The 56,624-nt window shown below is 67.8% G+C and carries 50 protein-coding genes (2 of these 50 cut by a window edge); 17 read left to right on the forward strand and 33 right to left on the reverse strand.

Annotated elements, in window-relative coordinates; genetic code table 11:
- Positions 1-394, reverse strand: the 5' end (the start) of a protein-coding gene (locus NWF24_RS00215) for a Bug family tripartite tricarboxylate transporter substrate binding protein (RefSeq protein WP_093059315.1). Its footprint begins 590 nt before the window's first position; only the first 394 of its 984 coding nucleotides appear in the window; its start codon is at positions 392-394; its stop codon lies beyond the left edge, outside the window.
- Positions 395-658: 264 nt separating this feature from the next.
- On the opposite strand from NWF24_RS00215, the gene NWF24_RS00220 reads away from it, so the two are divergent.
- Positions 659-1,036 (forward strand): VOC family protein, encoded by a 378-nt coding sequence (locus NWF24_RS00220; RefSeq protein WP_258352417.1) that lies wholly within the window; start codon positions 659-661, stop codon positions 1,034-1,036.
- A 16-nt stretch (positions 1,037-1,052) separates the two neighbouring features.
- Here the strand turns inward: NWF24_RS00220 and NWF24_RS00225 are convergent, their stop codons facing one another.
- From NWF24_RS00225 to paoA, 10 genes are all read right to left on the reverse strand, one after another.
- Positions 1,053-1,634, reverse strand: a complete 582-nt coding sequence (locus NWF24_RS00225) for a superoxide dismutase (protein WP_258352418.1) — start codon at positions 1,632-1,634, stop codon at positions 1,053-1,055.
- A gap of 36 nt (positions 1,635-1,670) precedes the next feature.
- Positions 1,671-2,339 carry a helix-turn-helix transcriptional regulator gene (locus NWF24_RS00230; protein WP_258352419.1) on the reverse strand — a complete coding sequence of 223 codons (669 nt, stop codon included), beginning with the start codon at positions 2,337-2,339 and terminating at the stop codon, positions 1,671-1,673.
- A 36-nt stretch (positions 2,340-2,375) separates the two neighbouring features.
- The gene (locus NWF24_RS00235; protein ID WP_258352420.1) at positions 2,376-3,815 is read right to left on the reverse strand and encodes an efflux transporter outer membrane subunit; all 1,440 of its coding nucleotides are present in this window, start codon (positions 3,813-3,815) and stop codon (positions 2,376-2,378) included.
- Positions 3,812-6,904 (reverse strand): MexW/MexI family multidrug efflux RND transporter permease subunit, encoded by a 3,093-nt coding sequence (locus tag NWF24_RS00240; RefSeq protein WP_258352421.1) that lies wholly within the window; start codon positions 6,902-6,904, stop codon positions 3,812-3,814. Before NWF24_RS00240 ends, NWF24_RS00235 begins: the two co-directional genes overlap by 4 nt.
- Positions 6,901-8,010: an efflux RND transporter periplasmic adaptor subunit gene (locus NWF24_RS00245; protein WP_258352422.1), complete on the reverse strand. Its 1,110-nt coding sequence runs from the start codon at positions 8,008-8,010 to the stop codon at positions 6,901-6,903. The genes NWF24_RS00240 and NWF24_RS00245 overlap by 4 nt, the downstream gene beginning before the upstream one ends.
- 208 nt (positions 8,011-8,218) lie before the next feature.
- Positions 8,219-9,106, reverse strand: coding sequence for a LysR family transcriptional regulator (locus tag NWF24_RS00250; protein ID WP_258352423.1), 888 nt, complete (start codon positions 9,104-9,106; stop codon positions 8,219-8,221).
- A 39-nt stretch (positions 9,107-9,145) separates the two neighbouring features.
- A complete protein-coding gene (locus NWF24_RS00255; RefSeq protein WP_258352424.1) occupies positions 9,146-9,850 on the reverse strand; it encodes a cysteine hydrolase family protein in 705 nt (234 codons plus the stop codon).
- Positions 9,851-9,955: 105 nt separating this feature from the next.
- Positions 9,956-12,151: an aldehyde oxidoreductase molybdenum-binding subunit PaoC gene (gene paoC, locus NWF24_RS00260; RefSeq protein ID WP_258352425.1), complete on the reverse strand. Its 2,196-nt coding sequence runs from the start codon at positions 12,149-12,151 to the stop codon at positions 9,956-9,958.
- Positions 12,152-12,154: 3 nt separating this feature from the next.
- Positions 12,155-13,105 (reverse strand): FAD binding domain-containing protein, encoded by a 951-nt coding sequence (locus NWF24_RS00265; RefSeq protein WP_258352426.1) that lies wholly within the window; start codon positions 13,103-13,105, stop codon positions 12,155-12,157.
- A complete protein-coding gene (gene paoA / locus NWF24_RS00270; RefSeq protein WP_258352427.1) occupies positions 13,102-13,746 on the reverse strand; it encodes an aldehyde dehydrogenase iron-sulfur subunit PaoA in 645 nt (214 codons plus the stop codon). Before paoA ends, NWF24_RS00265 begins: the two co-directional genes overlap by 4 nt.
- Positions 13,747-13,883: 137 nt before the next feature.
- Here paoA and NWF24_RS00275 point away from each other — a divergent pair, with 137 nt between their 5' ends.
- From NWF24_RS00275 to fusA, 4 genes are all read left to right on the forward strand, one after another.
- Positions 13,884-14,855, forward strand: a complete 972-nt coding sequence (locus NWF24_RS00275) for a LysR family transcriptional regulator (protein ID WP_258352428.1) — start codon at positions 13,884-13,886, stop codon at positions 14,853-14,855.
- A 42-nt stretch (positions 14,856-14,897) separates the two neighbouring features.
- Positions 14,898-17,639, forward strand: a complete 2,742-nt coding sequence (locus tag NWF24_RS00280) for a DUF4118 domain-containing protein (protein ID WP_258352429.1) — start codon at positions 14,898-14,900, stop codon at positions 17,637-17,639.
- Positions 17,640-17,649: 10 nt separating this feature from the next.
- Positions 17,650-18,348, forward strand: a complete 699-nt coding sequence (kdpE, locus tag NWF24_RS00285) for a two-component system response regulator KdpE (protein WP_258352430.1) — start codon at positions 17,650-17,652, stop codon at positions 18,346-18,348.
- 460 nt (positions 18,349-18,808) lie between these two features.
- On the forward strand, positions 18,809-20,827 hold the full coding sequence (gene fusA, locus NWF24_RS00290; protein ID WP_258352431.1) for an elongation factor G: 2,019 nt from the start codon (positions 18,809-18,811) through the stop codon (positions 20,825-20,827).
- Positions 20,828-21,133: 306 nt separating this feature from the next.
- Here the strand turns inward: fusA and NWF24_RS00295 are convergent, their stop codons facing one another.
- From NWF24_RS00295 to NWF24_RS00320, 6 genes are all read right to left on the reverse strand, one after another.
- Positions 21,134-22,276, reverse strand: a complete 1,143-nt coding sequence (locus NWF24_RS00295; RefSeq protein ID WP_258352432.1) for a zinc-binding dehydrogenase — start codon at positions 22,274-22,276, stop codon at positions 21,134-21,136.
- 87 nt (positions 22,277-22,363) lie between these two features.
- The gene (locus tag NWF24_RS00300) at positions 22,364-22,939 is read right to left on the reverse strand and encodes a dual specificity protein phosphatase family protein (protein ID WP_258352433.1); all 576 of its coding nucleotides are present in this window, start codon (positions 22,937-22,939) and stop codon (positions 22,364-22,366) included.
- The gene (locus tag NWF24_RS00305) at positions 22,936-23,427 is read right to left on the reverse strand and encodes a hypothetical protein (RefSeq protein WP_258352434.1); all 492 of its coding nucleotides are present in this window, start codon (positions 23,425-23,427) and stop codon (positions 22,936-22,938) included. Before NWF24_RS00305 ends, NWF24_RS00300 begins: the two co-directional genes overlap by 4 nt.
- Entirely contained in the window at positions 23,424-24,578 is a 1,155-nt protein-coding gene (locus NWF24_RS00310; RefSeq protein ID WP_258352435.1) for an MGDG synthase family glycosyltransferase, read from the reverse strand. The genes NWF24_RS00305 and NWF24_RS00310 overlap by 4 nt, the downstream gene beginning before the upstream one ends.
- A gap of 323 nt (positions 24,579-24,901) precedes the next feature.
- The gene (locus NWF24_RS00315; RefSeq protein ID WP_258352436.1) at positions 24,902-26,347 is read right to left on the reverse strand and encodes a nicotinate phosphoribosyltransferase; all 1,446 of its coding nucleotides are present in this window, start codon (positions 26,345-26,347) and stop codon (positions 24,902-24,904) included.
- 66 nt (positions 26,348-26,413) lie between these two features.
- Positions 26,414-27,484: a bifunctional nicotinamide-nucleotide adenylyltransferase/Nudix hydroxylase gene (locus NWF24_RS00320; protein WP_258352437.1), complete on the reverse strand. Its 1,071-nt coding sequence runs from the start codon at positions 27,482-27,484 to the stop codon at positions 26,414-26,416.
- Between the two features lie 82 nt (positions 27,485-27,566).
- On the opposite strand from NWF24_RS00320, the gene NWF24_RS00325 reads away from it, so the two are divergent.
- The 5 genes from NWF24_RS00325 to NWF24_RS00345 all read left to right on the forward strand — a co-directional run bounded on the left by NWF24_RS00325 (position 27,567) and on the right by NWF24_RS00345 (position 32,187).
- Complete coding sequence (locus NWF24_RS00325) at positions 27,567-28,400, forward strand: pseudouridine synthase (RefSeq protein WP_258352438.1); 834 nt, start codon at positions 27,567-27,569, stop codon at positions 28,398-28,400.
- A complete protein-coding gene (locus NWF24_RS00330) occupies positions 28,367-29,482 on the forward strand; it encodes a winged helix DNA-binding domain-containing protein (protein ID WP_258352439.1) in 1,116 nt (371 codons plus the stop codon). The genes NWF24_RS00325 and NWF24_RS00330 overlap by 34 nt, the downstream gene beginning before the upstream one ends.
- 142 nt (positions 29,483-29,624) lie before the next feature.
- Complete coding sequence (locus NWF24_RS00335) at positions 29,625-30,281, forward strand: response regulator (RefSeq protein ID WP_258352440.1); 657 nt, start codon at positions 29,625-29,627, stop codon at positions 30,279-30,281.
- Positions 30,278-31,660, forward strand: coding sequence for a sensor histidine kinase (locus NWF24_RS00340; RefSeq protein WP_258352441.1), 1,383 nt, complete (start codon positions 30,278-30,280; stop codon positions 31,658-31,660). Before NWF24_RS00335 ends, NWF24_RS00340 begins: the two co-directional genes overlap by 4 nt.
- A 188-nt stretch (positions 31,661-31,848) precedes the next feature.
- Positions 31,849-32,187 carry a hypothetical protein gene (locus tag NWF24_RS00345; protein ID WP_093179764.1) on the forward strand — a complete coding sequence of 113 codons (339 nt, stop codon included), beginning with the start codon at positions 31,849-31,851 and terminating at the stop codon, positions 32,185-32,187.
- A 38-nt stretch (positions 32,188-32,225) separates the two neighbouring features.
- Here the strand turns inward: NWF24_RS00345 and aqpZ are convergent, their stop codons facing one another.
- Entirely contained in the window at positions 32,226-32,933 is a 708-nt protein-coding gene (gene aqpZ / locus NWF24_RS00350) for an aquaporin Z (protein WP_093058653.1), read from the reverse strand.
- 164 nt (positions 32,934-33,097) lie between these two features.
- On the reverse strand, positions 33,098-34,108 hold the full coding sequence (locus NWF24_RS00355) for a zinc-dependent alcohol dehydrogenase family protein (protein WP_258352442.1): 1,011 nt from the start codon (positions 34,106-34,108) through the stop codon (positions 33,098-33,100).
- A gap of 100 nt (positions 34,109-34,208) precedes the next feature.
- Between NWF24_RS00355 and NWF24_RS00360 the strand changes: the two genes are divergently transcribed.
- Together NWF24_RS00360 and NWF24_RS00365 are read left to right on the forward strand one after the other, a co-directional pair.
- A complete protein-coding gene (locus NWF24_RS00360; RefSeq protein WP_258352443.1) occupies positions 34,209-35,120 on the forward strand; it encodes a LysR family transcriptional regulator in 912 nt (303 codons plus the stop codon).
- A 52-nt stretch (positions 35,121-35,172) separates the two neighbouring features.
- Positions 35,173-36,213, forward strand: coding sequence for an ABC transporter substrate-binding protein (locus tag NWF24_RS00365; protein WP_258352444.1), 1,041 nt, complete (start codon positions 35,173-35,175; stop codon positions 36,211-36,213).
- On the opposite strand, the gene NWF24_RS00370 is transcribed toward NWF24_RS00365, so the two are convergent.
- From NWF24_RS00370 to NWF24_RS00400, 7 genes are all read right to left on the reverse strand, one after another.
- Positions 36,214-36,738 (reverse strand): DUF3761 domain-containing protein, encoded by a 525-nt coding sequence (locus NWF24_RS00370; RefSeq protein ID WP_258352445.1) that lies wholly within the window; start codon positions 36,736-36,738, stop codon positions 36,214-36,216.
- 103 nt (positions 36,739-36,841) lie between these two features.
- The gene (locus NWF24_RS00375) at positions 36,842-37,504 is read right to left on the reverse strand and encodes a hypothetical protein (protein WP_258352446.1); all 663 of its coding nucleotides are present in this window, start codon (positions 37,502-37,504) and stop codon (positions 36,842-36,844) included.
- On the reverse strand, positions 37,501-38,313 hold the full coding sequence (locus NWF24_RS00380; RefSeq protein ID WP_258352447.1) for a COG1470 family protein: 813 nt from the start codon (positions 38,311-38,313) through the stop codon (positions 37,501-37,503). Before NWF24_RS00380 ends, NWF24_RS00375 begins: the two co-directional genes overlap by 4 nt.
- Positions 38,310-38,804, reverse strand: coding sequence for a hypothetical protein (locus tag NWF24_RS00385; RefSeq protein WP_093080948.1), 495 nt, complete (start codon positions 38,802-38,804; stop codon positions 38,310-38,312). Before NWF24_RS00385 ends, NWF24_RS00380 begins: the two co-directional genes overlap by 4 nt.
- Positions 38,801-39,460, reverse strand: a complete 660-nt coding sequence (locus NWF24_RS00390; RefSeq protein ID WP_258352448.1) for a hypothetical protein — start codon at positions 39,458-39,460, stop codon at positions 38,801-38,803. The genes NWF24_RS00385 and NWF24_RS00390 overlap by 4 nt, the downstream gene beginning before the upstream one ends.
- Positions 39,460-40,065, reverse strand: a complete 606-nt coding sequence (locus NWF24_RS00395) for a hypothetical protein (protein WP_097197740.1) — start codon at positions 40,063-40,065, stop codon at positions 39,460-39,462. Before NWF24_RS00395 ends, NWF24_RS00390 begins: the two co-directional genes overlap by 1 nt.
- Positions 40,066-40,126: 61 nt before the next feature.
- A complete protein-coding gene (locus NWF24_RS00400) occupies positions 40,127-42,385 on the reverse strand; it encodes an SdrD B-like domain-containing protein (protein WP_258352449.1) in 2,259 nt (752 codons plus the stop codon).
- Between the two features lie 293 nt (positions 42,386-42,678).
- Between NWF24_RS00400 and htpG the strand changes: the two genes are divergently transcribed.
- From htpG to NWF24_RS00420, 4 genes are all read left to right on the forward strand, one after another.
- Positions 42,679-44,715 carry a molecular chaperone HtpG gene (gene htpG / locus NWF24_RS00405; RefSeq protein WP_258352450.1) on the forward strand — a complete coding sequence of 679 codons (2,037 nt, stop codon included), beginning with the start codon at positions 42,679-42,681 and terminating at the stop codon, positions 44,713-44,715.
- Positions 44,712-45,395 (forward strand): hypothetical protein, encoded by a 684-nt coding sequence (locus NWF24_RS00410; RefSeq protein ID WP_258352451.1) that lies wholly within the window; start codon positions 44,712-44,714, stop codon positions 45,393-45,395. Before htpG ends, NWF24_RS00410 begins: the two co-directional genes overlap by 4 nt.
- Before the next feature lie 74 nt (positions 45,396-45,469).
- Positions 45,470-46,456, forward strand: a complete 987-nt coding sequence (locus NWF24_RS00415; protein ID WP_258352452.1) for a Bug family tripartite tricarboxylate transporter substrate binding protein — start codon at positions 45,470-45,472, stop codon at positions 46,454-46,456.
- 139 nt (positions 46,457-46,595) lie between these two features.
- Positions 46,596-48,251: a hypothetical protein gene (locus NWF24_RS00420; RefSeq protein WP_258352453.1), complete on the forward strand. Its 1,656-nt coding sequence runs from the start codon at positions 46,596-46,598 to the stop codon at positions 48,249-48,251.
- Positions 48,252-48,320: 69 nt separating this feature from the next.
- Here NWF24_RS00420 and NWF24_RS00425 read toward each other — a convergent pair whose 3' ends face one another.
- The 4 genes from NWF24_RS00425 to NWF24_RS00440 are packed head-to-tail and all read right to left on the reverse strand — an operon-like array spanning position 48,321 to position 52,300.
- Positions 48,321-49,442, reverse strand: coding sequence for a hypothetical protein (locus NWF24_RS00425; RefSeq protein ID WP_258352454.1), 1,122 nt, complete (start codon positions 49,440-49,442; stop codon positions 48,321-48,323).
- A 3-nt stretch (positions 49,443-49,445) separates the two neighbouring features.
- Positions 49,446-50,222 carry a hypothetical protein gene (locus NWF24_RS00430; protein WP_258352455.1) on the reverse strand — a complete coding sequence of 259 codons (777 nt, stop codon included), beginning with the start codon at positions 50,220-50,222 and terminating at the stop codon, positions 49,446-49,448.
- Positions 50,212-51,225 (reverse strand): hypothetical protein, encoded by a 1,014-nt coding sequence (locus tag NWF24_RS00435; protein ID WP_258352456.1) that lies wholly within the window; start codon positions 51,223-51,225, stop codon positions 50,212-50,214. The genes NWF24_RS00430 and NWF24_RS00435 overlap by 11 nt, the downstream gene beginning before the upstream one ends.
- Before the next feature lie 49 nt (positions 51,226-51,274).
- Positions 51,275-52,300, reverse strand: coding sequence for a glycosyltransferase (locus NWF24_RS00440; protein ID WP_258352457.1), 1,026 nt, complete (start codon positions 52,298-52,300; stop codon positions 51,275-51,277).
- A gap of 96 nt (positions 52,301-52,396) precedes the next feature.
- Here NWF24_RS00440 and NWF24_RS00445 point away from each other — a divergent pair, with 96 nt between their 5' ends.
- Positions 52,397-53,740: a UDP-glucose dehydrogenase family protein gene (locus NWF24_RS00445; protein ID WP_258352458.1), complete on the forward strand. Its 1,344-nt coding sequence runs from the start codon at positions 52,397-52,399 to the stop codon at positions 53,738-53,740.
- Here NWF24_RS00445 and NWF24_RS00450 read toward each other — a convergent pair.
- From NWF24_RS00450 to NWF24_RS00460, 3 genes are all read right to left on the reverse strand, one after another.
- Entirely contained in the window at positions 53,726-54,865 is a 1,140-nt protein-coding gene (locus NWF24_RS00450; protein WP_258352459.1) for a CaiB/BaiF CoA transferase family protein, read from the reverse strand. The two genes, NWF24_RS00445 and NWF24_RS00450, sit on opposite strands and share 15 nt — an antisense overlap.
- 299 nt (positions 54,866-55,164) lie before the next feature.
- The gene (locus NWF24_RS00455; RefSeq protein WP_258352460.1) at positions 55,165-56,142 is read right to left on the reverse strand and encodes a Bug family tripartite tricarboxylate transporter substrate binding protein; all 978 of its coding nucleotides are present in this window, start codon (positions 56,140-56,142) and stop codon (positions 55,165-55,167) included.
- Between the two features lie 34 nt (positions 56,143-56,176).
- Positions 56,177-56,624, reverse strand: partial view of an acyl-CoA dehydrogenase family protein gene (locus tag NWF24_RS00460; RefSeq protein ID WP_258352461.1) — the final stretch only. The gene runs 1,247 nt beyond the window's last position; 448 of the gene's 1,695 nt are visible here — the last part of the coding sequence; the start codon falls outside the window, past its right edge; its stop codon occupies positions 56,177-56,179.

A 56,624-nucleotide genomic window follows, 5' to 3' on the forward strand; every position in this document is an offset into this window, starting at 1 on the left:
TCACCACCGGCGTGTAGGCCACGTGGGCCACCGCGGTGAGGTCTTTCACCGGGTTGTAGCTCAGGTTCTTGTAGAGCCAGGGCGCGACGACCATGTTGTCCTTCTGGCCCATCACGATGTCGTAGCCCGTGGGCGCGGCGCGCGCAGCCTCGGCGATGCCGATGGTGCCGCCGGCGCCCGCGCGGTTGTCGGGCACCACGGTCCAGTGGTTCACCTCGGTGAGCTTCTGGGCCACCAGGCGCGCCAGGATGTCGGTGCCGCCGCCGGGCGGGAAGGGCACGACCATGCGGATGGGCTTGGCGGGGTAGGCCGCGGTCTGTGCATGAGCGGTGGCCGTGAAGGCCAGGGGGAATGCCAGCGCGAGGGCCAGCTTGCCGAGGTGTCTGCGGATCATGGGTTGTCTCTTTGTCGGGGTCGATTCGGGGTTGCAGTCGTTGCCGTCGTCACTGCACCGGGGGTGCAGTGTGCCGGAAGCCGGGTAAGAAGGATTTCTTCATTTGCGATGGGGCTCGTATCGACTTGCGGGGTGCCATTTTCCGATGTCTTGACAGGGCCCTGTCCGACGCAAATACTGCACCGCATGGTTGAGTATTTTTGGCAAGCCCGGCATGCGTCGATGGCACGCCGGGCCTCCCCGAAGGAAACCCAGGAGACTCGCATGCTCGGAAACATCAACGCAGTGGCCAATCTCGCGGTGAAAGACCTCGCGGTGGCCCGCCGCTTCTACGAAGACACGCTGGGCCTGTCGCAGGTCGATGCGGAGGGCGACGAAGTCATCGTCTACCGCAGCGGCAGCACGCGAATCAACGTGTACCGCTCGCAGTTCGCCGGAACGAACCAGGCGACGGCTGTCACCTGGCAGGTGGGCGGAGACATCGAGCGCCTGGCCGCTGCCCTCAAGGCCAAGGGCGTGCGCTTCGAGCACTACGACATGCCCGACACGAAGCTTGTGGGCGACCTCCATGTCATGGGCGAGATGAAGGTCGCGTGGTTCAAGGACCCGGACGGGAACATCCTGAACCTGATCAACGGCTGATCGATCAGCCGAAGTTTCAGCCGAAGTTCTTCGCCGCGAAGTCCCAGTTAGCCAGCTTGGCCAGGAAGGTCTCGACGAACTTCGGGCGCAGGTTGCGGTAGTCGATGTAGTAGGCGTGTTCCCAGACGTCCACCGTCAGCAGCGCGGTGTCTGCGGTGGTCAGCGGCGTGCCGGCGGCGCCGGTGTTCACGATGTCCACGGAGCCGTCGGCCTTCTTCACCAGCCAGGTCCAGCCCGAGCCGAAGTTGCCCACGGCCGACTTCACGAAGGCTTCCTTGAAAGCGTCGTAGCTGCCCCACTTGGCATCAATGGCCTTGGCCAGCGCGCCGGTGGGAGCGCCGCCGCCCTGCGGCTTCATGCAGTTCCAGAAGAAGGTGTGGTTCCAGATTTGCGCGGCGTTGTTGTAGATGCCCCCGCTGGATTTCTTGACGATCTCTTCGAGCGTGAGCGATTCGAACTCAGTGCCCTTTTGCAGGTTGTTGAGGTTCACCACGTAGGCGTTGTGGTGCTTGCCGTAGTGGTACTCGAGGGTTTCCTGCGAGTACTCGGGTGCCAGTGCGTCGAGCGCGTATGGCAGGGGTGGGAGCTTGTGTTCCATCGTGGTTTCCTTGTGGTGGTTGTTGAAAAAACAGAGTCAGGCATTCGCCTTGGGTTCGACCCGGTAGGCGCACCGTCGCGCGCCCGCCAGCACGTGTTCGACGCGGCTGACGCTCACGTCGGGCCCCAGCACTTCGTCGAAGAGTTGCAGCTCACTGCGGCAGAAGCCCGTGCAGGCCTGTGCCGCGGTGCAGATGGGGCAGTGGTTCTCGATGAAGAGAAACCCCTTGCCCTGTTCGTCGGGCCGGAACTCGGCCATGTAGCCCTCGCGGCTGCGGATTTCCGCCAGCCGCTCCAGCCGCGCCTTGAGGCTGCGCGCGCCGCGCATGGCCTCGGTGTAGTTGGTGCGCATGGAGGCTTCGCGCGCATTGATGAGCTGGTCCATGCCCTTCTCGCCGAACACGCTGATGACGGCGCTGATCATCTGCACCGTCATCTCGGCGTGCGTGTCGGGAAAGCGCTTGTGGCCCTCGCCCGTCAGCCGCCAGATCTGCGTGGGCCGGCCACGGCCACTGGAGCGGCTCTCGGCGTCGACCAGGCCTTCGGCTTCCAGCTTGGCCATCTGCTGGCGCACCGCCTCCACCGTGACGTTCAGCACCTTGGCGATATCGGGAATGCCGAGCGCGCCGCGGGTCTTGAGCGTCGAGAGGATGCGGTCTGCCGGCTGGTGCGGCATCCAGGTGGGCTTGGCATCGGGGGCTGACATGGCGGATTCGGTCGTAGGGAGGAAACAGTGCCATTGTCAGGTGGTTGGCACTCCCTTCGCAGCGGCGGGTGCTTGCCAGCCGCCGCCCAGCGCCTTGTAGAGCGCGACGAGGCTGGTGTACGAGGCGGTTTCGGCCTCGGCCACGGCGTCTTGTGCGCGCAGCAGGGTGCGCTGTGCGTCGAGCACGCTCAGGTAGGGGGCGGCCCCTTCGCGGTAGCGCACCTCGGCCAGTTCGGCGGCGCGGCCGCTGCGGGCGGATGCATCCATCAGCCGTTGCAGGCGCAGCTGGTTCTGGCCGTAGCCGGTGAGGGCGCCTTCCACGTCCTCGATGGCGCGCAGCACGGTCTGCTCGTAGAGCGCGCGGTCGCCTTCGGCCCGAGCCTCGGCGCCGCGCACGCGGGCCTTCACCGAGCCCAGCCGCAGGGCCGGCCAGCTCACGCCCGGCGTCACGCTGAAGGCCCGGCTCGATGAACTGCCCAGGTCGGAGCCCCGTAGCGCGACAAAGCCCAGGAAGCCGCCGATGTCGAAGCGCGGATACAGCTCGGCCGTGACCGCGCCCACGTCGGCCGTGCTGGCCGCCAGGCCACGCTCGGCGCGCAGCACGTCGGGCCGGCGGCGCAGCAGGTCGGCCAGGTCGCCGATGGGCAGGCGCTTGTCGAGCACGCGCAGCTGGCGCGGCTGCAGCATCGGCTCCAGTTCGCCGGGGCGCAGGCCGGCCAGCACCGCGACGCGGTAGGCCGACTGCCGGCGCGTGGTTTCGAGCGCGGGCAGCTGGCTTTCGGTGGTCGCCAGGTTGGCCTGCGCGCTTGCCAGGTCGCCCTCGAGGCCGCGGCCGGTCTGCACCTGCGCCTCGGTCACGCGCAGGCTCTGGCGCAGGCTGTCGAGCGTGCGGCGCGTCACGGAAATGCGCTGCTCGGCGCCGCGCATCTCGTAGTAGTTGCGCGCCAGCTCGGCCACGGCAACGATGCGCACCTGCTCGAGGTCGGCCGCGCTGGCCTCGGTGCGCGCGGTCGCTGCTTCATCGAGCCGCTTCAGGCGGCCGAACAAGTCGATTTCCCACGAAGCGTCGAAGCCCGTGCGGCTGCTCTGCGACAGCGAACGTACATCGGGTTGAGTGCCGCTGTTGCCCTGCGCAATGCTGCGCGTCTTGCTCGCGCCGGCGGTCACGACCGGCAGCCGGTCGAGCTCCGCCTCGGTCTGCGTGGCGCGGGCTTCGAGCAGCCGGGCCTGCGCGATGCGGATGTCGTGGTTCTCGGCCAGTGCGCGGTCGATCAGCGCATCGAGCTGCGGATCGTCGAGCTGGTGCCACCAGTCGCGCTGCACCGCGTCGGTGGCAAACAGCGAGCGCTCGGGCACGGTGATGGCAACGGGTGCGTCGGCCGGCGCTTTGTAGTTGGGCCCAACGGCGCAGCCGGCCAGCACCAGCATGCTCAATGCGAAGGGAGCGGCGTAGGTAAAGAGTCGGTTCATGGTCATGCTCCTTCGGCCAGCGCTTCGAGTTCGGCCGCGCGCTGCGAGTGGCCCGCCGCGCGGTGGTCGCGCGCCAGCAGCGTGTACATCGTGGGCAGCACGAACAGCGTGAACAGCGTGCCCACCAGCATGCCGACCACGATCACCAGGCCGATGCTGAAGCGGCTGTTGGCGCCCGCGCCGCTGGCAAACAGCAGCGGCACCAGGCCCATCACCATCGCGGCCGTGGTCATCAGGATGGGGCGCAGCCGGATGCGCGCGGCCTCCTCGATCGACGCGCGCCGGTCGAAGCCCTTGTGCATCTGGATCTCGTTGGCGAACTCCACCATCAGGATGCCGTGCTTGCTGATGAGTCCGATGAGCGTCACCAGCCCGATCTGCGTGTAGATGTTGATGGTGCCGAAGCCCAGTGCCAGCGGCACCAGCGCGCCGCAGATCGACATCGGCACGCTGATCAGAATGATCAGCGGGTCGCGCAGGCTCTCGTATTGCGCGGCCAGCACCAGGTAGATCACCACGATGGCGAACACGAAGGCCATCACCAGTGCCGAGCCCTCCTGCGTGAACTGCCGCGCGTCCGACTGCCAGTCGTAGCTGAAGCCGGCCGGCAGTTTTTTCGCCTCTTCGCTCAGGAAGGCCACCGCGTCGCCCATGGTCACGCCCGGCATCGGAATGGCCTGGAAGGTGGACGCATTGAGCTGGTTGAACTGCGTGAGCTTGTTGGGGCCCACGCTGGTCGACAGCTGCACCAGGTTGGCCAGCGGCACGGGCTGGCCGCTCGCGCTCTTCACGAAGTAGCGCGACAGCGCCTCGGCCGTGAGCCGCTGCTCGCGTGGCGACTGCGGAATCACGTCGTAAGAGCGGCCGTCCATGCCGAAGCGGTTGACGTAGTTCTCGCCCACCAGCACCGCCAGCGTGTCGCCGATGGACTTCATCGTCACGCCCATGCTGTTGGCCTTGGCGCGGTCCACGCGGATCTCGACCGTGGGGTTGTTGAACTCCAGGTCGCTGTCGACCACGGCGAACTTGCCGCTGTCGCGCGCCGACTTCTTCAGCGCCTCCATCGCCTCGAACACGGCGCGATGGTCACCCGCGCTGCGAATGACCATCTGCACCGGCAGGCCACCGGTCGAGCCCGGCAGCGAGGGCAGCTGGAACGCGAAGACGCTGCTGCCTTCCACATCGTTCATGCGGCCCTGTGTGTCGCTCTGGATCTGGTCGGCGTTGCGCTTGCGGTCTTTCCAGTCGGACAGCTGCACGCCGCCGATGCTGTTCGAAACGCCGTCCGAGCCGTTGATGAGCCAGCGGCCGGTGTTCTCGGGCAGCGTGGCAAAGACCTCGTCCCACTTCTTGCCGAACTTCTCGACGTAGTCGATGTTGGCGTGCTGCGGCGACTTGATGGCCGTCAGCACCATGGCCTGGTCTTCGCCGGGCGCGAGCTCGCGCTGCGCCGCGTTGTAGAGGAAGGGCAGGCTCACCAGCACCAGCGCCGCGAACGCGCCGGTCACCCAGCGGTGATGCAGCGACACATCCAGCAGCCGGCCGTAGCCCGTGGCGAGCCTGTGGAAGAAGGCTTCGGCGGCGCGCGCCATGCGGCTGCCCGTGGTGTCCTGCGGCAGCAGGAATGAGCTCATCACCGGCGACAGCGTGAGCGCTATCACGCCCGACACCACCACCGCACCCGCCAGCGTGAAGGCGAACTCCTTGAAGAGCGAACCGGTGAGCCCGCCCATGAGCCCGATGGGCGCGTACACCGCGGCGAGCGTGAGCGTCATCGCGATCACCGGGCCGGCCACTTCGCGTGCGCCGATCAATGCGGCCTGCACGCGCGACTTGCCTTCTTCTATGTGGCGATGCACGTTCTCCACCACCACGATGGCGTCGTCCACCACCAGCCCGATGGCCAGCACCATCGCCAGCAGCGTCAGCAGGTTGATGCTGAAGCCGAACAGCAGCATCAGCGCGGCCGCGCCGAGCATCGACAACGGAATCGTCACCACCGGAATGAGCACCGCGCGGATCGAACCCAGGCACAGGAAGATCACGATCACCACGATGGCGATGGCTTCCAGCAGCGTGTGTCGCACCTCGTCGATGGAGGCCTCGATGAAGCGCGCCAGCTCGAAGGGCAACTGCACTTCAACGCCCGGCGGCAGGTTCTGCTTGATGCCGGGCAGCAGCTCGCGGATGCGCTTCACGATCACCAGCGGGTTGCCGTTGGGCGCGGCCTGCAGGCCGAGGTAGATGGCGGGCATGCCGTCCATCGTCGCGCTGCTGTCGGCGCTGGCCGCGCCCAGCTCCACCGTGGCCACGTCGCCCAGGCGCACGATGGCGTCGCTTCCACCGTCGGTCTGGCGCTTGATCACCATGTCGCGGAACTCGGCCACGTTCACCAGGTCGGTGTTCACGCGGATGTTCGACACCACGTACAGGCCCTTCACCTGTCCGGGCGCGGCCTGCACGTTGTTCTGGCGCAGCGCGTCGGCCAGCTCGCCGGCCGAGATGCCGCGCGCGGCCATGCGGTTGGGGTCGAGCCACACGCGCATCGCCAGCGTCTGCCCGCCCGACACCTCGACGCCGGAGACGCCGGTGATGGAGGCGAACTGCGGCTGCACCACGCGCGAGAGGTAATCGGTGAGCGCCGGCATCGGCATCGTCTTGCTGGAGAAGCCGACGTAGGCCACGGCCGTTGCCTCGCCCGACGATTTGAGGATGACCGGGTCGAAGGCCTCGGCCGGCAGCCGGTACTTCACCTGGCTGACCTGGGCCATGGCTTGCGTGAGTGCCTGGTTGGCGTCGGCATTGAGCTTCATGCGCACGCTGATCACGCTGCGGCCCAGCGTGGAAGACGACGACAGGTAGTCGACGTTCTCGATGGTCGCCACCGCCTGCGCGATGGGCTGCGTGACGAAGCCCTGCATCAGCTCCGGCGAGGCACCGGGGTACTGCGTGGTGATGGTGAGCGTAGTGCTCTCGGTCAGCGGGTATTGCCGCACCGGCAGGTCGCCCAGCGCACGCGCGCCGAGCAGCAGGATGAGCGTGCTCACCACCAGCGCCAGCACGGGGCGGCGCACGAAGAGGTCGGTGAACTTCATGACTTCGATTCCTGCGCGAGGGCCAGCGTGTCTTTCGCTGTCGGCATCACGGCGGCGCCGGTGTACAGGCGCAGCTGGCCGGAAGTGACGACCTTGTCGCCGGGCATCAGGCCTTTCTCGATGACGACCAGGCCGTCCTGCCGCTCGCCGGCCTTCACGAACACCTGCAGCGCCGTGAAGCCGTCGCCCTTTTCGGCGGGCCGCACCACGAAGACCGAGTCGCCGTGCGTGCTGTAGGTAATGGCCGTCTCGGGCACGGTGATGGCGTCGTTGCGCGCCGGCAACGCGACCTTGCCGTTGACGAACATGCCCGGCGTGAGCGCGCCGTCGGCGTTGTCGATGGTGGCCTGCAGGCGCACCGTGCGCGTGTCGCTGCCGATCTGCGGCTCGATGGTGCTGAGCCGGCCCTGGAACACGCGCCCCGGATAGGCATCGACCGAGAGCGCCACTTGCTGGTTGCGCTTGAGCACGGGCAGCGCCGTCTCGGGAAGCGTGAGGTTGGCGAACAGCGTGCGGCTGTCGGTGAGCGACACCAGCGCATCGCCGGCCCGCACGAACTGGCCGAGGTTGACGCGGCGGATGCCGAGCACGCCATCGAACGGCGCCTTGATGCGCTTCTGCTCCAGCAGCGCCTGCACGCGCCGCAGGTCGCCGCTGGCCTGGTCGAAGGCGGCCTGTGCCTGTTCGAGCTGTTCCTGCGTGGCCGCCTGCTGCGGCACCAGTCGGCGCGTGCGGTCGAGCAGCGCCTTGGCATTGGCGCGCTGGGCCGTCAGGCGCTCCAGGTCGCCCTGCTCGGGCGCGTCGTTGAGCTGTACCAGCAGTTGCCCTGCGCGCACTTCGCCGCCGGGCGTGAAGAGAATCTTCGCGACGCGGCCTTCCACTTCCGCCGGCACCTCCACCTGCCGGTTGGCCTCCAGCGTGCCGATGCCGCTGAGAAAGCGCGCCACCTCCGTCTTCTGCGCGGTGGCCACCGCCACCTTGGCCGGCGGCCTGCCGCCACCCTCCGCATGCGCCGGCGTGAGCTTCGTGACGAGCCCGTAGCCGGCTCCCCCAATTACCAATGTCGCGAGGCCGGCGCCTAGCCACGCCCTTGATTGCTTGTTCATTACGACGTCCATTATTAATCAAAGAAAGTACTTTGATTATTAAAAGATGCCGGTGGCCTGTCGATGAAGGCGTGGCAATGGCCGTCATAGGCCGGGGCTATTTGCGCAGGGCTGCTGTGCATGTCGAGTTCTCCAGGGTTACGCGGGGATTCCCGCTGACCTGAAGAAGACGTGCCATCCACCCGGGTTGTGACAACCCGCGGCTTTGCTATCTGTAATGAGCCGCCATGAAATCGATGAAGGCGCGCACCGCGGGCTGCACGTGCCGCGTGCGCGGATAGAGCGCCGCGTAAGTGCGCTGCCCGAGCGTCGCGTCAGGCAGAACGCGCACGAGGGCACCCGACTGCAGGTCGGCGCGCACCGTGTGCCAGGTCAGCGCTGCGATGCCCAGCCCGCATTTCGCGGCCGAATACAGCGCGGTGATCGTGTCGCAAGCGAAGCGCGCATCCGGCTTTAGCGTTTGCTGTTGACCATTGCGCATATGCAGGGTCCAGCGCGCGGGGCTTTCCGGCCCGTTGTGCTGCAGGCACTGGTGCTGCGACAGGTCTTCCGGTGTGCGGGGCAGGCCGTGCTCGACCAGATAGCGTGGCGCGGCGACCAGCACCATGTCGGAGACGGCCAGCGTCCGCACCATCATCGAGGCATCCTCCAGTTCGGCGCTGATACGCAACGCGACGTCGATGCCTTCGGCCACAAGCTTGGTGAAACGGTCGGTGCAAACGACTTCCAGCCGGATGCCCGCATGGCGCGCCTGGAAGGCAGGCAGCCAGTCGGGCAGCTCCAGCGTCGCGATCGAGAGCGGCATGCTCACCTTCAGCGTCCCCGAGGGCGCCTTGCCGTCCGTCGCCGCATCGGCATGGGCCGCATCCAGCCGCGAGAGGATGTCCGTGCAGGCGGCGAGGTAGCGATGCCCCGCTTCGGTCAGCGTGATGCCGCGCGTGTCGCGCCGCACCAGCTGCGCGCCGAGCGACGCCTCCAGCGCCTGCAACTGGCGCGACAGGCTGGAGTGCGTGGTGCCCAGCGACTGCGCCGCGGACGAAAGGCTCTTCGCCTGCGCGATGCGTTGAAAGGCGCGCATCGCCTTCACCTGATCCATGCGCCGCCCTCCCGCGGGTTCCTTAGATCCTTCGCATTTTCAGGCAACCGGCAATGCCAGGATCTGCGCGGTGGTCAGCACCTCGCCGAAGGTGTCTTCGATCTCAGCCAGTGCTGCGCGATGCAGACTGTCATGCGAAACGGTCTCGCCGTTCTCGCGGCGGATCGAACGGGTGGCCGTGGCATCGGACGACACCACCACGTCGAACCCCTGCACGGCGCCGTCGCGGGCAGCGCCGGCCACGCATGCGTGGGTCATGAGGCCGGTGATGACGAGCGTCTGCACGCCGGCCGCTCGCAGTCGCTGAGCGATGTCGCTGCTTGCGAAGACGCTGACGGTGGTCTTCTGCACGACGATGTCGCGCGCCCTCGGTTGCATGTCAGTGTGGAACTTCACGGTGTCGCCGCCCTGGGCGAATGTCGCGGAGCCTGCCGGTGCCACGTGCTGTATCTGGAACACGGGGAGGGCGTGCCGGTCGGCCCATGCCAGAAGGCGCTTCGTGTGCGCGACGGCATCCGATGCATCGGCAATGGGCATGCGGCCGGTGAAGTATTCGTTCTGGAAATCGATCACCAGCAGGGCGGTGGCCTTGCCATTCAACTGCTGCAGAGGTTTGGCGCCCGACATGGCGCGGAGGGTGGGTGTGGGAGCGAAGGGCGATGCCGCAGCGGCGGTGCCGACGATGCCGGCCGCGCAGGGCACGGCCAGTGCGCTCATGAGTCCGCGGCGAGAGAGTCCTGACATGGTTGCTGTTCCTGGAGATCCATCAAAAGTGATGAGGAAGTCTAGGAACGGCTATGGGCTACGCATAGGCCGGCACGGCGACAAGTGTTGTGCGGCTTGCGCACATCAAGCCGCATCCGGCATCCGGCTGATGAGCTTGTCCAGCGTGATCGGATAGTCGCGCACCCGTATGCCCGTGGCGTTGTGAATCGCGTTCGCCACCGCTGCACCCACGCCGCAGATGCCGAGCTCGCCCACGCCCTTGGCCTTCATCGGCGAAGAGATCGGGTCGGTCTCGTCCAGGAAGATCACTTCCTGGTGCGGGATGTCGGCATGCACCGGCACCTCGTAGCCGGCCAGGTCGTGATTGACGAAGAAGCCCAGGCGCTCGTCTACCGCGAGCTCTTCCATGAGCGCGGCTCCGACGCCCATGGTCATCGCGCCGATGACCTGGCTGCGTGCCGACTTGGGGTTGAGGATGCGGCCCGCGGCGCAGACGGCGAGCATGCGCCGCACCCGTATCTCGGCGGTGAATGCGTCCACGCCGACTTCCACGAAGTGCGCGCCGAAGGTGGACTGCTGGTACTGCTTGTCCAGGTTGCCGAACTCCAGCACGTCTTCCGCGACGATGCTCTCGCCGCCCGCGATACCGGCGAGGGGAACGTTCCGGCCACCGGCGCGCACCATGCCGTCCGCGAAGACGGCGCTGGCGGCATCCAGGCCCGCCCGTTGCGCGACGGCCTCCCGCAGCTTGGTGCAAGCCGCGTAGACGCCAGCCGTCGAGCAGTTGGCGCCCCATTGCCCGCCGGAGCCGGCGGACGCGGGAAAGTGCGAATCGCCGAGCCGTACGACCACGCGTTCGAGCGGCACGCCCATCATCTCGGCGGCCGTCTGCGCAATGATCGTGTAGCTGCCGGTGCCGATGTCCGTCATATCGGTCTCGACGGTCACGATGCCGCGCGCATCCAATGCCACGCGCGCGGCCGACTTCATCACCTGGTTGTTGCGGAAGGCGGCCGCCACACCCATGCCGACGAGCCATCGGCCGTCGCGCACGAGGCCGGGCCGCGCGCTGCGCTTGTTCCATCCGAAGCGCTCGGCCCCGGTGCGCAGGCACTCGATGAGGCGGCGCTGCGAGAAGGGACGGCTCGGGTTGGCCGGGTCTACCTGCGTGTCGTTGAGCACGCGAAACTCGATGGGGTCGATGCCCAACTGTTGCGAGATTTCGTCGACGGCAATTTCCAACGCCATCAGCCCCGGCGCCTCGCCCGGTGCGCGCATCGCGTTGCCTTCGGGCAGGTCGAGCAGGGCCAGCCGGGTGCCGGTGAGCCGGTGCTCGCCCGCGTAGAGCAGGCGCGTCTGCTGCACTGCGTTCTCGGGCTTGCCGTCCACCAGGTTGCCGGACCAGCTTTCGTGGCCGATGGCGGTGATCTTTCCTTGCGCGGTGGCGCCGATGCGAATGCGCTGGATCGTCGCTGGCCGGTGCGTGGTGTTGTTGGCGATGAGAGGGCGCTGCAACGCGACCTTCACCGGTCGTCGCGCAATGCGCGCGCCCAATGCCGCGAGCAGCGTGTCCGCCCGCAGGAACAGCTTGCCGCCGAAACCGCCGCCGATGTAGGGCGACATGAGGTGGACCTTGTCCTTGGGCATGTCCAGCGTCTTCGCGAGTTCGCCGGTGGTCCAGTCGATCATCTGGTTCGAGGTCCACACGGTGAGCTTGTCGCCGTCCCATGCGGCGATGGTGGCTTGCGGCTCCATCATTGCGTGCGAGTGGTCGGGCGTGGTGTAGGTCTGGTCGAGCCGCACTTCGGCCTTGGCGAATGCGCCGGCGAAGTCGCCGACGGTGTTGTCGCGGTTGATCGTCTTGCGATCCGTCGAAGCCTTCGCATCCGCGAGGCCGAAGCTGCCTTCGGCGCGTGCGTACTGCACCTGAACGAGTTGCGCTGCGGCGCGCGCCTGCTCGAAGGTCTGCGCGACGACGAGCGCAACGGCCTGGTGGTAGTGGTCGATGACGGGGCCGCCGAGCAGCCGGGCCGTGTTGAAGTTGCCCTTGCCCAGCTTGCCTGCGTTCTCATGCGTGACGATGGCGATCACGCCCGGCGCGGCCTTCGCGCGGCTCAGGTCGATCGAAATGATCCGGCCCTTGGCAATGGCCGATCCGACGATGTAGCCGTACGCCTGGTTGGGCACGACGTCATGCCGCTCGTATGCGTAGGGCGCCGTGCCCGTGGTCTTGAGCGGACCGTCGATGCGGTCCACCGGCTGGCCGACCACTTTCAGCTGGTCGATGGGGTTGGTGGTGGCGGGGGTGTCGAACTTCATCGCTCAGCTCCTGGCTTGCGTCAGTACCGCATCGAGCGTGCGCTCGACCAGCGACACCTTGAAGGCGTTCTGCGAAGTGGGTTTGGCGCCGGCAAGCAATGCCGCGGTCACGGCCCTGGCGCCGCGAGGCATCTCGGCCTCAGCCGCTTCCACGCGCCACGGCTTGTGCGCGACGCCGCCCACCGCAATGCGGGCGCTGCCGTCGCGCTGCACGATCGCGCCCACCGAAACCAGCGCGAAGGCATAGGAGGCCCGGTCGCGCACCTTCTGATAGATATGCCTGCCGCCCACCGGAGCGGGGAGCTTGACCGAGGTGATCAGCTCGCCGGGCGTCAGCGCGGTTTCGACATGCGGCGTGGCGCCGGGCAGCTTGTGGAAGTCCGCGATGGGGATGGTGCGCCGCGAGCCGTCGGCGCGGATGGTCTCCACAGTCGCATCGAGCGCGCGCATCGCGACGGCCATGTCGCTGGGATGCGTCGCGATGCATGCATCGCTCGTACCCACGATCGCATGCTGCCGGGTGTACCCGCCGATGGCCGAGCACCCGCTGCCGGGCTGGCGCTTGTCGCAGGCCTGGTTGGTGTCGTAGAAGTAAGGGCAACGCGTTCGCTGCAGCAGGTTGCCCGCGGTCGTTGCCTTGTTGCGCAGCTGGCCCGATGCGCCGGCGAGCAGGGCGCGCGCGAGCAAACCGTGGTCGCGCCGCACGCGGCTGTCGGCGGCAAGGTCGGTGTTGCGCACCAGCGCGCCGATGCGCAGGCCGCCGTCTGGCGTGCTTTCGATCTTGTCGAAGCCCAGGCCGTTGACGTCGATCAGGTGCGCGGGCGTTTCTATCTCCAGCTTCATCAGGTCGAGCAGATTGGTGCCGCCCGCGATGAAGCGTGCACCCGGCACCCTTGCCGCCTTCATGACGGCCTCCGTCGGCGAAGACACGCGCTCGTAGGTGAAAGACTTCATGCCGTTCTCCCCGCGGCCACTTCGGTGATCGCATCGACGATGTTGCTGTAGGCCCCGCATCGACAGATGTTGCCGCTCATGCGTTCGCGCAGTTCCACCACCGTGACCTGGGGCCTGGCCGTCAGGTCGGCGCTCACGTGGCTGGGGATACCTTCACGAATCTCGTTCAGTACGGAGACGGCGGAGCAGATCTGCCCCGGCGTGCAGTAGCCGCACTGGTAGCCGTCGTGCTTCACGAAGGCGGCCTGCATCGGATGCAGCGAGCCCGGCTTGCCAAGGCCTTCGATGGTGGTGACCTTGGCGCCTTCGTGCATTACCGCCAGAGTCAGGCACGAGTTGATGCGGCGGCCGTCCACCATCACGGTGCAGGCGCCGCATTGGCCGTGGTCGCAACCCTTCTTGGTGCCGGTCAGATGCAGGTGCTCGCGCAACGCATCGAGCAGGGTGGTGCGGTTGTCCAGCGTGAGGACGTGCGTCCTGCCATTCACTTCAATGGTCGTCTTCGACAGGCCGGAGAGCTTTGGCGCGGGTGTCGTCGCCGCGTTGGCCGCAGGAGCCTCCGCGACCACTGCCGCCGAAGCGGCCCCGGCTATCAGCAGATCGCGCCTGGAGATGGTGGTGGGTTCGTCGGGGGTATTCATGCCGTGCCGCGTGCCTTTCATCTCGAACAACTGCAATCCACCAATGTAGGCCGGTACCCCCGGGCCGAACTAGGCGGAACGGCCTTGATGCACTGACAAGTTGCTCTTGATAATCGACGGCCACACTGGAGGCCTTTATGCCTATCAATGAACTGCGTTCCATCGCCACATTCGCCAAGACGGCCGAGCTCGGCAGCCTGCGCCAAGCCGCCGCGGCGCAGGGGATGACGCCGCAGGCCGCCAGCCAGGCCCTGGCCCAACTGGAGCAGCACCTCGGTGTGCGGCTGTTCCATCGCACCACGCGCAGCATGGCGCTCACCGACGAGGGGCGGCAGTTTCTGGAAGCCGCGCAGCCCGCGCTGCTCGGCCTGCAGCGCGCATTGCACATGGCGCGCCGCGCGACCGACGAGATTGCGGGGCCGCTACGCATCGTGGGGCCGCGATCGACCTTCGCTCCCGTTTTCTGGCCCCTGCTCGACGAGTTCTGCCGGCTTTACCCCGAAGTGCAGCCCGATGTGCAACTGGACGACCGCATCGGCAACTGGGTGGAAGACCGGGTCGACGTGGGCTTTCGCGTCGGCCCGTCGCCGGCCGAGGGCGTCATTGCGCGAAGGCTGTTCGGCCTCCAGCTCATCGTCTGCGCGGCCCCGTCGTATCTTGAACGCCACGGCGCGCCCGACAGCCTGAACGCGCTGGCCGCGCATCGCTGCAGCGGCTTCCGTCTTCCCAGCACGGGCAAGGTCATGCCCTGGTACGTGAAGGTCGGGGAGGATGTCGTCGAGCACCACATCGTTCCGGCACTGTGCGTCAACGACGAAGCGCTGGAAACCGAAGCGGTGCTGGCCGGGCATGTCATCGGTTCGATGACCAGCGTGAGCGCCAGCGCGCACATCCGGGCCGGGCGGCTGATACCGCTGCTGAGCGAGCACGCTGCCGACCGTTCGGCTGTGTTCGTCTACTACGGAAGCCGCACGGCCCAGCCCGCGCGCGCCAAGGCATTCATCGACCTGGCCATACAGCGACTGACCAACAACCCCGCCTACCTGCTGACGGCGGAAGAACTGCGCTCCGCGGAATCCGCTGGGCGGCTCGCGCATGCACGTCGTTAGGGTGAGTCGACATTCAATCCGATGCGCTAACCTGTGCCGCCGATGAACGACGTTTCCCGCCCCGACCCCGACGCCCTGCTGGCCCAACTGCGAAACGACGAAGCGCGCGCATTGCGCGGCAAGCTGCGCATCTACTTCGGCGCCAGCGCAGGCGTAGGAAAGACCTGGGCCATGCTGAGCGCCGCGCAGCGCGAGCACGCCACAGGGCGCGACGTGCTGATTGGCGTGATCGAAACCCACGGACGCAGCGAAACCGCCGCGCTGCTCACGGGGCTCGACACACTGCCGCTGCGCGAGCTGGACTACCGCGGCCGCACCCTCGCCGAGTTCGACCTCGACGCCGCGCTCGCGCGCAAGCCCGCCGTGCTGCTGGTCGACGAGCTAGCCCACACCAACGCCCCCGGCTCGCGCCACGCCAAGCGCTGGCAAGACGTGCAGGAGCTGCTGGCCGCGGGCATCGAGGTGTGGTCTGCGCTCAACGTGCAGCACCTTGAAAGCCTCAACGGCACGGTCGGTGCCATCACCGGCGTGCGCGTGCACGAGACCGTGCCCGACACCGTGCTCGACGAGGCCGACGAGGTGGTGCTGGTCGACGTCACGCCCGACGAACTCACGGCGCGGCTCGCGGCCGGCAAGGTGTACATGCCGCAGCAGGCCGAGCGCGCCGCGCAGAACTTCTTCCGCAAGGGCAACCTGATCGCATTGCGCGAGATTGCGCTGCGCCGCACCGCCGAGCATGTGGAAGACGACGTGCGTGGCTGGCGCGTGGAGCAGTCGGGCGTTGGCGGCAACGGGCAGGGCCGCGAACTGCAGGCCTGGAACACATCGGGTGCGATCCTCGCCTGCGTCGGCCCGCATGAAGGCGCGGCGCAGACGGTGCGCACGGCCGCTCGGCTCGCGGGCCAGCTCAATGTGCGCTGGCATGCGGTGTATGTCGAGACGCCCAGGCTGCAGCGGCTGGCCGCGGTGGAGCGCGATCGCACTCTTGCTGTACTCAAACTGGCGGAAGAACTGGGCGCGGCCACTGCTGTGCTCACCGGCTCCGACGTGGCGGAGCAGCTGGCCGAGCAGGCGCGCCGGCTCAACTGCGCGACGCTGGTGCTGGGGCGCGCTGAACCCGCCACCGGCTGGCGCCGCTGGTGGCCCGCGGGAGCGCAGCCGCTGGCGCGTGCGCTGGCCCAACGCGCACCCGCGCTCGACATCATGGAAGTGGCCCGCGCGGAAAGCTCGCGCCGCCTGTCGCGCACCCAGCTGGAGGGCATGCGCATCGACAGCGACGATCACGAGAAGGCGCCCACCCACTGGCCCGCCTACGCATGGGCCGCCGCCACCAGCATCGCGCTCACGCTGATCTGCACGCCGCTGGCCCACGTGCTGGAGCTGTCGAACATCGTCATGCTGTTCCTGCTCGGCGTGGTGGGCGTGGCGATGCGCTTCGGGCGCGGGCCCGCGGCGCTGGCGGCTTTGCTCAACGTCGCCGCCTTCGACTATTTCTTCGTGCCGCCGCGCCTGTCGTTCGCAGTGAGCGACGTGCAGTACGTGCTGACCTTCGCGATCATGCTCGGCGTCGGCCTGCTGGTGGGGCAGCTCACAGCGGGGCTGCGCTTCGCGGCTGGTGTGTCGGCCAGCCGCGAGCGGCGCGCGCGCTCGCTGTTCGAGCTCACGCGCGAACTGTCGGCCGCGCTGGAAAGCTCGCAGGTGGTCACGCTCGGTGCTGCCGCCGTGCGGGGCCACTTCGGCGGCGATGCGCTGGTGCTGGTGACCGACGCGGCCGATCAGCTGATGCTGCCCGCCGACCCTCCCAAGGGCTTCGACCCGCAGGTGGCCGACTGGGCCTTCCGCCACGCCCAGCCCGCCGGCCTTGCGACCGCCACGCTGGCGGCGCAGGCCTGGCACTACGTGCCGTTGCAGGCGCCGATGCGCGTGCGCGGCGTGCTCGCGCTGTCACCGGCGCAGCCGCGCTGGCTGCTCATTCCCGAACAGGCGCAGCAGCTCGACACGCTGGCGCGGCAGATCGCAATCGCGCTGGAGCGCGTGCACTACGTCGAGGTGGCGCAGCAGGCCGTGGTCGAGATGGAATCGGAGCGCCTGCGCAACGCCTTGCTCGGCGCCATCTCGCACGACGTGCGCACGCCGCTCACCGCGCTGATCGTGCTGGCCGAATCGCTGCAGACCCTGCCGCCCGAGGAGCACGGCAACACCGCGCGCGCCATCGTCGCGCAGGCGCACGAGCTGCATGCGCTGGTCAACAACCTGCTCGACATGGCGCGGCTCGAAAGCGGCATTGCAGGCGGTGCGGTGAACCTGCGACGCGACTGGCAGTCGGTGGAAGAGGTGGTGGGCTCTGCGATTCGCGCAGCGCGCACGTCGCTCGGCAACACCGTCGTGCAGACCGCGCTCGACCCCGAGCTGCCGCTGGTCGAGTTCGACGCGGTGCTGATCGAACGCGTGCTGGTCAACCTGCTGGAGAACGCCACCAAGTACGGCGCGCCACCCATCGTGGTGGGTGCACGGGCCGAGCCCGGCACGCTGGTGCTGACGGTGCGCGACCACGGCCCTGGCCTGCCGGCCGCGCTGCTGGGCCACGAGCAGAAGCTGTTCGACAAGTTCACGCGCGGCGAGGTCGAATCGGCCACGCCGGGCGTGGGCCTGGGCCTTGCAATCTGCAAGGCCGTGGTGAACGCGCATGGCGGCGAAATCGCCGCGGGCAATGCGCGCGACGGCGGTGCAGAATTCACGGTCACTTTGCCCCGCCGCGAGCCTCCCGAACCGGCAGAAGCCTAACTCTGAACCCATGCCAACCCCCATCGCCATCGTGATCGAAGACGAGCCGCAGATTCGCCGCTTTGTGCGCGGCGCGCTCGAGGCCGAAGGCTGGGTGGTGCATGAGGCCGGCACATTGCGCGATGGACTGGCGGCGGCCGGCACGCGGCAACCCGATCTGCTGGTGCTCGATCTCGGGCTGCCCGATGGCGATGGTGTTTCGCTGATCCGCGACGTGCGTGGCTGGTCGGCTGTGCCGATCATCGTGCTGTCGGCGCGCACAGATGAGGCCGACAAGATCGCCGCGCTCGACGCAGGGGCCGACGACTACCTGACGAAGCCCTTCGGCACCGGTGAACTGCTGGCGCGGGTGCGAGCCAACCTGCGCCGTCCGCGAGCGGCAGGCGGCAGCACCGAAGAGCCTCCCGAGGCGCTGTTCCGCTTCGGCGAGATTGAGCTTGATCGCGCTGCACGCCTGGTGCGGCGTTCAGGCGTCGAGGTGCATCTGACGCCTACCGAGTACCGCCTGCTGTCGGTGCTGGTCGCGAACGCGGGGCGCGTGCTGACGCAGCGCCAACTGCTGCGCGAAGTGTGGGGGCCGTCGCACTCCGACCAGAGCCACTACCTGCGGATCTACATGGGGCATCTGCGGCAGAAGCTGGAAGCCGATCCGGCGCAGCCTCGGCATCTGTTGACTGAGACTGCTGTGGGGTATCGGTTGGTGGTCTAGGCCTTCCCGCGGCACCGTGACTTCCAGCCAACAGGCCATGTCGTCGCGCTTGCCTTTGCCCGCCGGCATCACCACAATCCAGCCCACCATGAAATTCATCCAAGCCATCGAGGCGAGCATCGCCACCTGATATCGCCCTCGATTGCGTTCGGAAGGCGTTGCGCCTTCCGGTATTGAAAACCCCGGCAGGTTCGTCCCTCCGGGGTTTTTGTTTTTTTGCACTTCATCCTTCACAACGCCATGCGTACCTACGACAAGCTGATCGCCACGATTCGCCTCCGCCGGAGCGTGGACACCGTGCGCCCGGGCTCCGGCCGCCGCATCAGCAGATTGCACGACACCGTTCGTCGCTAGCCCTCAGGCGAATTTTTCTTGCCTGGGGCTGGCGCATGCCAACCAGGCCTTCGAAGCAGAGCGCGAAAGAGCGAGCTTCGGCCGAAAGAAAAGAGAGATTCGTCTTATGAACCCGAAACCCAGAAACCTGCGCAACATCGGCATCATTGCCCACGTCGACGCGGGCAAGACCACGACCACCGAACGCATCCTGTTCTATGCCGGCGAGAGCCATCGCATCGGCGACGTCAGCCGTGGTACGGCCCGCATGGACTTCGAGCCGCAGGAGCAGACGCGCGGCATCACCATCAGCAGCGCGGCCATCACGGTCCACTGGAACGCGACGCAGATCAACCTGATCGACACGCCCGGCCACATCGACTTCAACATCGAAGTGAACCGCTCGCTGCGCGTGCTCGACGGTGCGGTCGTCGTGTTCGACGGGGTAGCCGGCGTGGAGCCGCAGACCGAGACGAACTGGCGCCTCGCGGACAAGTACCGCGTGCCGCGCATCGCCTTCGTCAACAAGCTAGACCGCCTCGGCGCGGACTTCCCGCGCGTGGTCGCGATGATAGAAGAGCGCCTGGGCGTGAAGGCCGTTGCCGTGCAACTGCCCATCGGTGCGGAGGGTGACTTCCGCGGTGTGGTCGACCTGGTTGGCATGCGCGCGCTCGTCTGGGACAAGGACGATGCGAGTCAGCCGTACCGTGTGGCCGACGTGCCCGCCGAGATGCTGGCACCAGCACAGCGTTGCCGGGAGCGGCTCGTGGCGCTGGCGGTCGAACAGGACGAAGCGGCAATGAACGCTTACCTGAATGGTCAAGAGCCGTCGGCCGATGTGCTGCGCGCGTGCATCCGCAAGGGTGTGCTGTCCAGTGCCTTCGTGCCCGTGCTCGCAGGCTCGGCGTACCGCAACCGCGGCGTGGAACCTCTGCTCGACGCGATCGTCGATTGGCTGCCGAAGCCCGGTGAAGTGGCGATGGCTTGCGATCCGCAGGCGCCGTTCGCGGCGCTCGCGTTCAAGGTCGCCAGCGACGACCATGGCGCGATGGTGTTTGTGCGTGTCTACAGCGGCAGGCTGCGGCGTGGCGACACGATGCTCAATGCCGCGACGGGCCGCATCGAACGCGCTGCGCGGCTGTACGAAGTGCATGCGGACGACCGCATTGAGCGCGACGAGCTCGTGGCTGGCGACATCGCTGCCATCGTTGGGCTGAAGGACACGCTGACCGGTCACACGCTGTGCGACCGGAATCATCCGGTGCATCTGGAGGAGATCAGCGTGCCCGAGCCGGTGATCCACGTCGCGATCGAGCCGAAGGCGCATGCCGACCAGCAGGCGCTGTCGAAGGCGCTGCAGGCGATGCTGCGGGAAGACCCGAGCCTGCAACTGAGGCAGGACGCCGAATCGGGCCAGACGATCCTCTCGGGCATGGGCGAGTTGCAGCTCGATGTGTCCATCGAGAAGCTGCGCGCGAAGTACGGCGTCGAAGTGTCGGTGGGGCGGCCGCAGGTTGCCTACCGGGAAACGATTTCAAGAGAAGTGGAGGTGCACCATGTGCACAAGAAGCAGACCGGTGGCCCCGGTCAGTTCGCGGAGCTGAAGCTGCGTCTCGCGCCCCGTGCGCGTGGCGAAGGCATTGCCTTCGAGAGCCAGGTTGTGGGCGGCGTCATTCCGCGTGAGTTCATTCCTGCGGTCGAGGCCGGCATCCGCCGTGCCGCGCAATCGGGCGTGGTCGCCGGTTTTCCGTGCGTGGACTTCATCGCCACGCTGGTGGACGGCAGCCATCACGAGCGCGATTCGTCGGCGATGGCTTTTGAACTGGCCGCCGCTGCGGCCTTCCGTGAAGCGGCGGCGAGAGCCGGGCCGCAGGTGCTGGAACCGGTGATGGCGGTGGAAGTCATCACGCCCGCCGACTACCTCGGCGATTGCATCGGTGATCTGCACCGGCGGCGCGGCATGGTCCGCGGCCAGACGGTGCGCGGCAACGCGGCGGTCGTCGAGGCGCAAGTGCCTCTGAAGGAGATGTTCGGCTACATCGGCAACCTGCGCGCACTGTCTTCGGGTCGGGCGCAGTACACGATGCAGTTCGATCACTACGAAGTGGCGCCTGCGGGTGAAATGGCCACGCTTGTAAAGAGCTGATGGTCTTGAAAGGGCGGTCCGAGAGGGGCGCCCTTTTTTAATTTCTGTCTACTTTCGGGGTGCGTGCGAATGACACCGGGTACTCCCCTCCGCGAATGTCCCCCGGCCTTTGGCCTCCTCCTTTATTTCGCTGCGAGGAGCACCCGGTGCCATTCGCACATGGGCGCTGCCGTTGTGCTGGCCGATCAACAACTGCTCTGAACGATCACGCCGATGGGGTGCCTTGCGCAGCGAAATAAAGGAGGAGGCCGAAGGCCGGGGGACATTCGCGGAGCAAGGTACCCCGTCGGCGTGATCGTGCCCCCGTCAAGAACTCTTTCGGCCCGCAACACCCTTGTTCGGATTCAACAAGAACTTCTCACCAGTAGCCTGCTTCCCATAAACACCAATCGCATCGAGCTGCAGCGCCTCGACCAGCGACACCTCACGCGTGTAGTGGCTGGCAAACGTAGTCTTCAGTTCCGCAACGACACGCGCCTTCAAACGCTGCGTGCCGGCATCGCCGAGCTTCCCGAGGAACGGGAACAGCAGCCACCCGCCCATGCCCCATGCCATGCCGAAGTTGCGCACGAACTCCGTGGGAGCGCGGTCGAGGCCGCCGTAGATGTACACCTGCTTGTGCGTGGTCGAGCCGTAGCGGCTGTATTCCTTGGCCGTGCGGTTGATGGCCGCTTCCATGCAGCCGAGGATCTGCCCTGCGAGCTTGCCGCCGCCGGTGGCGTCGAAGGCCAGCGTAGCGCCGGTCTCGACCAGCGCCTGCGTCAGGTCTTCGAGAAAGGTGGGTGAGGTCGCGTTGCACACGTACTTCGCGCCCAGGCCGCGCAGCAGGTCTTCCTGCTCCTGCTTGCGCACGATGTTGACGAGGGCGATGCCGTCCTTCTGGCAGATCTTGTTGAGCATCTGGCCGAGGTTGGATGCTGCGGCCGTGTGCACCAGCGCCTTGTGGCCTTCCATGCGCATCGTCTCGACCATGCTGAGCGACGTGAGCGGGTTGACGAAGCACGAGGCGCCTTCGGCCGGCTTGGTGCCGTCCGGCAGTTCCAGGCACTGCGCGGCGGCAAGGCAGCGGTACTGCGAGTACATCGCGCCGCCGATGGCTGCCACGGTCTTGCCGAGCAGCGCCTGCGCGGCCGGCGACGATCCGGCTTTCACCACCACGCCCGCGCCTTCGTTGCCGACCGGCATCGACTGGTCGAGCCGCGCCGCCATCGCGGGAAGCACGCGCTCGGGCACGGTGGCGGTGACGACGGGGCGCTCGGCCGTGCCCGAAGCCTTGGCGGTGCTCATGTCGGCTGCGCCGAACAGCAGGCCCAGGTCCGACGGGTTCAGGGGCGACGCCTCGACGCGGATCACCACTTCGTGGGCCTGCGGTTCGGGAATCGGGTCGTCGTGCAGCGAGAGTTCGAGTTCGCCGCTGGCGCGAATGAGGGAGCGGATTTGCAGTGCCATGGAAGAGCCCTTTTCAGAAGGTTCGCAGATGGCCTGTGGCCACGGGGCGGCCAGTATAGGAGCGGGGTACGAAAGGCGCTGGCGCCTTCAGGACACTATGGGCACCACCGGGGCATGGGCCAGCGCATGGCGCATCTTCACCGGGTCGAGCCTCTCGATGTAGCGCGGAATGTTGCGCCATAGCGTGTGATAACCGTAGCCGCCGCGCAGCATCTCGTGGCGCGCGCTGTCCTTGTCCCAGTCTTGTACCGCCATGCGATACACCGCCGCGACCACGCCGGTGCGGTCGGCGCCATGCATGCAGTGGATGAGCACCGGGCCGTGCTTCTCGGCCTCGCGAATGGCGAGCAGCGCGCGCAGCACCTTGGCGTCGTCGATGGACCAGGTGTTGATCGGCACGCGCACCAGCCGGATGCCGCTGCCCGCGAAGACCTTCCTGTCGTCGTTGAAGGAGCGCAGGCTCACCACCGTGTGGATGCCCAGCGATTGCAGCGCCGCCATGTTGGCGCGCCGCGGCTGCGCGCTGCGGTACAGCGTAGGCGTGATGCGGTGCAGGTTCTCGACTTGCAATGCGTCCAGCGGATCGGCCCAGTGGCCGGGGCGCGGGTCGGCTATGCCTTCTTCTAGCGCCGCTGCTGCCTTGTGTTTCGTTTTCTTCGTCATTTCTTGCGCGGCCAGTGTCGCGTGACAAGGATCAGCAGCGCCACCGCGAGCCCGCCCCAGTAATCGACCGGCGCACCCCATATCCAGTGCTTGTGCCAGAACGCATCGACCGGGTTGAAGCGCTCCCAGCCGAAGGCCGGGTTGATGATGAACCAGGTGAAGTCTTCGCAGACCCAGAACACGATGAGGCCCGCTACCGCCAGCCCCACGTCGCGCCACGTCCAGCGCCCGTTGAAGGCCAGCGGCGAGAAGAACACCAGCGCCATGAAGGTGAACACCCAGGCGTGATAGCCCGTCATCGCACGGCCGCCCCAGAAGATGTCGAGCCAGATGTTGTTCTCGATGCGCCAGGTCGGCAGCGACGTGGCCCAGCCCGCGCTGCCTTCGATCTGGATCTCGGCGTTGGCGAAGAAGAAGGCCATGACGACCACCCAGACGAGATAACCGAGCGTGCGGGCCACGCTCGTCTTTTCGACGGCGCCGCTCACGCCTTGGCACCCAGCACGTGTTGCAGCACCGCGCGCGCCGCCTGCGGCTTGCCCAGCGCCCGGCTGCGCGCGGCCATGGTCGCGAGCTTGCCGGGGTCGGCCATCAGGCGTGCCACCTTGTAGTCGAGGCCGATCGCGTCGTAAGCCAGCCAGGCGGCGCCTTCTTCCATCAGGAAGCCGGCGTTGTGTTCTTCCTGCCCGGGAATCGGCGAGATCAGCAGCATCGGCTTGCCCAGCGCCATGCATTCGGACACCGTGAGGCCGCCGGGCTTGGTCACCACCAGGTCGGACGCGGCCATCATCTTGTGCATTTCGTTGGTGAAGCCGATGGCCACCACGCGGCCCGGATAGCGCCTGGCCAGCGCTTCGAGCTTGCCGTGTGCCTCCACGTTGCGGCCCGCCACGGCGATCACCTGGAAGTTGCCTTCCTTGCCGTCATGGCCACCCAGGCCGAGCACGCGCTCGACCATGCTGGGCAGATCACCGACGCCGGCACCGCCCGACGCCATCAGCAGCACGGGGCGCGAAGGATCGAGGCCTAGTTCCGCCGCACAGGTATTGCGCGCCAGCGCCGGCACATCGGGCTCGGAAAAAGCCGGCATCACCGGAATGCCGGTGACGTGGATGCGCTCAGCAGGAATGCCTCGCGCCCGCAGGCGGAACGCCACTTCTTCCGTTGCAGCAAGGTAGCCTGCCATGCCCGGCACCAGCCACATGTTGTGCAGGTCGTAGTCGGTGATCTGCAGCCACACGGGATACTCGATGCGGCCACGGTTGCGCTCGCGCATCAGCAGTTCGGCCGGCAGGAAGTGCGTGCAGACCACGGCGTCGGGCTTCTCGCGGCGGATTTCGCGCACCAGCGCGCCGGTGCTCAGCCGCTCGATGCCACGGCGCAGGCGCTGCGAGGGCGCGTGGTGCGGCGTGGTGTCGGTTCGCTGGTGCAGGTACGACCACAGCTCGGGTGCGCGGTTCACGAGCTGGATGTACCAGTCGGTGTAGACCTTGCGGAAGCCGCTGGCCACATGGGCCATCGCGTCGATGTGGACCGCCGTGCAGGGCGGGACTAGGTTCTGGGCGGTGGCGGCAAGCGCCTGTGCTGCACGCACGTGGCCGTTGCCGGCGCTTACGCTGAGGATCAGGAGTTTGGTCATGGATTCGGCGGTCTGGGCGGATTATGGCTATGCCGTGTGGCACAGGCCTTTGAGGGTCCGGGGGCGCGATCACGCCGATGGGGTGCCCTGCTCCGCGAATGTCCCCCGGCCTGCGGCCTCCTCCTTTATTTCGCTGCGCAGGGCACCCCATCGACGTGATCGTTCAGAGCGGTAGTTGATCGGCCAGCACAACAGCCGCGCTCATGTGCGAATGGCACCGGGTGCTCCCCGCAGCGAAATAAAGGAGGAGCCGAAGGCGGGGGACATTCGCGGAGGGGAGTACCCGGTGTCATTCGCACCCGCCCCGAAGGACCGAAGCAGCCTCAGAGCGGCGCGCGCGAGGTAACGAACTGGTTCACCCCGATGGCGGCGCGCTCACGCACAGCATCGAACGTGGTGCTCTCGACAATGCGCCCGTTCTCGAACACCGTCTGCAGCAGGTCGACCTGACCTGCCGCAAGCGTCTCTTCACGCACGGTGTTCTCGACGCCGCTCGCATCACGCACCAGCGCAAGCCGCCCCTTCTTCGAGGCCTTGCTCACATCGCCCACCGGCGACTTGTACACGTCGCGCCACTCGCCATTCACCTGCATGGCCGAGCACTTCATCGCCCACTGCATCGTGTCGCGGTTGACCTGCTGCAGCAGCCCGCCACCCATGCCGAAGGAGATGTTCTCCGTCGAGAAACCGTTGTGGAAGAAGTTCGACAGGCACAGCCGCAGCGAGTCGAGATTCACACCGTCGCCCTGGATGATGCGCACGTTGTTCAGTACCCGAAAGCCCTTGGCATTCGTCGTCGTGCCGAAGCGATCGGCCAATATCTGCGCCACCTTCAGCGTGGTCTCGGCCGGGTCGCCCGAGTCGGGCCGCACCACCAGCGTTGCGCCAGAGGCCACCACCTTCGCCTTCAGCTCGTCGCCCCAGATGCGCGCGCAGGCATTGAAGATGTCGTAGCTGTCGCTCACCACCGCAAAGGTCGCGCCGGGCTTGCCGAACTGCTCGACCATGTTGCTGTACGCGTCGGCTTCATGCTCGCGGCCCCAGCCCGTGATGGTGCTGTGCTCGGCCGCGGGAATCGAGAAGCCCGCCACGTCGCAGTCGTAGTACCGGCGCGCGGCCACCAGCGCGGCCAGCGTGTCGGTGCCCATGAAGTTCACCAGGTGGGCCATGCCGCCGAGCGCGGCCGATTCGAGGCTCGACACCCCACGCGCGCCGAAGTCGTGCAGCCTGAAGGCGATCTGTCCTTGCGGATCGTCGCAAGTCGCTTCGAGGTACCGCAGCAGTGTGGTGCGTGCGGCAGCCGAGAGCGTGGCGACCGTGGTGGGGTACCAGATGGCGCGCAGCAGCTCGGTCTCGAGAAAGCTCGTGACCCAGAAGAACTCGGGGTCTGTGTTCTCGATGGTCGCCAGCACGTTGTGCACCGGCAGCACGCTGCCTTCGGGCACCGCGCGGATGCGCACCGGCATCAGCCCGCCGTGCTTCTCGATCAGGCGCAGCCAGCCTTCGCGGTTGAAAGGCTCGCCGTGCGCGGCCATGAGCAGGGCGGCTTCTTCCACGTCATCGCGCGTCACCGGCGTCTGCAGATATTCACGCAGATAGGCCTGCAGGCCGAAGAACAACGAGTGACTAAAGATGCCGCCGCGCGATTCGATGTAGCTGTACACCGTCTGCGTGCCGGGTGGATATTGCATCCAGTGCGACACCTTGTAGGAGTCGGTGCGCAGCAGCAGGTTGTTGCCCAGGGGCGAGGAGGTGAGATTGCGGTTCATGTGAAAGCTCCTTTCACGTTGGCACCCGTCAACCAGGTGCCGTTCTTGCTGACAAAGCCTGGTCGTTCAGTTCTTGCCCAGGCCACCCAAAAAATGATTCGCGATGAAGAAGTGGTCTTCGTAGACGTGGTCCTGCATGTCGAGGAACTCGGCAATCGGCACCCAGCGCACCTCGGCCGCGTCGTCGTCGGCACGCACGTCTGAAAGACCCGTCCACTGGTTGTGCGCCAGCTCGAAGAAGAAGCCGTGCGTGATGGTGCGGCCGCGCTGCGAGCGGTCGGGCGCGTCGAACACATGGCTGGCCTTCATGCTGCCGTTGAGCACGGGCACAGGCACCTTGAGCCGGGTTTCTTCCTTCAGCTCGCGAATGGCCGCGTCCTGCAGCCGCTCGTGCTGACCGACGAAGCCGCCGGGCAGCGCCCAGGTGCCCTTGCCGGGATGGAACTTACGTTGCACCAACAGGATGTGGCCGGCCTCGACCACGATGGCGTCGACCGTGGTGTAGATCGGCGGAAAGTCGCTGCCCGCATAGCGGTACTTGTCGCGGTAGTCGACGAGGAAGGCGCGCTCTTCGCAGAGCTCCGCGTAGTCGGCCGTGGTGGTGAACTGTTCGAGAAAGGCCGCGGTGCCGTCGGGCAGGTCGGCGCGTGCGAGCTGGCCGCGGTTCTCGGGGTCGAAATAGAGGCCGCGCACGTCGGTGGCGTTCAGGCTTTCCACGCTGTTCTGGCCGACGAACTCCCAGTGCGGAAAGAGCTTGAGGTAGTAGCTCGATGCGTCCTTCAGGTGCCCCACCAGCGCCACCCTGGCCTTGGCGGGTGCATGGCCGTCCTGCACGATGAGCCGTTCGACCGCCGACTGGATCGACGCGATCCAGATCTGGTCGTTGTAGGGCGAGTCGCCCACGCCGACCACGCTCACGCGCATCTGCTCGGTGCCGCGCAGGCAGGCGCGCACCATGCGTTCGCGTTCGTCGAAGGTAAAGGGGTTCTTGACGCTGCGTGGCTTGCGGTCGGAGCCGACCACCACGATGACCCGATCGGCGGCGCGAAGGCCTTCTTCGATGAGTCGTTGATGTCCGAAATGAACGGGCTGGAAACGCCCGATGACGATGGCGTACTGGTACTTGCGTGTGCTCACTTGGGAATCCCCCAAAAAGGGCGCGATCAACTCGCGCTTGCGTTCAGGATAGCATCGGTGCCGCACATTGATCAAGCCTCCGATGACCGAGCCCTCTTCCCCCCCTACCGATGCCGTTCGCCTCAACAAGCGCATGGCCGAGCTCAAGATGTGCTCGCGCCGCGAGGCCGACGAGTGGATCGCCAACGGCTGGGTGAAGGTCAACGGCAAGCCGGCCGAGATGGGCGTGAAGGTCACGCCGTCCGACCGCATCGAGATCGACAAGGCCGCCAAGGGCCAGCAAGCGAACCAGGTCACCATCCTCATCAACAAGCCTATCGGCTACGTGAGCGGGCAGGCCGAGGACGGCCACGAGCCGGCGGTCACGCTGTTCACGCCGCAGAACCGCTGGGCGGAAGACAACGCGCGCTTCTTCTTCAACCCTCAGCAGCTGCGCGGCCTGGCGCCATGCGGCCGGCTCGACATCGACTCAATCGGCCTGCTGGTGATGACGCAGGACGGCCGCATCGCGCGCCAGCTCATCGGCGAAGACTCCGTGATGGAGAAGGAATACCTGGTGCGCGTGGCGTACCACGGCCTGGGCCAGCCCGCGCCCACCGGCCAGCTGGTGCGCATGGACGACGACGACCCCATCACCACCAACGTGCAGGCGGTCTTTCCACCGGCCATGCTGGCCAGGCTGCGACACGGCCTGAGCCTCGACGGCCAGCCGCTCAAGCCGGCGCGCGTCGAATGGCAGAACCCCGAGCAGCTGCGCTTCGTGCTCACCGAGGGCAAGAAGCGGCAGATCCGCCGCATGTGCGAGCTGGTCGGCCTGAAGGTTGTGGGGCTGAAGCGTGTGCGCATCGGCAAGGTGATGCTCGGCAACCTGCCAGTGGGCCAATGGCGCTACCTCGGGCCGCACGAGAAGTTCTGAGCCTGCGCGCGCTGAACCGCGCCACGCTGGCGCGGCAGATGCTGCTGGCACGGCGCAGGCTGACGGTGACGCAAGCCGTCGAACGACTGGCCGGCCTGCAGGCACAGGCGCCGAACCCGCCTTACATCGGCCTCTGGAGCCGGCTCGAAGGCTTTCAACGCGAACAGCTGACCGAAGCAATGCGCAAGCGCCGCATCGTGCGCATGTCGACGATGCGCGCGACCTTGCACCTGATGACCGCGAGCGACGCGCTGGCGTGGCGTCCGCTGCTGGAGCCCGTGCACCAGCGCGGCCTGCTGGGCAATCACAAGAAGGCGCTCGACGGCATCGACCGTGCGGCGGTGGTCGAGGCGGGGCGTGCACTGCTCGCCGAACGGCCGCACGCCAGCGCCGAACTCGGGCAGGCTCTCGGCCTGCGATGGAAGGGCCGCGAGACGGCCTCGCTGGCCGGCCTGATCCGCAACAACGTGCCGCTGGCGCATCTGCCGCCCGCCGGCACCTGGAACTCGCACCAGAGCGCGCTGCTGCAGCCTCTCGACGACTGGCTGGGCGTTATCGATGCTGTCCCGGCCACGCAAGACGACCTGCTGCTGCGCTACCTCGCCGCCTTCGGCCCCGCCACGCTGGCCGACGCCGGCGCCTGGTCGGGCCTCACCGGATGGAAGGCCGTGGCCGAGCGCCTGCGGCCGCAGTTGCGCGTGTTTACCGGCGAAGACGGCCAGGAACTGTTCGACCTGTCCCGCGCGCCGCGCCCCGACCCCGACACGCCCGCACCGCCGCGCCTCGTGGCCGAGTGGGACAACCTGCTGCTCTCCCACGCCGACCGCAGCCGCGTGCTCAGCGAGGCGCACCGTGCCCGCGTGTTCACCGTCAACGGCATCGTGCGCGGCACGGTGCTGCTCGACGGGTTCGTGGCGGGCGTCTGGAAGATCGAGCGCGCGAAGAACGCCGCCACCATGGTGCTGGAGCCGTTCACGCGCTGGTCGAAGGCCGACCGCGCTGGTGTGGAGAAAGAAGCCCTCGACCTGCTGGCCTTTGCCTCCGACGGCGAGGGTGAACGCCATGCCGTGCATCTGCCTTGAACGGGCCATGACCAGGCCATGACCCCGAGGCGCACCCGCCGTCTAAGCGTGCCCTAAGTATTCGTTTCTACGCTGCGCCACGGCGCAGACACTTCCGATCATCCCGGTCGCGTGCTACCTTGCGGCCGAAGGAGTCGCCGCGATGCGCGTTCTACTGGTGGAAGACGATGAAATGATCGGGCGCAGCCTGAAGCAGGCGCTCGAGGGCGCGGGCTGGTCCGCGGACTGGGTGCGCGACGGCGAACTGGCGCAGAGCGCGCTGGGCGACGGCGGCTACACCTGCGTGCTGCTCGACCTCGGCCTGCCGAAGCAGGACGGCACCGAAGTGCTGCGCCGCGCCCGCGAACGCGGCGATGCCACCCCGGTGCTGGTGCTCACCGCGCGCGACGGCCTCGACGACCGCATCCACAGCCTCGACCTCGGCGCCGACGACTACCTGCTCAAGCCTTTCGAATTCCGCGAGCTGCTCGCGCGCATGCGCGCCGTGGTGCGCCGCCGTGACGGCGCCGCGCATTCGCTGGTGGGCAGCGGCTCGTTGCAGCTGGACCTCACCACGCGCGAAGTGGTGGTCAACGGCGCGCGCGAGGCGCTCACTGCGCGAGAGTTCGCGCTGCTGCATGCGCTGCTGGAGCGGCCCGGCGCCATTCTTTCGCGCGAGCAGCTCGAAAACCGCATCTACGGCTGGGGCGAGGAAGTCACCAGCAACGCAATCGACGTGCTGATCCACGGCATGCGCCGCAAGCTCGGTGCGGATGCGATCCGCAACGTGCGCGGCCTGGGCTGGCGCGTAGCTGCATGACCGGAGCTCCGCGCAGCGGCGGCCGCTGGTGGCGGCCGCGCTCGCTGCGCACGCAACTGCTGCTGTGGCTCATCACGCTGCACCTGGGCGCGGCCGTGCTCACGGCGTGGTTCTCCTTCGAGGCCTACGGCAACCTCGTGCACAACGCGCTGGACGACCAGATGCGCCTGGTGGCCGAGTCGTACGAAGGCAGCGATCCGCAGAAGCTGCCGCACCCGATGGACGGCGAGGCCGCCTTCTCGCGCGGCGCTTTCATCGTGCAGATCTGGAGTGCCGACGGCCAGACGCTGCGCGCCACCTCATGGCCCGTACTGACGGTGCCACTGCAACCCCAACCCGGCTTCGGCGACGTGAACACGGGCACGCATGCGGGTTCCGACTGGCGCGTGTTCACCGCCAAGCCCGGCCCGCGTGCCGACCAGCCGCGCGTACAGGTGCTGCAGAACGAGGACTACCGCCGCCGCCGCGCCCTGCGCCGCGCAATGTTCGAAGGTCTGCCGATCGCGCTGCTGCTGCCGCTGGCGCTGCTGATCCTGTGGATCATCGTGTCGGCGGCTTCGCGCTCGCTGCGCGCGGTGGCGCGCGACGTGGCCTCGCAGGACGAGCGCAGCCCCACCGAACTGTCGCTCGCACGCGTGCCCGACGAGATCGCGCCGCTGGTGGGCGCCTTCAACAACCTGCTGACGCGCGTGCGCAATGCCTTCGCCACGCAGCGGCGCTTCGTGCAGGACGCGGCCCACGAGCTGCGCACGCCGATGGCCGCCATCGGCCTGCAGATCGAGAACCTGCGCGCGCACGTACCGGCCGGCGAGGCCACCGAGCGTTTCAACCAGCTCGAGGCCGGCGTCACGCGCGCGCAGCACCTGATCGAGCAATTGCTGCATCTCTCGCGGCAGGACGCGCCGCAGAGCCTCGGCAATGCGCGCGAGCGCGTCGACATCGAAGTGCTGCTGCGCGAGAGCGTGAGCCAGCTGATGGTGCTGGCCGATGCGCGGCGCGTGGACATCGGCTTCGAAGGCAGCATTGCCGCGGTGGTGTTCGCGCCCGCGGCCGAGCTGCGCAGCGTGTTCGACAACCTGATCGACAACGCGTTGCGCTACGCGCCCGAAGGCGGCGTGGTCGACGTGAAGCTGCACGAGGTCGAGGGCCACGCGGTGGTCGACGTGCTCGACAACGGCCCCGGTATTCCGCAGGCCGCCATCGGCCGCGTGTTCGATCGCTTCTTCCGCGTGCCCGGCGCAGTGGCCGGCGGCAGCGGGCTGGGGCTGGCGATTGCGCGCACGGCGGCCGAGCGGCATGGCCTGCGCATCGAGCTGCGCAATCGCACCGGTGGGCCGGGGCTGATGGCGCGCGTGCATCTGCCTGTGCTGCCGGCGTAGCGGAGGCCTGCCGGCACGCGAGGCACCTGCGGTCCAAAGTTTCAGGAAAAAGCGCGCCGCTCACGCGCGCCTAACTCTTCCCTCACATTCACCTCAGTCTGCGTGCCTAGAGTGCACTCAGGTCCTGCCACGCGCAGTTCGCGCGATGGCACGTGACCGGGGACAACCTGCAATCAGGAGAACACGTCATGCGCACTTCCTTCAAGCTTCTCGCCGTCGGTTCCTTTGCTGCGCTGGCAGCCATGGGCGCCGTCACCGCATCGGCCGAAACCACCGATGGTTCGGATTTCCATCCGCTGCAGATGAATTCGCCCGCGAACCCGGACGTCCAGGCCGGCGCGATGGCCGCAGCCCGTCCGAGCGGCACCGAGCCAATGGGCCAGTCGACCAGCGCACCCGCGATGAGCTCGACGATGCCGGTGGCCGACATCCAGGCTGGCGCCTATGGGGCGTCGCATCCGAGCGGCACCGAGCCGATCGGGCAATCGACTTCACTGCCGATGGTGAAGTCGGGCAGCGGCAGCTGAACTGAAGCTGCGCTGCCGGTGATGACGACGATCAGCGATCAGTCGTCGTTGCCGTTGCTGAGCAGGGCGCGGTAGATCACCGCGCCGATGATGGCACCCGCAATGGGCGCCGCCCAGAACAACCACAGTTCCGACACCGCATAGGACGGCCCGAACAGGGCCGGGCCCGTGCTGCGCGCCGGGTTGACCGAAGTGTTGGTCACAGGGATCGAGATCAGGTGGATCAGCGTGAGGCACAGGCCGATCGCAAGGCCTGCGAAGCCGCCGGCCGCGCGCTTGGCGGTGGAGCCGAGGATCACGATCAGGAACACGGCCGTCATCACCACTTCGCATAGCAATGCGGCCGTCATGCCGTACTTGCCGGGCGAGTGCTCGCCATAGCCGTTGGTGGCGAAGCCGCCGATGTCAGCGCCCGGCTTGCCCGTGGCGATGAGATACAGCACACCGGCCGCCGCGATGGCGCCGAGCACCTGCGCCACGATGTAGCCCGCGAGCTGCGAGGCCTTGAAGCGGCCCGCGGCCGCAAGGCCGATCGACACGGCAGGGTTGAAGTGCCCGCCCGAGATCGGGCCCAGTGCATAGGCGCCCGTCACCACCGTGAGACCGAAGGCCAGCGAGACCCCGAGCAGGCCGATGCCGACACCCGGAAAGGCCGCTGCCAGAACTGCGCTTCCGCAGCCTCCGAGCGTGAGCCAGAAAGTACCAATGAACTCGGCCGACCATTTTTTGTAGGTACTGTGTTCCATAACTCTCCATCCTGAAGTTGAGAAAACGCGCAATGCACGAAGCCGTGCGCGGGCGGATTCTAGGAACGCCAGGAGGGGGCGTCGAGCGTGTAATTCGTACTAACGGAACCTGTTCACGGATGGCGCGGCTTTTGTGCGGCGCCGCAACTGCGTTGCGTCTTCGTTCAGAGCGTCACGACGATCTTTCCGAACGCGCCGCGCTCGAGATGATCGAGCGCGGCGGGCAGTGCATCGAAGCCGTACTGCGCGGCAATCACCGGCTTGAGCGCATTTGCATCGACGGCGCGCACCAGGTCTTCGAGCGCGCGCCGGTGGCCCACGCCGATGCCCTGCACCGTCACGCGGCCCAGCACCATCGCATAGAACGACGCGCTCAGCGTCTCGCCGCCGAGCATGCCGATGATCGACACGCGACCGCCCTGCTTCACGGCCTGCAGCGAGCGATCGAGGTTGGGGCCGCTCGCGAGTTCGAGCACGTGGTCGGCACCGCGACCTTGCGTGAGCCTGCGCACTTCGGCGGGCCAGTCGCCGTCGCGCGCCAGCACGTGCGTGGCGCCGAGTGCCAGCGCCTGTGCGCGCTTGTCTTCGCTGCCCGTGACGACGATGGCCTGTGCGCCATGCAGCCGCGCGATCTGCAGGCCGAACAGCGCGACGCCGCCGGTGCCGTGAATCAGCACCGTCTCGCCCGCGCGCAACGCGCCGGTCTCGGCGAGCGCGAACCATGCGGTGAGACCCGCGCACGGCAGCGTGCTGGCTTCGGCCAGGCTCACCGTCGTGGGCGCGGCCACGGCCCAGGCGGCGTCGAGCAGCACGTGCGAGGCGAGCATGCCGGGGCCGGGCCCGCCGAGGAGCGTGGCCTCCGCATGCCAGTGGCTGTCGATCCAGCCGCCCCAGAAGGTGTTGACGACCCGGTCGCCGACGGCGAAGCGCGTTACGCCCGGGCCGATGGCCGCCACGGTGCCCGCCATGTCGGAGCCGGGCGTGAAGGGCAGCTCGAGCGCCATGCCCATGCCGTCGCGAATCATCAGCAGGTCGCGGTAGTTGAGCGACACCGCGCCGACCTTCACGAGGATCTGGTTCGCGCCCGGCATGGGCAACGGCGCTTCGGCCTGTTCGAGGTGGGCGCGGCCGAGCGTGGGGAGCTGCCAGCGGCGCAGCGTTCGAGGTTCTTGCATGAAAAAGACTCCGGGAAAGACGAGGAGCTTTCATGCTATTGACGATGCCAGATACCCGGTGGCGGATAATTTTCTTTTCACTGGTGCTTAAAAGTCTCCAATGGGCCAACGTCTGCAGGGCATCGAAGAATTCGTCGCGGCGGCCGAGGCGGGCAGCTTCGCGCTGGCCGCGCAGCGCCTGCATGTCACGCGCTCGGCCGTCGCCAAGAGCATCGCGCGGCTCGAAGCGCGCCTGAACACGCGGCTCTTTTTGCGCACCACGCGCAGCCAGAGCCTCACCGAGGAGGGCCACGGCTACTACGAGCGCTGCCGCCGCGTGCTGGCCGAACTCGACGCGGCCGAAGCCGTGACCGACGTTGCGCGCAGCACCGCCTCGGGCCTCGTGCGCCTGAGCATGCCGGCAATGCTGGGGCGGCTGAAGGTCGGGCCGCTGCTGCTGGCGCTGGCGCGCCGCCATCCGCAGCTCTCGCTCGAACTCTCGTTCAACGACCGGCGCGTGGATCTCGTGGAGGAGGGGCTCGACCTGGCCATCCGCAGCGGTGAACTCGCCGACAGCGCGGAGCTGGTCGCCCGGCCTGTCGGCATGCAGTGGATGGCGCTGTGCGCCTCGCCCGCCTACCTGGCCGAACACGGGCATCCCGCAAACATCGACGACCTGAAGGCGCCGCACGAGGCCGTGCTCTATGCGCGCGACGGCCAGATCTCGTCCTGGCGCTTCCATGATGCCGAAGGCCGTCTTGTCGACGTGACGCTGCCTTCGCGGCTGCGCTGCGACAGCGCCGAGGTGCTGCTCGAAGCCGCCATCGGCGGCATGGGCCTCGCGCGCTTGCCCGCGTGGCTTGCGGCCGATGCGCTCGCGGCCGGCACGCTGGTGCGCGTGTTCGACGAGCCGCAACCCTTCGGCTTCGCGCTGCACGTGATCCGCTCGCGCAGCCGCTACCTGCCGCTGAAGACGCGGGTGGTGATCGACTGGCTCGCCGAGCACCTGCCGCCGCTGCTGGCCGCGCGCTGAAGCGGGCGCTATCCTGCGCCTTCGAACAAACAACGACCGAGGAGAACCGCGCATGCGCCCATTCGCCATCCGACACATCGCCACCGCCGCATGCATTTCCACGGTGGCCCTGCTGGGGGTGTCGAACACCGCGGCGCAAGGCACCGTCAACGCGCTGTGCAGCACCGACGCGGGCTGGTGCGAAGCGGCGGCCACCGCATTCACGCGCGAGACCGGCATCAAGGTGCAGCAGGCCCACAAGGGCACCGGCGAAATCGGCGCGCAGCTGCGCGCGGAGGCCGCCAACCCCAAGACCGACATCTGGTGGGGCGGCACCGGCGACCCGTTCCTGCAGGCTGCTGAGCAAGGCCTGCTCGAACCCTATCGCCCGGCCTACATCAACGACCTGCACGACTGGGCGGTACGGCAGTACGCGCTGTCGCAGAACATGGTGGGCGGCTTCTACACGAGCGCCATCGGCTTCGGCTTCAACACCGACCTGCTCAAGAAAAAGAAGCTGCACGAGCCCAGGTGCTGGGCCGACCTCGTCAAGCCCGAATACAAGGGCGAGATCGAAATTTCGCACCCGGCCTCCAGCGGCACGGCCTACACCATCATCGCGGGCCTGGTGCAGCAGATGGGCGAAGAAGCGGCCTTCGAGTACCTGAAGAAGCTGCACAGGAACGTCACCAGCTACACCCGCAGCGGCCAGGCGCAGGCGCCCAACGTGGCCAAGGGCGAAGTGGCCATCGGCGTGAGCTTCATCTTCGGCTTCGAGCGCTGGCGCTATGACAAATTTCCCGTGAAGACCGCCGCGCCGTGCGAAGGCACGGGCTACGAGATCGGCGGCATCGCCCTCGTGAAAGGCGCGCGCAACAAGGAAAACGCCAAGCGCTACTACGACTGGCTCATGAGCCCCGCGGGCCAGGCCATCGGCGGGCAGTCGGGCAGCCTGCAGTCACCGGCCAACAAGACCTTCAAGCCGGACCCGCGCATCCCGTCGATGGCCGACGTGAAGCTCATCAAGTACGACTTCGAGAAGTACGGCAAGGCGGCCGAGCGCAAGCGCCTGATCGACCGCTGGACGCGAGAAGTGGAGTCGCAGCCGCGCTGATCAGGAGCAAGCCTTGTTGTGAGACGCGTGCATGCCCTTGGCCTTGGCATCGGCTTCGCTCAGGTACTCGCCCTTCTTGGTCTTGCCGTAGTAGCGGTCGCCCATGCAGTGATAGACCTTGGTCTCGTCGTTCGCCCACACCTTGCCTGCGCCGCCACCGGGAGCGGCAGCCATCTTCGTGAGGTCGGGCGAGCCGGGCGTCCTGGTGGCCGTGCCGGTGCTCGGTGCCACGCCGGTCTTGTCGACCTTGGCCGACTGGGTCTCGACCGCTGGTGCGGGCGCAGCTGCTGCGGCCGGCGCGGTTGCCGCGGCAGCACCAGCAGGTGCAGCCTTGCCGAACCAGGTCTTGATGCCCTTGTGACCGCGGCAGGCGCCCGACTTGGTGTCGGGCGAGGCATAGCTGCCGTCCTTGCATTGCACGGTGGTGCCGGCCGGTGCATCGGCGGGAACCTGCGCCTGTGCGCCGAGCGAGGCCAGGCCGAGGAAGGCTGCGACGCACAGCACGCGGGATTTCTTGTTGTTCATGCAAAGCTCCTGGAGGGGTGAAGGAAAAGATCCACCGCGCAGCTTTGGCGAGCGATCCCAGCGCCAGCTGACTTGCGCGCCGGAAAGAGCCGGTCAGGGCCAATCAGGGCGAACTGGCCGTGAAGGTGACCTGCCCGGTGTAGGTGCCGGCGGTGCGGCTGGCCAGGTTTGCATACGAGAAGGTCCAGGTCGCGGTGCGCTGGGTGACGAGGTTGGCGAAGCTGGTGCCCACGACATTGACCGTGGTGCCCGTGCCCGAGTTGGGAATCGGCGGCGCGGGCAGGTTGCTGTCGCTGCTGGCAATCGTGATCTCCGACAGCGGGATCGCGTTGGTCCCGCTCATGAGCGGCGCGGTCGCGGCGGCCCGCAGCGTCACCTGCCCCGCGTTGCTGCGCACTTCGACCGGCAGCGCGTTGCCGCTTGGCGTGACGCTGAAGGTCGGCGCCGCGCCGCTCCAGTTCACGGACGTGTTGTTGCCCGCGACCGGCGTGGTGGGCCCACCCGGGATCGACGGCGTCAGCACGAAGCTCACCGTGCTCGTGGTGCCGCCCGGCGTAGGCCACGCGCCGTCGCCGATGCGAAAGAAGATGAACTTGTCGATGGCGATCGTGAAGTCGAGGTTCACCAACCCGGTGGTCAGCGGCACCGAGGCGCTCGGGCCCACGGTGCTCGACGCGGCGTGCGTGGCTCCCACCTGCGCCATGCCGACGGCCGTGGCGAGCAGGCCCGAGAACGTGCCTGCCAGGGGGCCTATGCGGTGCGTCACTTGAGCTCCATGTCCACCTTGAAGCTGCCCTTGTCCCAGTCCAGCGTGCCGCTGGCCTTGACCGGGTAGGCGGGCTGCGGCGCGGGCTGGCCGCTCTCGCCCTTGGGCACCAGTGCCAGCGTGCGTGTCTGCCCCGGCAGGATCGGCGTGCCTTCGGGCACCAGCTCGAACGCGCGGCCCTTGCTGTCGGTGGCGTCCAGGCTGCCTTCGAGACGGCCGTGCGCGTCGCCCGTGTTGCTTACGGTCACCAGCGTGCGGCGTGCGCCGCCTGTTTCTCCGCTGGCGATCTGCTTGATTTCGAGCTTGGGCTCGGCGCCGTTGAGCATGACGTAAACCGCCACCGCGATGCGGCCCGTGACCGGCAGGCTCAGGCTGGCTCCGCCGCTCTGGATGACGGTCTGCTGCGCCGGCTCCGTGCCCTCGATGGCAATCATGAAGCGGCACTCGCCGCGCGGCGCGTCGGCCGGCGGATCGACCTGGAAGCGGAACGCCCTCTTGCTGCGTGCCGGCACCGACACGCTGCGCCGCTCCAGCACCACCCACGGCCTGCAGCTGCCGGGAAGCAACTCGTCGTGGTAGCCGATGTTGCCTTCGGCCGAATAGCTCCAGTCGATGGTGCGCATCGTCACCTCGGTGGCGGTCGGCGCCAGGTTGTGGATGTCGAGCGACTGCCCCAGGCGCGTGCCGGCCTTGCCCGAGAGTTCGAAGCGCGACGGCGTGACGGCCAGCTCGAAGGGCGCGGCCGTTGCAGCGCCGGCTACTGCCAGCAGCAGAAGGACGAGAGAAGAGGGAGAGAGAAAAACGTTCATGGCAGCGTTTCGATTTCGAAGAACGACTCGAAGCTCAGTGCCGAGCCCGAAGGCATGCGCAGCTCGCGGGGGTCGACGCGCAGCGTCAGCTCGAAGGTCTCGTTCATCCATGGCGCCTGGACCACGCCGTTCCACACCTGCACCCGGTCGCCGGGGCGGCCGCTGCCGCTTGCGAAGGCGCCGTTGCCGCGCCATTGCACCTGCATTCCGGCCGGCGAGCGCAGGCCCGCGACCATCGACGGAATCACATAGAAGATGCGCGCGCGCCGGCCCACGTGGGGGGCAGTGGCCAGCCGGTATTCGATGCGCCCGAGGGGCAGCACGACCATGTTGCCGTCCATCCCCTGGGCGTTGCTGAAATCGCTGCGCACCTGTGCGCGCGGGGAGGCCGAATCGTCGAGCCGGGCGACCGCCGCCCATGCGGGGGCGAGCGCTGCACCGCAGAGCAGCAGTGCAGCGGCTGGCCATCGGTGAAAGCGCAGGGAGGTCATTCCATCGAGGCCGTGAAGCGCACGGTGCCCTTGTAGTTGCCGCCTGGGTACACCACGTCGTTGTCGTAGGAGAACTGCAGCCGCGTGGCAGTCACGTTGCGCGACAGGTAGGTCCAGGTGCCGATGCCCAGGACGCAGGGCAGGCCGAGCACGCCGACGCAGAAGGTGGCGTTCGCGTCGTAGCTCGCGATCGACTGGTTGGCGGCGGTGGTGAAGCGGCCGCCCTGGATGTCGCCCGAGGCGGCGTTGCTGTTGTTCGTGGCCACCCAGCTGATCTTGCTGAAGGGAATGGTCGTGGTGCCGCAGCCGCCCGACTGGCAGCTCAGGGCGACGGAGGAATCGACGCGCAGCGTTACCGGCCGCGCTACGGTGGTGTTGGCTATGGGGCGCACCGGCATCACCCAGACGTCGATGGTCGGCGTGCCGGTCACTGCCGTGGGGGTCAGCCCGGCGTTGGCGCCGGTCACGCTGAAGGCCACCGTGTCGATGGTCGCGCCGGCCGATCCCACGCGCAGGGTCAGGCCGTAGGTGCTGCCCGTGTCGGTCACCGTGGTGATGACGGCATGCGCGGCCGGGGCGAGGCTCGCCGCCGACGCCATGAGCGCCGCGGCGGCGACCGCCTCGCATCGCCGGGTGTGCAGCCCGGAGCGCGCCATCAGATGCCCTGGGCTGTGTACGTGATGGTGTTCGTGTACGTGTTCGCAGCCCAGCCGGCGGGCGTGCCACCCAGCGAGTAGGCCCAGGTGCCAGTGGCGACCGCGTTCGAGGGGAACGAGGTCGAGGCGCAGGCGCCGAGGTTGGCGCCCGGGTGCGGCAGCGTGCCCGTTGCGGTGACGGTGAAGTCCGCGTTCGTCGGGCCGCCAGTGAGGGGCGCCCAGGCGCCCATGGCGCAGTTGATGGTGCCGGCGCCGGCGTTGGTCCAGGCGTACACGGTGAGCGTGCTCGCGGCGGACGTGGTCGTGACGGTGGGCGCCGCGCCGTTCCAGTCCACGTTGGTGTTGTTGCCCACCACCGGCGTGGTGGGCACGCCCGGAATGCTGAGGGCTGAAGTCCAGGTCACCGTGTCGACCGTGGTATTGGTCGAGCCGACGCGCAGCAGGATCAGCTTGGGCACCGTCACGCTCAGGTTCACCTTGGCCTGCGCCGTGATCGTGCCTGTGCCGGAGCCGTATTGGCTCTCGGCCATGGCGGGTCCTCCGGCAAGGGCGAGGCCTGTGAGAGAGGCGGCCAGCGCGAGGCGGGCAATGGGTTTTCGGGTCATGAAGTCTCCTTGGGGTTGTGTATGCGGGGAAAAAAAGAAATCGAAAGGTCGGTGTCGTGGTTCATTCGCCCACCTTGACCACGGGAATCGCGGCAGTGGCCTGGCCACGCAGCGGCACGTTCACGCTCGTTCCGCCGTCGCCGGCCACGCCCCAGGGCAGCGGTACGCTTTCGAGCGTGAGCGTCAGTTGATGCCGGCCGGTGGTCACCAGCGGAAATTCGAAGCGGCCGTCGCGGTCGGTGATGGCGCGGTAGCGGCCGTCGAGCAGCACCTCGACGCCGGCCACGCCGCCTTCGCCCGACTGCTGCTCGCCGTCGCGGTTGGCGTCATAGAACACGCGGCCCGACACGCTGCCGCCGCCCGCACCCTCGCCGCGCATGCCCGCCGCCCGGTAGGCCGTGCCGGCGCTGCCCTCCCAGCGCAGGTAGACGTAGGCGGTCTTCTCATTGCTGCGATAGAGATTGGGTGCGGAATAAGAGGTCGGCAGCAGCGATGCGCGCGCCTGGTTGAAGTTGGCCATGAAGCCCACGCGCCAGCCCGCGCCCAGCTCCTTCTCGGCCATGAGCGAGCCCGACAGGCCGCGGCTGGTGTAGAGGCCGCCGCTTTGCGAGGTGTAGCGCAGGTTGCCGCCGACGTTGAAGCCGCTGTCGATCCAGTAGCGGAATTGCAGGCCCGCCGTCGGGTAGCTGCGGGTGGTGCCGCCGCTGCTGTCGCGCGCATGGCCGAGGGTGGTGGTGAACTCGGGGCGCATCGTCTCGTAGCGCCCGCCGATCCAGTCCTGCTCCCACTGCACTTCCTGGCCGGTGGCGGCGCTGTCGCCCAGCACGATCAGCTCGTTGCGCCGCACCGTCAGCGTGAAGCGGCTGCGCGGCCAGTCGAAGAAGCGGGTCTGGTAGAAGGCGCTGCCGTAGAGGCTGCGCCCGTCGCCGCTGCCGGCGGAGCTTGTGGTGCTGCCGTCTTGCAGCCCTTCGTAGCGCGTGCGGTACGCGCTCAGGCTGCCGCCGACGGAGTTGTAGCGGTCGAACAGGTACTGGAAGTTGCCGCTCGCGCCGAAGCGCCGGTAGCCCGAGAGATGGAAGTTGGTGTCTGGCGCCGCGCGCTCGTAGTCCAGGCCGGCGCCCCAGCTCATGCGGCTGGTGTTGCGGTCCACGCGCCAGTACGCACCGCGCGTGCCGGTCGCCAGTGCGTAGTCGCCGAAGTACAGGTTGGGCCGCGCGGTGTAGACGCCGAATTCATGGCGGTACAGGCCGGTGCGCGCGCTCGCCTCGATGAAGAGGCCCTGTGAGTTGCCGGTTGCCACGCCCGGCGTGGGCGAGTTCACGCGGCTGCCGACCAGCGTGGCGCGCGCCTTGAAGTCGCCGTCTCGCACCACCTCGCGGCCGTAGCCGAGCGACGTTGCCCAGCTCGTGACGTCCTTGCGGCCGATTCCCATCGCCGTGATGGGGTCGATGTAGTAGGCCGGAATATCGCGCGCCTGGTCGAGCTGGAACGAGGCGAACCACGGATCGCCCAGGCGCAGCGTGGTCCCGAGCCAGCCGAGCGTGCCCTGGCTCTTCTCGAAGCCGGGGTACGGCCCGCCCGTGAGGTTGCCACGCTGGCCGATGCCGGCGCGCACGTCGAGATCGGTGTTGAAGATGCGCGTCGATGCGCCGCGCACCGTGGTCGAGCCCAGCGTGAGCCTGTAGTTGCGCGCCAGGCCGTCGGTGACTTCGCTGTAGATGTCGCCCACGGCGGTGTCGGCGAAGGTCTGCGTGGTCAGCGGAAAGCCGAGGTTGCGCAGCGTGAAGCGGCCGCTGGTTGCCTCGCGCGCATAGCCCAGCGAGCCGATGCCGATGCCGCTCGCGCTGTTGTCGCCACCCAGGTGGCGGCCGTCGGCCTGCAGCACGAACTCGCCGTAGTTGAGGGTTTCGCGGCGGTACTCGAAGCGCTGGCCGAACTCGGTTGCGCGCTGGCGGCCGTAGCCGGTGGTCGTGGCGTCGCCGAAGCCGATGCGACTTTCCACCAGCCAGGCGCGGTAGCCTTGCGGCTGCTCGGCTTCGGGCGTTGCGTCGGCCGCCGCGGTGTCGGCCTCGAGGGTCATGAAGCGGTCTTCGTAGCTCTTGGGCGCGGAGTCGACGAGCGCCTTCAGCCGCGCCTGCTCTGCCTGTGCACGGTCGAGGGTCTCGATGCGTGCGTCAGCCACGGCCTGGGGTTTCTGGGGCTCGGCCTGCGCCTGCGCGCAGGACAGCCATGCCAGGGCGGTCGTGCATTCGAGCCACACGAGTGCGCCCCTCGGATGCCACAAGGCTCCGGCGGGACCGGGTACGGTCCACGGCGTCATTCGAATCATCTGGCGACATCCCTGTTTTGTCTCCCGGGTGTTGCGGCCCTGTTCCGGATCAGCGCAGGGTATTTCATAAATGTTGACGAACGTCAATATTTCGTGACCCCGAGGGCTTCCCCGTGTGAGAACGTTGTTTCTTAAGTCTTCAGGGGTGCGAAAAATGGAGCCTTTCGACCCCATTTGCCTCTTGATGAGGTCGAAAGACCACCCATTTAAAGAAGTTGGCACAGCGTCACCGCATGGACGCCGTGCCCGACTTAGAATTTTTTGGCTTCGATATTTCTCTTTCCATGTCTGATTCCTCCAAAACCAAACTCCCCTTCCAGGCTGAAGTCGCGCAACTGCTGCACCTCGTCACGCATGCGCTTTACTCGAACAAGGAAATCTTCCTGCGCGAGCTGATCTCGAACGCGTCGGACGCGTGCGACAAGCTGCGCTTCGAGGCGCTCGACCACCCCGAGCTGTATGAAGACCAGCCAGAGCTCGACGTGCGCCTGAGCTTCGACAAGGCCGCGCGCACCATCACCATCACCGACAAGGGCATCGGCCTGTCGCGCCAGGAGGCCATCGACAACCTCGGCACCATCGCCAAGAGCGGCACCAAGGACTTCATGAGCAAGCTCAGCGGCGATCAGAAGGCCGACGCACAGCTCATCGGCCAGTTCGGCGTGGGCTTCTACTCGGGCTTCATCGTGGCCGACAAGATCGCCGTCGAATCGCGCCGCGCGGGCCTGCCCGCCGACCAGGGCGTGCGCTGGGCCAGCGGCGGCGCCGGCGACTTCGAGGTGGCCGACATCACGCGCGCAGAGCGCGGCACCAGCATCACGCTGCACCTGCGCGACGACGCCGACGAATACCTCAACGCCTGGAAGATCAAGCAGATCGTCGGCAAGTACTCCGACCACATCTCCCTGCCCATCCTGATGGAAAAGGAAGAGTGGAAGGACGGCGAGAACGACCAGCCCGGCGACATGGTGAAGACCGGCGAGTGGGAAACCGTCAACAAGGCCAACGCCCTGTGGAGCCGCCCCAAGAAGGACATCACCACCGAGCAGTACGAAGAGTTCTACAAGAGCATCAGCCACGACTACGAGGCCCCGCTCGCCTGGAGCCACAACCGCGTCGAAGGCAGCACCGAGTACACGCAGCTGCTCTACATCCCGGCCAAGGCACCGTTCGACCTGTGGAACCGCGAGAAGAGCGCGGGCGTGAAGCTCTACGTGAAGCGCGTCTTCATCATGGACGACGCCGAGGCGCTGTTGCCCAGCTACCTGCGCTTCGTCAAGGGCGTGATCGACTCTGCCGACCTGCCGCTGAACGTGAGCCGCGAGCTGCTGCAGGAAAGCCGCGACGTGAAGGCGATCCGCGAAGGCAGCACCAAGCGCGTGCTCGGCATGCTCGAAGACCTGGCCAAGAAGCAGAAGACCGCGCCCGAGAGCGGCGAGGGCAAGATCGACGTGGGCTCGGGCGAATCGGTGCCTGCACCGGAGCCGACCGAAGGCGTGACCGACGTCGTCGACAAGAACACGCCCACTGCCGCCGAAGCTGCGGTGGCCGCGGCCGACGAATCCGGCAAGTACGCCAAGTTCTACGCCGAGTTCGGCGCGGTGCTGAAAGAAGGCCTGGGCGAAGACATGGGCAACCGTGACCGCATCGCCAAGCTGCTGCGCTATGCCTCCACCACCACCGACGCGGTGGGCGTGAGCTTTGCCGATTACAAGGCGCGCATGAAGGAAGGCCAGGACGCGATCTACTACATCACGGCCGACACCCTCGCCGCCGCCAAGAACAGCCCGCAGCTCGAAGTCTTCAAGAAGAAGGGCATCGAGGTGCTGCTCATGACCGACCGTGTCGACGAGTGGGCGCTGAACTATCTGAGCGAGTTCGACGGCACCCCGATGCAGAGCGTGGCAAAGGGCGCGGTCGATCTCGGCAAGCTGCAGGACGAGGCCGAGAAGAAGGCCGCCGAGGAGGCCGCCGAGTCGTTCAAGCCCATGCTCGAGAAGCTCAAGGAAGCGCTGAAGGACAAGGCCGAAGACGTGCGCGTGACCACGCGCCTGGTCGACTCGCCCGCCTGCCTCGTGGTGCAGGACGGCGGCATGAGCACGCAACTCGCGCGCATGCTCAAGCAGGCCGGCCAGCCCGCGCCCGAACTGAAGCCGGTGCTCGAAGTGAACGCCGAGCATCCGCTGGTGAAGAAGCTCGAGGGCTCGTCGCACTTCGACGATCTCGCGAACATCCTGTTCGACCAGGCGCTGCTCGCCGAAGGCGGGCTGCCAGCCGACCCGGCCGCCTACGTGAGGCGCGTCAACGCGCTGCTGGTGTGAACGACCGGCCGCGCGTCCCTCGTGCAGCAGCCGTCGTTCCGGCGGCGCTGCTGTTGCTTCTGACGGGCGGCTGTTCTCACTATCACGTCGGCATTCCGCTGGTGCCCGGGCTCTCGCTGGGGCTGGGCGCCACCAAGGACGGCAATTTCTCGGTGGGGCTCAACACCGGCTTCGGCCCGCTCGGCGCTGGCGTGGCCGTGAACAACGGCGGGCAGGTGTCGGGCTCGGCCGGCGTGGGTGTCGGCGTGGGGCCGGTGGCCACGGGGGTCAGCAAGGGCGCGGTGCTCTACGACCCGAAGGCTGCGCCTGCGGCTCCCGCTGCTGTGGCGGGCGCTCCGGCCGGTGCGGTGGCATCAGCGACACCCGCTGCACCTGTGGCACCAGCAACTTTGGCATCGACCCCTGCGGGAACGCCGGCGACGGTTGTCCCCGTGCGCTATTCGACACCTGCCGATCCGTTCACGCCCATCGCCACTCCTGCTGCCGCGGCCCAGGCACCCGCTGCCTCTTCGGTGGCGCGCACCGCAGCACCGGCCCGGCCGCCCCTCGTCAAGATCACGCGTCCGCCGCCGGAGCCTCCAGCGCCCGCCGTGAACATCAAGTACCGCACCCCGGCCGTGGCTGCCGCCGCGGCCTCGGCCCGCGAAACCGGCACGCCCGGCAACCCCGTCGCTCCCTGATCGACGCGCCTTTCACACGAACACGCGACCCGGCCTAACATCGCGGCTGGTATCTCCTCCGGAGACAGTCGTCCATGACCCGCCGACCGCTGCTGCTGCACCTCCTGACCATGGCCGCCCTCGCGGCCACGGGACTGCCCCGCGCAGCGAGGGCGCAGGCCGCATACCCCACCAGGCCCATCCGCTGGATCGTGCCGTACCCCGCGGGGGCCGGCGCCGACATCGTCGCGCGCACCATCGGCACGCAGCTCGCCATCGACGCGGGGCAGCCGGTGGTCATCGAGAACCGCGCAGGCGGCAACACCGCGCTCGGCGCCATCGAGGCCGCACGCGCGCCGGCCGACGGCTACACGCTGCTGTCGGCCGACAACGGCACGCTGGTGTTCAACCCCGCGCTGTACCGCAACCTCAGCTACAACCCCTCGCGCGACTTCGCGCCCGTCACCCTGCTGGGCCGGCTGCCGATGGTGCTGCTGGTAGGCCCTTCCAGCGGCGTGAGGGACGCGCGCGCCTTCATCGACGATGCGCGCGCCTTTCCCGGCAAGGTCAGCTTTGCCTCTGCCGGCACCGGCAGTCCGCAGCACCTGGCGATGGAGCTGCTCGAACGCGAAGCCGGGCTGGAGATGGTGCACGTGCCCTACCGCGGCGTCGCACCTGCGCTGGCCGACGTGGCGGGCGGCCAGTTGCCGGTGCTGATGTGCGACCTGGCCGCGTCGCGCCGCTTCATCCAGGGCAGCAAGCTGCGCGCGCTGGCGGTGGCGCACCCGCAGCGGCTGAAGGAACTGCCGGCCGTGCCGACCTTCGCCGAGCTAGGCATGCCGCGCGTAGAGGCTGCTGCGCTCATGGGCCTGGTGGTGCCCGCCAACACCCCGGGCGAGATCGTGACGCGGCTGCAGCAGTCGGTGGCCAGCGCCATCCACAACCCCGCCGTGCTGCGCAAGCTTGCCGAGTTCGGTGTCGAACCGGTGGGCGATGCGCCTTCGCAGTTCGCGGCGCTGCTGCAGGGCGAGTCGGCGCGCTGGCATCCGCTGATCCGCGATCTCAATCTCTCGCTCGACTGAGCCCGGCCCTTTACGGCAACTTTGCGCATGCGCAGAGTCTTTCTCACTTTGAACTAAGAGTCGCTGCCTAGATTGACGCATCGCACAGAAAAGGTCGGCGAGGCGGGTTGCAGAGGGCAGGCCGGTCCTCCCGAGACCCATGACCACGAGCCGGTTCCACCACGTCATTTTTGCGGACGACTTCTTCCGCTCTCCAGCCAACGGGCTGCAGTATCACGCCGCCAATCGGCGCTTCCTCCGGGGCTTCTTCGACACCGCGCTGGGACGCCTGGGCCTGCCGATGCGCGAGATCACGCCGTTGTCGGAAGGCGGCCGCATCGACGTCGAGCGCCTGATGGACCGGCTGGAGCTGCCCCGCACACCGGCCGGCTGGGCACGCGCCTGCATCGCCAACCTGCTGCCGCTGGCCGGGCGCGAAGGCCTGCCGGCGTTCGACCCCGGCTGCCTCGTGATCGGCTGGGGCCTCACGCCCGCGCTGCAGCAGTGCATAGACCGCAGCGGCGCGAGCTACCTGGACATCGAGATCGACCCGCGCCGCTTCACCGAGCATTTGCACTTCTGCGCGCGCACCAACGACCCTGTGATCGAGGCCGCGCTGCTGTCGCGCCGCGTGGACGAAGAACTGTTCTGGAACCACGCGAGCGCGCTCAAGGGCCGCTTCGCGCGCCACGGCGCGGCCTCGCTGTTCGACTCACGCCTGCGTGTGGGCCTGTTCTTCGGCCAGAGCCTGGTCGATCTGTCGCTGGTCAGCGGCGGACGCACCATGCACCCGGCCAGCGTGATCGCGCCGCTGCGCGAGCTGGCGAACAGCGTCGACCTGCTGGTCATCAAGCCGCACCCTTATGAGAGCGCACTTCACGACCTGGCGCCCATCGCGCGTGCCATTCCCAATGTGGCGTGGACAAAGGAGAACACGTACGCGCTGCTGTCCGCGGCCAACGTGCATTTCGCATCCAGCCTGTCGTCGAGCGTGCTGACCGAGGCGCACTACTTTCGCAAGCCCGCGCACGCACTGATCCGCGCCGACCGCAATTCGGCCGGGTTGCTGCCCGAGGCCTGCTCTGACTGGATCCCAGTGGGCGCCGCGCTGGGCGCGATGGATTTCATGGCCGCCGCCTGTGGTGCTGACGACAACAACAATGCCAAGCCGAGCCTCACGGCCTGGCCCGCGGCGGCGATCGACCGCGCCTTCCTCACGCGCTGGGGTCTCGACGATCAGACCCAGGGCCTGCCCGAAGTGTCCGAGCTGCAGATGGGGCGTTCCTACCTGTTCCATCCCGGCAGCCCCGCGATGAGCTGGCTCAGTCACGGCTGGGCGGGCTTCGATGGCGATGGCGCGCGCAGCGAGGGCGAGTTGGCCTGCCTCGTCATTCCCTTGCCTTCACTAGCACAGTCGCCCGTGCTGTCGCACCAGCGGCCGTACCGGCTCGAGGTGAGCATCGACTACCGCAGCAACGCCAAGGCCACCAGCGTGCTCGCCATGTTCGACGGCACGGTGCTTACGGGCCAGCGCGGCACCGGCGCGCGGCGGCGCAGCCTGGTGTTCGAGGTCGAGCCGACAGCGGGACGCAAGTGCCTGGTGCTGCAGTTCGTCGTGGCCGCCGGCACGGGGCGCCGCATGGCCCAACCGGCCTTCACCATCAGGAAGCTGCAGGTGTCGCTGCGCATGGGCCGCGGAGCGATCTCCGCGCCGCCGAAGACGACAGCGAAGCAGTGGCCCGAGATGCATCCGGTGCGTGCGATGACGCGGGTATTTCGCGCGTTGATCGATACGGCGCGTGGGGTTCTTGGGTAGCTGGTGACGGCCGTTGTTCAGGGCGCGATCACGCCGACGGGGGACATTCGCGGAGGGGAGTACCCGGTGTCATTCGCACGCACCCCGAACGGCAAGCCCGAACAGCAGCGCAGTCCAATGCTGCAGCCGCTCGATGGCTCCCTGGCGTCCCTCGGTGGCATCCGCCACGCTAGCCGGCAATGCAAGCAAATCGCCGGCAGCAACGGCAACCGCCCGAGCAAACTTCGGCGCATCGCCGCGCCACACCACCACACGGTGCGCCAGACCAAGCTGCGCCGCGCGCCCCGCGTTGATCGCCTGTTCGGGCTGGTCGGTCAGCAGCAACAGGATCGGCTTTCGGTAGACCGCCGCGATAGACAGCGCCGCCATTCCCGGCGCCGAAACGATGAACGCGCTGTGCGCCGCCGCCTCTATCCAGTGCTCATCGCGCGCATGCCAGTGCGGCCGATGGGCATAGCCTTCGCCGACGAGATGCGCCGGCACGCCTGCGTCGGCAAGACCCTGTTCCAGGCCGTCGGCAAGCGCCGGCTCCTGAAAATGCGGGTTGAGGTACACGGCAGCCGCGCGCTGTGCCGCATCGCTGTGGTCCACCGCATCGACCACCGCGACCGGCGTGGCCAGCCGGTGGCGACCATGGCCGTCGTGCTGCGGCTCTCCGTAGGCGAAGTCGTGCTCGATGCGCGCGAGGCTGCGGTCGATCTGCCACGCCACGATGCCACCGAACAGCTTTGCAACCGCGCCGGGCATCCGTCCCTTGAAATTGGTTTCTAGCGCGCGCCGCAGGCTGACGCCGTACACGTGCACGACCTTGCGCCGCCAGAACGGCAGCCAGCCCATCAGCAGCAGCGCGGGATGGAACGAGTCGTTCACCACCAGGTCGGCTTTGCGGAAGTGCGCACGCAGCCGCCACACGTCGCGCAGCATGCGCTCAGGGCGGAACATGTAGTGCGCCACGTTGCGGTCGGTTTCGCGGCGCAGCATGTTCTGCTGCGTGTCGAACTGCACTGCGTAGTGGCGCGAGAGCACCGGCGCATCGATGTCGAAGCCGGCGAGAAAGCGCGCGCCTTCGTCCGAGGTGGTGAGCACCTGCACCTGCGCGCCGGCTGCGCGCAGCGCATGCGCGAGCAGCTGTGCGCGCATAAGGTGGCCGCGCGCGTCCGCGGTCGCGAGGTAGAGGATGCGCGGCGGCATCGCTCAGGCGTGATGCTGGTGCTGCACCGGCCGCGTTGCGCCGGGGCGCAGTCGCAGCGCAACGCCGGCGAGCCACATGCCGAGCGCGCCCGTGACGCCGAAGCCGCGCTCGGTGTCGCGCACCTCACGCATCAACTGCGCGAGCCGCGCCTCTTCATGCGGCGCCACACAGCGCTGCAAGGTGTGGCTGCACAGGCGGATGTGGCGGTCTTCATCGGCCAGCACGCGCGACAGCAGCGGGTGCAGCGCATGTTGCGGGCCGATCAGCGCGCAATGGCGCTGCAGGATGCGCGAGGCCATCTGCTCTGCCGAGAGGCCGATGGCATAGGCCGGCACCAGCCCACCGTGCGCGAAGTGCGGCGCATGGCGGCGAATGAGCGCCTGCCAGCGCGCGAGCTTGCGGCGGCTGAACCAGTCGGGCTGCGGCGCTTCTTCGGGCGATGCGGCCGCCTGCGCGTTGCCGCCGCGCTCGACGATGGCCTGCGCGAACAGCCGCGCATGGTGTTGCTCGTCAGCCAGGTGCTGGTCGAGCTGGCGCACCAGCCACTCGGGCGGGGCGATGCGCAGTTCGCGCTGCAGCGCCTGCTCGGATGATTCCTCGCCCACCAGATAGAAGCGCAGCAACAGCATCTCACCAGCATTGCTCGCATGCAGCTGGCGCAGTGCGGCGCGCTTGACGTGGTGCACGAGGCGGGCCTGCAGGGCCGGCCAGCCGCGCAAGGTGGGCGCAGAGAGGCAGTCGAAGCCGGCTGCGATGTTGTCGGCTGGCTCAGCGGCCATCGGCCTTGGCCTTCGTGGTCTGTGGTGTCTGCTGCTGCCAGCCCAGCACCAGCCCGATGAAGCTGTCCTGCAGGAAGGCGCGCGCGGCGGCATCGGCACCCGCGAATTCGCGTTGCTGGCCGTCGTAGCGCACATAGCCCTTGCCGTTGGTGGCGCCGAGCACGAGCTTCTCGTTCTTGCGGAAGCCGCGTTGCAGCAACGGCTGCAGCAGCGACTGTGATTCGAGCCCGTACAGGAACAGGTCGCGCTGCACCACCTGGTGCGGAATCTGGCCGCTCAGCGCCTGCAGCTCCAGCGTCCAGTTGCCCTGCTGCATGGCTTCGGCCAGTTGCATCCCTCTGGCAGCCGGCGCATGAAAGCGCGCGCGCGCCACCGACTTCGAGGCCTTGCTCAGGCCGAGGCCGATGGTGATGTCTGCGTCCCTTGCGCCATTCGCGCGGTTGTCTTCCACCTGCACCAGCACGTTGGCCAGGCGCGCGGTCAGCGAAGGCTTGGCCAGCGCCTCGACGACCTGGTCGGCCGTGAGCAGCACGTGGTCGGTGGTTGCCTCGTTCACCACCACGATCTGGTACGGGTCGATGCGGATGTCGTTGAACTCGCCGCCCACGGGCGAGTGCGCGTGGCTGCTCACCGACCATTCGCTGCCCGAGCGGCTCAGCAGCGCATGAAAGGTCAGCGGCACGCGCTGGCCGCTGCGCGCCTGGCCTGAGCCCTGCAGCAGCACGTCGCCGACGATGGTCTTCTCTTTGTAGCTGCGCGTGTTGACGAAGCGGATGGTGTGGGCGGCGCTGTCGAGCGCGGCGCGTGTGTCGGGGTCGTCGAGGGCGAGGCGATTGCAGTCGTTGCCGGGGCCCGCGAGTGCGGCGAAGGGGCAGCCGGCGTCGGACTTGAAGTTGAAGACGCCGCGACCGACGAAGTCGGCGGCACTCGCCAGCGTGAAGGCGCCTGCAAGCGCGAGGCCGAGCGTCAGTTGGCGAGCGATGAATGAAGAGCGAATTGGCATGTTCTTGTCTTGTTGTTCTTCTGGAGGAGAAGGAAGGCGCGGAAGGCGTTCAGGGCCGGTGATACGAAAGCGCCTGGGCATCCGCGTTGGTGCTGCCCGTGGTGTGCCACCCGATGCCGCGCGCAAACGCACCCAGCATGTCGACGGCCGAGAAGCCGAGGATCAACGCCACGCCCGCCAGCCAGCGCAGCCCGCGCAGTGGCGGCAGGTCTTGATGATTGAGCGCCTTCACGCTGAAACCCAGCCGAGTGAACAGCACGGCCAACGGTCCGATCGGCCCGCTTTTCGCGAGCCATTGCCAGCGCGGCGATACGTAGCTGCGCAGCAGGTGCGGCGTGAGCGAGTACGTGTCCTGCCCGCGCATCCAGCGCAGCTTGAGCGCCTCGGCGCGCGTGTCGGGCAGGCGGTGCTCGGTGTGGGCCTGCGCCGCGTAGTAGATGGGCACGCCCGCCGCTTTCAGTCGCATGCCCAGCACCTGGCAGTGCGCGCGGTACACGCCGTCGAGCGCCTGGTAGCTGTGCTGTTCGAACACGTCACGGCGGAAGGCCACGTTGTTCGCGTAGAAGTTGCTCGTCGCGCCGGCATGGTCCGCGTTGGGGAAATACATGAAGTCGATGGTCGTGAGCGCAGTGCCGACCACGTTGGCCGCATAGCTGGTGCGTCCGGCCACCACCGCTGGCGCATCGCTCCACGTGAACGGCAGCAGCATCTGCAGCAGCCAGTCGTCGTCGGGCAGGCAGTCGGCATCGGCGAACACCACGTGCGTGCAACGCTGCGCATCGGTGGCCTCGAAGCCGACGTTCTTGGCGTCGTAGTAGCCGGTGGCGGCGTCGATGCGCACGAAGTCGACCGGGCGGCCTGCAAGCTTGCTCACGGCTTCGCAGGTGGCCGGGCTCAGCCCGTCGTGCGTGACGACCACCTGCGCCAGCGCGCTCAGCGGCAGCTTCTGCTTCGCCAGCAGGGCGACGAGACGCTGCAGGCTGGTGCCCGCCCTGGCCTCGGCATCGGCTCCGCCGCGCAGGTTGTTGGTCTCCAGGACCAGCGCGCAACGCGCGGCAACTTGATCGGGCATCATCGAATTTTCCTGTCCGGACATAGTTTTGAAGGCTTGTATCCTGCTTTTATCGCACAACCGCGCCCGCCACCAGTGCCGTGCGCCATGGGCGCGCCCATGAAAGTCAGCATCTTCGGCGCCGGTTATGTGGGCCTGAGCTTCGCCGCCTGCCTGGCCGAAGCGGGCCACGAAGTGCTGTGCGCGGACGCCGACCTGGCCCGCGTCGAGGGTCTGCAACGCGGCCTTATGCCCCTGCACGAACCGGGCCTGGAGGCGCTGGTGGCCGCCGGGCTGGCCGCGGGAACGCTGCGCTTTACGGCTGACGAGCGCACGGCTTGCCTGCACGGCGACGTGCTCTTCATCGTGGTGAACACACCGGCCGACGCTGACGGGCGGGTCGACCTGCGCCATGTGATGGCCGTGGCTGCCGGCATCGGGCGGCACCGCGACCGTGAGGCGGTGGTCGTGTGCAAGTCGACCGCGCCGGTGGGCACCGCCGACCAGATCGAGGCGGTGTTGAGCGGCGAGCTTTCGCAACGCGGCGCGCGGCTTCGCATCGCGGTGGCGGCAAACCCCGAGTTCCTGCGCGAAGGCTCGGCCGTGCGCGATTGCCGGCGGCCCGACCGCGTGGTGATCGGCAGCGAAAACCCGTGGGCCGTCGACCTGCTGGCCCGGCTCTACGAACCCTTCGTCGAGGACCCGACAAGGCAGTTGCTGGTGATGGACCGCCGCTCGGCCGAGCTCACCAAGTACGCGGCCAACGCCATGCTCGCCACCCGCATCAGCTTCATGAACGAGATGGCCCGCCTGGCCGAGCATGCGGGCGCCGACATCGAGATGGTGCGACGCGGCATCGGCGCTGACCGGCGCATCGGGCCCGACTTCCTGCAGGCGGGTGCGGGCTACGGTGGCTCGTGCCTTGCGAAAGACGTGCGGGCGCTGAGGTACGCGGCCGACCGCGACGGCCATGCCTTGCGCATCCTCTCGGCGGTCGAGGCCACGAACCACGAGCAGAAGAGCCGACTGTTCGACCTGATGACGCACCACTTCGAAGGCCGCATCGCAGGCAAGACCATCGCCGTGTGGGGCCTGGCCTTCAAGCCCGACACCGACGACATGCGCGATGCCCCGAGCCTTGTGCTACTGGAGCGCCTGTGGTCGGCCGGTGCGCGCGTGCAGGTGTACGACCCGGCGGCAATGCCGAATGCGCGCGGCCTCATCGGCGAGCGCGAAGACGTGCGCTGGTGCGACACGGCGCAAGAGGCGCTGCAGGGCGCCGATGTGCTGGCGCTCGTCACCGAGTGGGCGGAGTTCCGGCTGCCTGATTTCGCGGGCATCGCGAAGGCACTGCGCACGCCGGCGATCTTCGATGGCCGCAATGTCTACGACGCGGCAGAGGTCGAGTCTGCGGGCATCGCGTATTACGGTATCGGCCGCGGCCGGTCGTCACTGCTCCATTGAATCGTCCAGCGGCAGGAAGGCATCGCCCGGCGTGAGTGGCGCATGCCGGTAGCTTGCCGGCGTGCGGCTCAGCTTCACCGGCGCGCCGATGCCGCGATAGCCGCCGGGCATCTCCACCACCATCTCGCGGTGCAGCGTGTGCGGATGCTGCAACGCGGCATCGACCGGCAGCACTGGCGCGGCGGGCACGCCGGCCGCCATCAGTTGCTCGACCAGCGCGCGGCCGTCGAAGGCGGCCATTGCCGCCTCGAGCTGCTGCTTGAGCCCGTCGCGGTGCACCGAGCGCGCGCCGGCCGTGCGGTAGAGCGGGTCGTCCGCCAGGTCGGGCAGCCCGATGCAGCGGCACAGGCTGGCGAACTGCCGGTCGTTGCCCACGGCCACGAACACCGGGGCGGTGCCGGTGGCCAGCGCGTCGTACGGATAGATGTTCGGATGCGCATTGCCGGTGCGGCGCGGCTCGGTGCCGTCCATGAACCAGTTGGCCGCGTGCGGATGCAGCAGCGACAGGCCGCTGTCGTACAGCGCCGCCTCCACGAACTGCCCGCGCCCGCTGCGCTGGCGCTCTTGCAGCGCGAGCAGCACGCCGATGACCGCGTTGAGCCCGGTCACCATGTCGACCACCGGCAGGCCCACGCGCAGCGGACCGCCATCGGCCTCGCCGTTGATGCTCATGATGCCGGTCATGGCCTGCACGGCGGCGTCGTAGCCCGGCAGCGCGCCCAATGGTCCGTCGGCACCGAAGCCCGACACGCGGCACCACACGAGGCGCGGAAAGCGCTGCGACAGCGCCTCGTAGCCGATGCCCCAGCGTTCCATCGTGCCGGTCTTGAAGTTCTCGATCAGCACGTCGGCCTCGGCCACCAGCGCGAGCAGTGCAGTGCGGCCTTCTTCCGTCGAAAAGTCGAGGTGCTGCACGCGCTTGTTGCGATTGAGCCCGTGGTAGTACGAGGCCACGCCTTCCCTGAAAGGCGGGCCCCAGGTGCGCGTGTCGTCGCCCTGCGGCGGCTCGACCTTGAGCACGTCGGCTCCATGGTCGCCGAGGATCTGACCGCAGTAGGGGCCGCCGAGGATGCGGGAGATGTCTAGGACTCGGATGCCTGCGAGGGCGCCTTGGGCTTGTGTCATTTCTGGTCCTTGGATTTATTTTGTTCGTTCATTCGGGGTGCGTGCGAATGACACCGGGTACTCCCCTCCGCGAATGTCCCCCGCCTTCGGCTCCTCCTTTATTTCGCTGCGGGGAGCACCCGGTGCCATTCGCACATGGACGCTGCCGTTGTGTTGGCCGATCAACGACCGCACCGTCCAACGATCACGTCGATGGGGTGCCTTGCGCAGCGAAATAAAGGAGGAGGCCGCAGGCCGGGGGACATTCGCGGAGCAAGGCACCCCGTCGGCGTGAGCGCGCCCCGAACAACGCAGCTGCATCAATCGAGCTGCGCCCCCGATTTCTTCACCACGTCCTTCCACTTCACCGACTCACTGCCGATGAACGCCCCGAGCTTCTGCGGCGATGTATCGGCCGAGGCCTCGAGACCTTGCGCCGCGAACATCTGCTTCACCTTGGGGGAATTGAGCACTTCAGCAAAGGCATGGTTGAGCTTGCTCACGCGGTCGGCGGGCGTGCCAGCCGGCGCGACGATGCCGAAGAACACGCTCACGTCGTAGCCCTTGTAGCCCTGCTCCGAAATCGTCGGTACATCGGGCAGCGCCTGCGAGCGCGCGACCGTAGCCACGCCCAGCGCGCGCAGCTTGCCGGCCTTGACGTAAGGCAGCGCGGTGAGGATGTCGGTGAAGGTCATGCTGACCTGGTTGCCCAGCAGGTCGTTGAGGGCAGGGCCGGTACCCTTGTAGGGAATGTGCTGCAGGTCGGTGCCGGCCACCGAGTTGAACAACACGCCCGCGAGGTGCGACGACGCGCCGTTGCCCGACGATGCATAGCTGAGCTTGCCGGGGTTGGCCTTGGCATAGGCCACGAGTTCCGGCACGGTCTTTACGGGCAGCGCGGGGTTCACCACCAGGATGTTGGGCAGGTAGCCGACCTGGATCACCGGCGAGAAGCTCTTCACCGGGTCGTAGTTGATCTTGCGGTAGAGGCTCGCGTTGATGGCCAACGGGCCCGAGGTGCCGAACAGCAGCGTGTGGCCGTCGGCCTCGGCGCGCGCCACGTACTCGGCGCCGATGTTGCCGCCCGCGCCTGCGCGGTTCTCCACGATCATGGGCTGGCCGAGTCGATCCTTCATCTCGGCGGCCAGCGTGCGCGCCATTGCGTCGGTGGGGCCGCCGGGCGGGAAGGGGACGACCAGCATCAGGGGCTTGGTGGGGAAGGCGTCGGCCGCATGTGCTGCGGGCATTGCTGTCAGCAGCGTGGCGCAGGCGGCCAGCAGGAAGGTGAAGCGTTTCAAGGGATGTCTCCGTTTTTGTATGAGGGAAAGAGGCTCAGGCCGGCACCGTCGTGGATTGAACGGTGGCGGCATTCCAGTCTGCGGGCATGGCATCGGGCGACAGCGGATCGCGCGGCAGCACGCGGTGCAGCAGCACCAGTTGCGCCCAGCGCATGCGCGGTGCGGAGCCGCCGTGTGCGGCCTCCCAGGCCATCGCGATGGCGCTGGTGCAGTGGTAGAGCGCCGAGGCGGCCTGTCGCGCGAGCACGTCGCCGCCTTCACGCGCGGCGGTCTCAGTCAGCGCGGCGGCGCGGTCGAGCGCATCGCGCAAGGCCTTCGCAAAGCCAGGAGCAAGCGCCGCATCGCCCAGCAGCTTCGCGCAGTGCGCGCGCAGCACCGGCAGCGAGCCTTCGCGCTTCACCGCGCGGATCACGTCGAGCGCCACGATGTTGCTCGTGCCTTCCCAGATCGAGCCCAGGTGCGCGTCGCGCACGAGGCGCGCG

This window comes from Variovorax paradoxus (assembly GCF_024734665.1).
GTDB lineage: Bacteria > Pseudomonadota > Gammaproteobacteria > Burkholderiales > Burkholderiaceae_C > Variovorax.

Excerpts from the sequence above, each read along its gene's own strand:
- NWF24_RS00425 (WP_258352454.1), bottom strand. The coding sequence starts at position 49,442 with ATGCCGCCGCGCATCCTCTACCTCGCGACCGCGGACGCGCGCGGCCAC.
- NWF24_RS00325 (WP_258352438.1), top strand. The coding sequence starts at position 27,567 with ATGACCGAGCCCTCTTCCCCCCCTACCGATGCCGTTCGCCTCAACAAG.
- NWF24_RS00335 (WP_258352440.1), top strand. The coding sequence starts at position 29,625 with ATGCGCGTTCTACTGGTGGAAGACGATGAAATGATCGGGCGCAGCCTG.
- NWF24_RS00280 (WP_258352429.1), top strand. The coding sequence starts at position 14,898 with ATGAACGACGTTTCCCGCCCCGACCCCGACGCCCTGCTGGCCCAACTG.
- NWF24_RS00385 (WP_093080948.1), bottom strand. The coding sequence starts at position 38,804 with ATGACCTCCCTGCGCTTTCACCGATGGCCAGCCGCTGCACTGCTGCTC.
- aqpZ (WP_093058653.1), bottom strand. The coding sequence starts at position 32,933 with ATGGAACACAGTACCTACAAAAAATGGTCGGCCGAGTTCATTGGTACT.
- NWF24_RS00310 (WP_258352435.1), bottom strand. The coding sequence starts at position 24,578 with ATGACCAAACTCCTGATCCTCAGCGTAAGCGCCGGCAACGGCCACGTG.
- NWF24_RS00255 (WP_258352424.1), bottom strand. The coding sequence starts at position 9,850 with ATGTCAGGACTCTCTCGCCGCGGACTCATGAGCGCACTGGCCGTGCCC.
- NWF24_RS00245 (WP_258352422.1), bottom strand. The coding sequence starts at position 8,010 with ATGAACAAGCAATCAAGGGCGTGGCTAGGCGCCGGCCTCGCGACATTG.
- NWF24_RS00415 (WP_258352452.1), top strand. The coding sequence starts at position 45,470 with ATGACCCGCCGACCGCTGCTGCTGCACCTCCTGACCATGGCCGCCCTC.
- paoA (WP_258352427.1), bottom strand. The coding sequence starts at position 13,746 with ATGAATACCCCCGACGAACCCACCACCATCTCCAGGCGCGATCTGCTG.
- paoC (WP_258352425.1), bottom strand. The coding sequence starts at position 12,151 with ATGAAGTTCGACACCCCCGCCACCACCAACCCCATCGACCAGCTGAAA.
- NWF24_RS00235 (WP_258352420.1), bottom strand. The coding sequence starts at position 3,815 with ATGACCATGAACCGACTCTTTACCTACGCCGCTCCCTTCGCATTGAGC.
- NWF24_RS00365 (WP_258352444.1), top strand. The coding sequence starts at position 35,173 with ATGCGCCCATTCGCCATCCGACACATCGCCACCGCCGCATGCATTTCC.
- NWF24_RS00440 (WP_258352457.1), bottom strand. The coding sequence starts at position 52,300 with ATGATGCCCGATCAAGTTGCCGCGCGTTGCGCGCTGGTCCTGGAGACC.
- NWF24_RS00420 (WP_258352453.1), top strand. The coding sequence starts at position 46,596 with ATGACCACGAGCCGGTTCCACCACGTCATTTTTGCGGACGACTTCTTC.
- NWF24_RS00230 (WP_258352419.1), bottom strand. The coding sequence starts at position 2,339 with ATGTCAGCCCCCGATGCCAAGCCCACCTGGATGCCGCACCAGCCGGCA.
- NWF24_RS00380 (WP_258352447.1), bottom strand. The coding sequence starts at position 38,313 with ATGAACGTTTTTCTCTCTCCCTCTTCTCTCGTCCTTCTGCTGCTGGCA.
- NWF24_RS00275 (WP_258352428.1), top strand. The coding sequence starts at position 13,884 with ATGCCTATCAATGAACTGCGTTCCATCGCCACATTCGCCAAGACGGCC.
- NWF24_RS00240 (WP_258352421.1), bottom strand. The coding sequence starts at position 6,904 with ATGAAGTTCACCGACCTCTTCGTGCGCCGCCCCGTGCTGGCGCTGGTG.
- NWF24_RS00250 (WP_258352423.1), bottom strand. The coding sequence starts at position 9,106 with ATGGATCAGGTGAAGGCGATGCGCGCCTTTCAACGCATCGCGCAGGCG.
- NWF24_RS00340 (WP_258352441.1), top strand. The coding sequence starts at position 30,278 with ATGACCGGAGCTCCGCGCAGCGGCGGCCGCTGGTGGCGGCCGCGCTCG.
- NWF24_RS00265 (WP_258352426.1), bottom strand. The coding sequence starts at position 13,105 with ATGAAGTCTTTCACCTACGAGCGCGTGTCTTCGCCGACGGAGGCCGTC.
- NWF24_RS00400 (WP_258352449.1), bottom strand. The coding sequence starts at position 42,385 with ATGACGCCGTGGACCGTACCCGGTCCCGCCGGAGCCTTGTGGCATCCG.
- NWF24_RS00360 (WP_258352443.1), top strand. The coding sequence starts at position 34,209 with ATGGGCCAACGTCTGCAGGGCATCGAAGAATTCGTCGCGGCGGCCGAG.
- fusA (WP_258352431.1), top strand. The coding sequence starts at position 18,809 with ATGAACCCGAAACCCAGAAACCTGCGCAACATCGGCATCATTGCCCAC.
- NWF24_RS00225 (WP_258352418.1), bottom strand. The coding sequence starts at position 1,634 with ATGGAACACAAGCTCCCACCCCTGCCATACGCGCTCGACGCACTGGCA.
- NWF24_RS00300 (WP_258352433.1), bottom strand. The coding sequence starts at position 22,939 with ATGACGAAGAAAACGAAACACAAGGCAGCAGCGGCGCTAGAAGAAGGC.
- NWF24_RS00295 (WP_258352432.1), bottom strand. The coding sequence starts at position 22,276 with ATGGCACTGCAAATCCGCTCCCTCATTCGCGCCAGCGGCGAACTCGAA.
- NWF24_RS00450 (WP_258352459.1), bottom strand. The coding sequence starts at position 54,865 with ATGACACAAGCCCAAGGCGCCCTCGCAGGCATCCGAGTCCTAGACATC.
- NWF24_RS00430 (WP_258352455.1), bottom strand. The coding sequence starts at position 50,222 with ATGGCCGCTGAGCCAGCCGACAACATCGCAGCCGGCTTCGACTGCCTC.
- NWF24_RS00330 (WP_258352439.1), top strand. The coding sequence starts at position 28,367 with ATGGCGCTACCTCGGGCCGCACGAGAAGTTCTGAGCCTGCGCGCGCTG.
- NWF24_RS00395 (WP_097197740.1), bottom strand. The coding sequence starts at position 40,065 with ATGACCCGAAAACCCATTGCCCGCCTCGCGCTGGCCGCCTCTCTCACA.
- NWF24_RS00355 (WP_258352442.1), bottom strand. The coding sequence starts at position 34,108 with ATGCAAGAACCTCGAACGCTGCGCCGCTGGCAGCTCCCCACGCTCGGC.
- NWF24_RS00390 (WP_258352448.1), bottom strand. The coding sequence starts at position 39,460 with ATGGCGCGCTCCGGGCTGCACACCCGGCGATGCGAGGCGGTCGCCGCC.
- NWF24_RS00370 (WP_258352445.1), bottom strand. The coding sequence starts at position 36,738 with ATGAACAACAAGAAATCCCGCGTGCTGTGCGTCGCAGCCTTCCTCGGC.
- NWF24_RS00345 (WP_093179764.1), top strand. The coding sequence starts at position 31,849 with ATGCGCACTTCCTTCAAGCTTCTCGCCGTCGGTTCCTTTGCTGCGCTG.
- NWF24_RS00220 (WP_258352417.1), top strand. The coding sequence starts at position 659 with ATGCTCGGAAACATCAACGCAGTGGCCAATCTCGCGGTGAAAGACCTC.
- kdpE (WP_258352430.1), top strand. The coding sequence starts at position 17,650 with ATGCCAACCCCCATCGCCATCGTGATCGAAGACGAGCCGCAGATTCGC.
- NWF24_RS00315 (WP_258352436.1), bottom strand. The coding sequence starts at position 26,347 with ATGAACCGCAATCTCACCTCCTCGCCCCTGGGCAACAACCTGCTGCTG.
- NWF24_RS00435 (WP_258352456.1), bottom strand. The coding sequence starts at position 51,225 with ATGCCAATTCGCTCTTCATTCATCGCTCGCCAACTGACGCTCGGCCTC.
- htpG (WP_258352450.1), top strand. The coding sequence starts at position 42,679 with ATGTCTGATTCCTCCAAAACCAAACTCCCCTTCCAGGCTGAAGTCGCG.
- NWF24_RS00445 (WP_258352458.1), top strand. The coding sequence starts at position 52,397 with ATGAAAGTCAGCATCTTCGGCGCCGGTTATGTGGGCCTGAGCTTCGCC.